Source organism: Balnearium lithotrophicum (assembly GCF_900182585.1).
Classification (GTDB): domain Bacteria; phylum Aquificota; class Aquificia; order Desulfurobacteriales; family Desulfurobacteriaceae; genus Balnearium; species Balnearium lithotrophicum.
In genome coordinates this window covers 1-56329 of the sequence record NZ_FXTM01000007.1, presented here as the reverse complement: position 1 = coordinate 56329, position 56329 = coordinate 1, and the positions used below count along the sequence as shown (strand labels likewise).

Below are 56329 nucleotides of genomic sequence, written 5' to 3'. Positions count from 1 at the left end.
GCTCTTTCCTCCCTCTTCTTTGCTCTTTTAACAGCTTCTCCTATTAGCTTTTCGGCAAGTTCAAGGTCTCCACTTTCCTGTGCCAGTATCCCCAAGCTAACTAAATCATCGTAGTTAACGCTGCTTAAGTATTTGGTGAGTTCCCTTGAAATTTCTAAAGCTCTATTCTTGTTTCCGGTCAACTTGTAGTAGTGAGCAAGCTTTCCTAAGAAGTATCCCCTCTCTTTTTCGGGAATTTTTGTTATATCCTTTACGCTCTGGGCTGCGGTGTATGCATCTATTAGTTTCCCTTGGGAGAGGTAGGTCCTGAACAGCAGGTAGTTTTTTACATCAGAGTCCTGAATGAGAGAAATGTCCTTCAGAGCTCTCCTGTAGTTTTTCTGCTTAAGGTCTATTTCAACCAACCTTTCGGCTATCTGTTCTTTTAGCTTAGGGGAATTTACCTTTTCTAAAGTTAGCTTTAAGATACCGTAGGCCTTTCCATATTCTCCGTTGCTTTCGTAATCCCTCGCCTTAGATATGAGAGTCAGAGCATCGGCTCCAACGTTTTCCGGGTTGTAAGCTATAAAGTAGGGGTCGTTGAAAATTAGCGCCTCAAAGTTTTTACTCCTGTACGAAAGATAGTTCATGTACTGTTTTGAAAACCTCTCTAACTCCTCATTTGAAGCTGTATTGAACAGGTAGGTTAAATAAAAGATGCTCTTTTGGGGTTTTTTCTTCTCGTAACTTTCTGTTAGATAGAGAGCAAGTGCTGTTTTTTCCCTGTGGGGAAGGGTGTTAAATATCTTTTCAGCATAGTTTATGTTCTTAGATACAAATGCAGCCATAGTTTTTGTCAGTGGGGAAATAAGTGGAAGCTTTGTAAGTTCTCTCTCCTTTCCTAATACTTTGGATAGGTAAATTAATCTTCCACCGTTTACCTCGGGAAAAATGGAGTACTTCTTAATTTCCTTCTTTAGTGTTCTGTAGGCTTCCTTTTTACTTCCCAACTTGTACTGGCAGATAGCTAAAAGCGTTAGAGTATCACCGTCAGGAACCCTTTTTAGAAACTCCTTTGCCCTTTTATAGTTTCCAACGTTAAAGTACGAGATTCCTAAGAGTTTGAGGAGTTCTGGAGTTCTAATTCCCTCCTCCTTGTAGGCATACTCGAGGAGCTTAATTGAGACGTTTGGGCTTCCAGAAATGAGGTAAACCTTAGCCGCATCTAAGAGGGAAGCCCTGTAGTAGGGAGTATTCTGGAAACTTCCCATCAGTTGGCTATAGACAACACTTCCTACATCACTGTTTATCGTTCCTATTTTTCCCAGTAGGTACAAGGTTCTTGCAGTTGAAAGGTCATTTGATGGACTCTGAACTGCCCTCTTTAACTCTTCCTCTGAGCTTTTGTAGAGTCCCCTTTCGTAGTAGATGTATCCTAAGTCATCACTTGAGCCGACTTCAGGAATTTCATCGGAAAAGGAAAAAATGAGAGCTTTTGTGTAGAGCTCCGGATAGAACTTCTTCAAAGTATCAAGGTCGAACTCTGCCGAGTAGAAGTCTAAGAGAGCTTTTAATTTCTCAGGGACTTTAGGTTTGGAAATGTTCAGTCCTATTACCTTTGGAATCTCACCTACTTTTCCTAACCTGTAAAGGGTCCAGGCAAGGAGGTACTTTTCCTCTGTACTTTTGGGATTCTTTAATAGTTTAGCTGCCTCACTGTACTTTTTGTTGAGGTAGTAAGCTCTGGCAAGCTCCAACCTTGTTCTATCGCCGGGGTACTTCTTGTAGAGTTTTTGAGCTTCAACTAAGGCCTCCGAAAACCTCCTCTTTCTCTCAAGGTACCTGACGTACTGAACTCCCTCTTCCTTACCCTTAAACCATCTCCCGTAGGTGTCAAATATCAAATCTATGAGCTTGTAGTCGTTTTCCTTACTTGCTCTTTTCAGAGCTCTCTCCAAAAATCCGCTGTCCCTGAGGGCTCCCTTCAGTTCAAGGTTCCTTCCAGACCTTAACAAGATGAAATAGATAGCGTTAGAGGGTAGGTCTGATTTAGAGAGGACTTTAAAGAATGAAACCTTATTATCTATGGACATTGATAGTAAATCCTTCTCTGGAAATGCTTTCTCAACAGGAACTCCCTTTTTTAGTGAAAGGATAAACTTGAGAGCAAGGAGCTCTCCCTTTGAAAACTCCGGAAAGTTCCTTTCCCAGAATGAAAGAAACCTTTTTAAGTCCTTGTAATCCTGTGATTTTAAAAATGATAGGTAAATGTATCTGTAGTACTTTTTGAAATTTTTATCGTTCAGGGAATCTAAGTTCTCGCTAAAGGTTTTTGCAGCCAATGAGTACATTCCATCACTGTAGAGCTTCACTCCAAGATTAAGGTCTGAAGCAAGGGCTGTTGAAAGGGTTAAAGTGGCAATCAGGAGAGCTCTCCTCAACATTCCAAATCTCCAAACAGGGTCTAAATTAATCGGAAAACCTAATTATAGGATAGGAAGCTTGAGAAGGTTTAAAGTAGTCTCCCCTTTTGAGCCTAAAGGTGACCAGCCTAAGGCAATTAGAGAACTCTCAGAGGGTATAGAGAAGGGACTCAGATTTCAGACCCTTTTAGGAATAACTGGAAGCGGTAAAACATTCACAATAGCAAAGGTTATTGAGAGAGTTCAAAAGCCTACACTGGTTATTTCCCACAACAAAGTCCTTGCTGCACAGCTCTACCACGAACTGAAGAACTTCTTTCCAAACAATGCTATTGAATACTTCATAAGCTACTACGACTACTACCAGCCTGAAGCCTACATTCCAAGTAGGGACGTATACATTGAGAAGGACTGCTCGATAAACCCTGTAATTGACAGGATGCGACACTCTGCAACGGTTTCTCTCCTTACCCGTCCCGATACAATTGTTGTTTCCTCTGTTTCGTGTATATACGGTTTAGGTTCTCCAGAACACTACAGAAATCTCTCATTAAGGTTTGAAAGAGGCGAGGAGATAGAGAGGGACGAAGTCATAAGGAAGTTGGTTACACTCGGCTACGAAAGGAGTGAGTACGACGTAAGACCGGGAATTTTTAAGGTCAGGGGAGACGTTATAGATATATACCCTGCAGACCAGGAGGACCACTTTATAAGGATAGAGCTCTTTGGAGATGAAGTTGATTCAATCGTTATGTTGGACTACTTCAACCAGAAAGTCTTGAGAGAGTTTAACTCGTACACCGTCTATCCGGCTTCCCACTATGCAACTCCCTACTCAAGAATTCTTGAAGCAGTTAGGTCTATAGAGAAAGAGCTTGAGGAAAGAGTTAACTATTTCCTGAGTCAGGGAAAGGAGCTTGAGGCAAGGAGAATTGAACAGAGAACAAGGTACGACATGGAGCTCCTTTTAGAAATAGGCCACTGCAAGGGAATTGAGAACTACTCAAGACACTTGGACGGAAGGAAGCCCGGAGAGCCTCCATTTACCCTCCTTGACTACTTTCCGGAAGACTTCTTAGTGATAATTGACGAATCCCACGTAACTGTTCCACAGATAAAGGCAATGTGGAGAGGAGACAGGGCAAGGAAGTTTAACCTAATAGAGCACGGTTTCAGACTTCCCTCAGCCTACGACAACAGACCTTTAAACTTTGAGGAGTTTTTGGAGAGGGTTCCACAGGCGATTTTCGTTTCGGCAACCCCGGGAGAGTTTGAACTCTCCGTTTCGGATAGGGTTGTTGAGCAGATAATAAGACCTACAGGTCTTTTAGACCCAGAAGTTGAAGTTAAACCAACCGAAGGACAGATAGATTACCTGATTTCTGAAATAAGGGAGAGAATTAAGAGAGATGAAAGGGTCTTAGTAACAACTCTAACAAAGAGGAGTGCCGAAGAGCTGACAAACTACCTGATTGAGAAGGGAATAAGGGCAAAGTACCTTCACTCCGAGATTGATTCAGTTGAAAGGGTTGAAATAATAAGGGAGCTCCGAACCGGAGAGTTTGACGTTTTAGTGGGTGTAAACCTTTTAAGGGAGGGATTGGACCTACCTGAAGTCTCTTTGGTTGCCGTTCTTGATGGAGACAAGGAGGGATTCTTAAGGTCAACAACCTCCCTTATTCAAACAATGGGAAGGGCAGCAAGGAACGTTAACGGAAAGGTAATTCTCTTTGCAGATAGAATTACTCCCTCAATGAGAAGGGCCATTGAGGAAACTGAGAGGAGAAGGAGAATTCAGGAGGAGTTTAACAGAAAACACGGAATTGTCCCAAAGAGTGCAGAGAGGAAAATTGATTCATCAATTCTTGAAGATGCAGGAGTAACAGTTTTTCAAAAGCTAAGGAAGAAGGGAGTAGAAAGAGTTCCGAGAAACGAGTCGGAACTTTTAGAGGAGATAGCGAGACTTGAAAGGGAAATGAAGGAGGCTGCAAAGAACTGGGAGTTTGAAAGGGCAGCGGAAATTAGGGACAGAATAAAGGAACTCAGAAAACTCCTCCTTCCAGCTTAAACGTTTCTTGTTAGTATGTAACCGACGTTTGTAAGGGTTTTTATGTGTTTTCCTTTCTCTCCCAACTTCTTTCTTAGTCTGTATATGTAAACATCGAGACTTCTCGGGTTCCACTTCTTCCTTCCCCAGACCTTTTCAAGGAGGAATTCCTTGGTTAAAACCTCCTCGGGATATTTCATTAAAAGTCGAAGAATTTCAAGTTCTATCTTTGTCAGCGGAGCACTCTTTCCATCTACAATTATTTTCCCCTCCTTGAGTTTTAGGACAATTCCCTCAAATTCCAAACTGTTTTTTAGTTTGTCCTTGTACCTTCTATAAATGGCAAGAGTTCTGGCAAAGAGCTCCCTCGTACTGAAGGGCTTGACAACAAAATCGTCTGCTCCCGTCTCAAACCACTTTACCTTTGTATTTACATCACACATGGAGCTTAAAACAATAATAGGAATTCCCTTTTCCTCCTTTATTTGACGGCAGATTTCAAGTCCTTTTGTTCCTAATAGGGCAAGGTCAAATATCAAAAACGAGTAGCCATTTTTACCGAATATATCGTCCCTGCTCGTTCCTAAAGTTACATCTATTCCATAATCCTCAAAAACCCTTTTTACCTCTTCAGCTAAGCTCCTATCGTCCTCTACAAGAAGTACCCTCATTTTTTCCCTTTTTACATCTTTTTAACATGTTTTTTGCATTCATTTAACATAAATTTATAATCCTATCTTATAACAAAATTTTAAAATTTTGTTACAATTATAGCAACACACTGTTTCAGAAAAAAACAACTTCTTAGGAGGAGGTATGAGAAGAGCACTTACCACAGCTTTCATTGTATCGGCCATTTCTGTATCTCCTTCCTTTGCCCAGGATGAGGTGGAAGCTCTCAAGTCTCAAATCCAAAAACTCCAGGAACAGATGGCAAAGCTCCAGGAGAGACTTCAAGAGCTCGAATCTCAAAAGGGGGTAGGGGCAAAGTCTGTGACAGGTTTAAAGAGTAGTATCAAAATCTACGGAAAAATAAAAATGGATGCCATCTACGACACCCACAACATGGGGACGGATGCCTTTATAACCTACCTCAAAAAAGGAAGTGGATACAGACAGGACAGAACAACGTTTAACATGAAGGACACGAGAATCGGATTTATCATCAACGGTGGAAACATCAACGGTTGGGATTTAACCGGAAGGGTTGAAGGAGACTTCTACGGACTCGGCGGAAGTGGAAATGACAACGGAGGATTCAGAATAAGGCTTTCCTACATTAACCTGAACAACGGTCAAGGAACAAACATCAGGATTGGTCAGGATTACATCCCTATAGCATCTCAAATGGCCTCAACCCTTGACTTTTTGAGCATGGGCGGTTCAGGTAACCTATGGGATAGAGTTCCTCAGGTTACAGTAACCCAGACGTTTGAAAACGGATTCGGTATTTTGGGAACGGCCTGGAAGAGCTCTGCAACAACGGACAAAGTTGGAATGAGAATGCCTTGGGTAGGAGCTAAAGTCTTCTACAGGGGAGACATTTTTGGAACAGGAAAACCTCTCTACTTAGCATTGGGAGGTGCTTACAGACACGGAAGTGATGAAATAGGAAAAGATACTAACAACGACGGCAAAACTGATGTTTGGTACAAGGATAACGTAGATGATTACTTAATAGCTGCCGAGTGGAACATTCCATTTAACCTCTTCTTCCCGATGGGAATAAAAGGAGAAGCATACGTAGGACAGGGATTAACAAAGAGGGACTTTTTAGTCTTTACCAAACCACACTACCTTGATGGGACGGACGTTGAGGAGTTAGAGACGAAGGGAGGATTTGTTCAGTTAAGCCTCAAACCCTTTGAAAAAGTATCCTTTAACGTTGGAACGGGTATGGACGACCCTGATGATAGCGATGCCAAGAAGGCAGGAAGTTACGAGAAGAACTGGAGGGCTTTTGGAAACGTTCTATACAAGTTTGCTCCTAATGTAACCTTTGGTCTTGAGTGGGACCATCAGGAAACCCTCTACGAGGGTAACGTTGAACACGGTGAGAGGTTAATGGCCTCAGCAATATACCTTTGGTAAATAAATCTTTAAGGGGGTGTTGAAATGGAGGGAAGGATTGCAAACCCAGCTCCGTTGGGACTCTTTGGATTTGGTATGACAACTGTTCTGCTGAACCTTCACAACGCCGGTCTAATAGGACTGGGAACTATGATTCTTGCAATGGGAATCTTCTACGGAGGGCTTGCCCAGATTATTGCGGGAATAATGGAGTTTAAGAAAGGAAACACTTTCGGAGCTCTGGCGTTCTCCTCGTACGGTCTCTTCTGGGAAACACTTGTAGCCCTTCTCTTAATGTCAAAGTGGGGATGGTGGGCAGGACCAACGAAAGGAGCAATTGTCGCCTACCTCGTAATGTGGGGAATCTTCACATTCCTACTTTGGATTGTCCTCTTTAAGACAAAACACAGTTTTGACATCCAGTTTGTATTTGTAACTCTCTGGATTCTCTTTTTCCTCTTAGCACTTGGAGATGCTACAGGCTCTGCTATTATTAAAACAGTTGCCGGATGGGAGGGAATTCTCTGCGGTGCTTCAGCAATGTACGTTGGATTTAAAACAGTTCTACAGGAGAGCATGCAATCTTAAAAATTAAAAAATAAGGAGGATAGGATGGCTGAGGAAAAACTTGACCACCTGCTGAAGAAAGAAAATGTAATCTACCCACCGAAGGAGTTTGTAGAGAGGGCCAACGTTAAGGACTATGAGGCCGAGTACAACAGGTTTAAAGAAGACCCAGAAGCTTTCTGGGCAAGTGTTGCAGAGGAACTCTTCTGGTACAAAAAGTGGGAAAAGGTTCTTGAGTGGAACTACCCCTATGCAAAGTGGTTTGTAGGCGGTAAAACAAACATTACTGTAAACGCACTGGACAGGCACGTTAAGAACGGAAAGAGAAACAAGGTTGCCTTCTTCTGGGAGGATGAGTTAGGTAACGAAAAGGTTGTTACCTACGGGGAGCTCTACAAGTTAGTCAACAAACTTGCAAATGCACTTAAAGCAGCCAGAATAAAGAAGGGAGACAGGGTTGTTATCTACATGCCCCTCGTTGTTGAACAGGTTGCAGCAATGCTTGCCTGTGCCCGCATTGGGGCAATCCACTCCGTTGTTTACGCGGGATTCAGCGTTCCTGCCTTAAGGCACAGGATTGAGGATGCTGAAGCAAAACTTGTAATTACTGCCGACGTAACAATCAGAAGGGGAAGGGCCATTCCCCTAAAGAGAATAGTTGACGAAGCCATTATGGACCTACCCTACGTTGAGAAGGTTGTTGTTCTAAGGAGACTTGAACCAAAGGTTGACCTGATTGGGGAAAAGGAAATTGACTTCTATGAGTTTATTGACGGTCACATGGACTACTGCGAGCCTGAAGTAATGGACGCTGAAGACCCTCTCTTTATACTCTACACTTCCGGTTCTACAGGTAAGCCAAAGGGAGTTCTCCACACAACTGGTGGATACATGGTAGGTACCTACTACTCAATGAAGACCGTCTTTGACTTGAAAGAGGACGATATCTTCTGGTGTACAGCTGACCCGGGATGGATTACAGGACACAGCTACATAGTTTACGGTCCGTTAGTAGCAGGAGCGACACAGGTTATAGCTGAGGGAGCTCCAAACTATCCAGACTTTGGCCGCTGGTGGAGAATCATTGAAAAGTACGGAGTAAACATCTTCTACACTGCACCAACTGCAATTAGAATGTTCATGAGGGCCGGAGAGGAGTGGCCCAATAAGTACGACCTGTCATCATTAAGGCTTTTAGGTTCTGTTGGTGAGCCTATAAACCCTGAGGCTTGGCTCTGGTACTACAGGGTAATCGGCAAGGAGAAGTGTCCAATTGTTGATACCTGGTGGCAGACAGAGACAGGTGCAGTTATGATTACAACTATTGACGGACTTCCTATGAAGCCTGGTAAGGCAGGAAAGCCCGTTCCTGGAGTAATCGCAGATGTTGTTGATAGGGAAGGAAATCCCGTTGAGACGGATAAAGGTGGATTCTTGGTTGTTAAGTTCCCATGGCCTTCAATGATGAGGACAATCTGGAAGAATCCAGAGAGGTACGAACAGTACTGGAACACAATTCCAAACTGCTACACTGCGGGGGACGTTGCAGTTAAGGACGCTGACGGATACATAATGATTCTTGGAAGGGCAGACGACGTTATCAACGTATCCGGTCATAGAATTGGAACGATGGAGGTTGAATCCGCCCTCGTTTCACACCCTGCCGTTGCAGAAGCTGCAGTAATTGGAAAGCCGGACCCTGTTAAGGGAGAGACGATTAAGGCGTTTGTAATTCTTAAGGAGGGCTATGCTGCCTCCGACAAACTTGTGAATGACCTTAAGTACCACGTTAAAATGGAACTTGGAGCTCTCGCAGTTCCTTCAGAGATTGAGTTTGTTGACAAGCTTCCAAAGACAAGAAGTGGAAAAATTATGAGGCGTGTTCTCAAGGCCAAAGAGCTTGGAATGGATCCAGGGGATCTCTCCACACTTGAAGACTAATCGGGGGGGCTTTGTGCCCCCTTCTTAAACTGAACTTAAATAAACTATCTCGGTCTTACCTTCCTTAAGACTTTGAATTGCTTTGTCAATATTCTCAATTCCCTTAGGCAGCCTGTAAACAGTAATTCCCTTTGAGAGTAGTTTAAGTAGAGGAGGACGGGAAATCTCCCCTATCAGGAGGACATCCACATCGTTTTCCTTGAGTAAATCGGCAGCATTCTTTCCTTCCTCGCATCCACTTGAACACCCCCCACAGGAGTAGACATTTTTAATTAAGTAACTCTCATTAGTCTCTGTGTTAAAAATTAAAAAGTAAGGTGCAGGACCAAAGACATTTAGAGGATGTTTGTTTTCATCTACAGGAATGGCAATTTTCATTACTGTCCTCCATTGAAGAATGACTCAATCTGTCTTCTCGCAGCCTTTTCAGCTCTTTCAACGTATTCTAAGGTTGTGTGTCCCTGAACTTCAGGGTAACTTTCAAGATTTGTATGAATCAAAAAGCCGTGGTGAACCCAGTTTTCACTGTCTCCAAATATGTACCAATTAGGAGAGGATGGAGGGTTCTGGAAATCTCCATCGGTTGATAGTCTTGTAAATTGACTAAATCCGACCCTTTCCGATAGAGCTCTGTTCGAAATGAAAGGAACAACGGTATCGCAGCAGGCATTTTGGAGAATTACATTTGTTCCGTTGTCGATTCCTAAGTAAACAGGGTCTGCAGGGTCAAGAATCATCTGGAATACTCCGAGTAGGACTGCATAACCGTTTGTATTTTTCTCAACTCCCGTAGATTTGAGAAGTCCCTCTATAAGTTCGTTTTCTGCAGCATCTATTATTGACACGTAATTACCTCCTCCCACATTAAGAACAACCTTTTCAGGACTTCCAAAGTGGGAGTAGATTGAACCTGTAATTGCTCCCATTGAAACACCTAAAAAGTAAACGTGGCTAACCTTATCAGAACTTCCATCACCGTCTATATCGTAAACACCATTTCTTAAAAGGAGCTCCAAAAGCCTAAGGTTAAAAACAGACTGATAGACGTTGAGTCTGTTCCTTGCAACATTTCCCGTTAAGTAGCACTTACCCTCTCCACACTCAAAACTGCTGTTTTCCGTTAGCTTTGTGTAGTCTCCGTGAAATGGAAGGTCAATTGCAACAACAGGTAAATTAATATCAGTTAAGAGATTTTCTGCACGTTCTTTACTGCTCCCAAGTCCGTGCTGGAATATGTAGACAGTTCCGTTGTAGCTGTCCCTGTTTCCAAAAAATACAGGAATAAACTTAACGTAGTCCTTTATGTCAAACTGTTCGTTTTGTTGTACCTTTTCAAAAAGTTCTCCCAATTTTGTTATATCAAAGGCTGGGAAGAGGTTGTAGTTCCTAAGTTGTGCTAAGAGCTGATTGTTTGATAGAACTATTTTGAGCACTCCGTACAGAGGAGATTTATTAACATCCTCACTGTCAAAGGTTCTATAGTCTTTCTCTATGGACGAGTACGGAAGACCAGTAATTTTAAGTTCGTTAATTTCACCACTCAGGAACTTGTTCATTACTGAAATATCGGAAACGGAGAGTGTTTTGTTGGCTGTAGTGAATGTAAAGGATTCAAGAACGGTATTCCTATTCAGTTCAACGTTTATAAGGTTTGAAACGGCAGGGAAAATGTTGTCGTAGAGGTACTGATAACTCTGCCTTAGAGCTTCAAGCTTTTCATCTGAAAGGGGAGTTTTCCCTTCAATCTCGTTGTAAATCTGAGGTGATAAAACAGTTTTTCCTTGTATGTCCTTAATTCCGTCTAAAAGAATGAATAGGTACTTATGCCCCGCCTCTAATGGCTTAACGGGGTAAAATTTCAGATATCTTCCCTCCTGCCTTACGTAGAGCCTGTCTGACTGGACTAAACTGCCTGCAAGTGAGGGATTCTGCTGAAGCTCTCCCAAAACTGTCAAATCTACAAGGAGATATCTATTATTCAGCGTATTTAAATCAATTGGAGTTTCTGAGGAGAGCGGAATGAATATGGGTGTATTGGGACTCAGTCCTTGAATCTGAAGTTTGTTAATAGCCTCAAACAAAACCTTTTTAGCCGGGTCTGTTATTGACGAGGTATCAAAGGAAACGTAGCTTGGAGCTCTGCTCCCCTGAGACCAAAGGATATCGTTTGGAAAAGGAATTCCTAAAGGTTGGTTTGATTTACCTGAAAACGGGTCAAACACGAGGTAACTCCTGTCTGTAGTCTGATAGTTTATTTTATCGGGAGCTCCAGAACTACTCTGTAGACTCCCCCCGCAGGAAGAGAGAATACCCAATACAGAAATTAAGGCTAAAAGTTTTTTCATTTTCTCCCCCTATAGGTTGATAATGAAAGACCCCTTTAATCCCTCCTTTCTAAGTCTCTTCTTCAAGCTTAAAGCTTTAGAGTAAGTACTAACAGGTCCTGCTAAGACCCTGTAGTAACCTTTCAATTTTACTACTCTTACCTTAACTCTATGTTTTCTTGAAACTGTCCATCTGAACCTGTAGGCGTAAAACTTATTCTTAAATGCACCAATTTGAACGTAAAACCTTCCAACTTCATAGTTTTCAGGTTCAAATTTGTGGTCTACCCTCTTTCCAAGGGCAATTATCTTAACTTTCGCAGTTCCCTTCTTTAACATTCCGAGTTTTTTAGCTGCAGCATAGGAAAGGTCGATTATCCTTCCTCTGACAAAGGGACCCCTATCGTTGACCTTTACTACTACGCTCCTTCCGTTTTCAAGGTTTATTACCTTTACGTACGTTCCTAACGGAAGGGTTTTATGGGCTGCCGTTAACTTGTACATGTTGTATATTTCACCACTTGCCGTTCTGCTTCCGTGAAATCCCGGTCCGTACCACGAGGCTATACCTATCTGGACGAATCCTTTAGAACTCCTCCTTACGCAGTAAGTTTTTCCTTTAACTCTGTACGTATACTTGCAGCTTCTATAGTGGTGTTTGTATGTTGGATATACAACAATCCCCCTTCTCTCCCCACAACTAAAAAGGTTCAATGCAAGAAGGAGAAAAACTAAAAAAGAAACTCTCTTCATGGCAATTTAAATTTTAACTGATAAAATTTCCTAACAAAAACCGATGGAGGGAAGAATGAGAAAGCTCTCTTACGAGGAAATTTTAAATACTGTTGATGGAACGGTAGAAATCAAGGAGGACAGTGTTTCTGTTAAAGATGAGGAAAAGATAAGAGAGGTTATTGATAACCTTATCTACACTGCCGTTTTTGGAGGAGACAGGGAAAAAGAACTCTCCCGTTGGCTGATAAGAGCCATTGCCTTAGACCTTGGAATAGTTCCCTCCTCAATCCACGACCTTTACACAAAGGGAATGGCAAAGGAGGAACTCCCGTTCTGGTTTACCGTTCCTGCAATGAACATAAGAGGAATGACTTACGACGTCATGAGACAGATTTTTAAAACTGCAGTGGAAAAGGAAGTTGGGGCGTTTATTCTTGAGATTGCTAAGTCAGAAATAGGCTATACAGACCAAAGACCTGCAGAGTATACTGCCTGTGTATTAGCAGCAGCAATAAAAGAAGGATTCCGAGGTCCGGTCTTTATTCAGGGAGACCACTTCCAGTTTAACGCGAAAAAGTATTCGGAGAACCCTGAAAATGAACTTGAAAATATAAAGAAACTAACAAAGGAAGCTATAGAAGCGGATTTCTACAACATAGACATAGACCCATCAACGTTAGTTGACTACAGCAAACCAACGTTGAAGGAACAGCAGTTCCACAACTACATAAACACTGCAAAAATGACGGCCTTCATAAGGGAAATAGAACCTGAAGGAGTTACGGTTTCCGTTGGAGGAGAAATAGGCCATATCGGAGGTAAAAACTCAACTCCTGAGGAGTTTGAGGCATTCATGGAAGGATACTTAGAGGAACTCAAAAAGTACGGTGAGAACATTCCTCACATAAGCAAAATTTCCGTTCAGACAGGAACTGAGCACGGAGGAATTCCCCTTCCAGATGGTAGAGTTGCGGAAGTGAAGTTGGACTTTTCTGTTTTAGAGAGAATCGGAGAGGTAGCAAGAAAGAAATACTCAATGGCTGGCGCAGTTCAGCATGGAGCTTCTACACTTCCGGATGAGCTCTTCCACAAGTTTCCAGAGGTGAAAACTGCTGAAATTCACCTTGCAACCGGTTTTCAAAACATAATCTACGATTATTTACCGGAGGACTTTAAGGAAGAAATCTACAACTGGTTGAAAACAGAGCTAAAAAACGAGTGGAAGGAAGGATGGACAGAACAGCAGTTTATCTATAAAACAAGGAAAAAGGCTTTTGGTAAGTTTAAGAAAGAGTTTTGGGACTTGCCAGAGAGTGTAAAAGCTCCAATGATGGAGGCTTTGAAGAACAAGTTTAACTTCCTATTTGAGCAGCTTAACGTCTTTAATACAAAAGATGTAGTTGACAAGTACATTAAGCCCGTAAAAATAAACAAGAAAAAGCCTGAATAACTAATTAAAGTCCTGCCCTCCTCAAGGAGGGCAGTTTAATTCTGAAAATAAATTCTTGAACATCCTTCAATTTTAAATATCCCTGTCCCTATTTACAGGAAAAGGAGTTGTCTTGAAAGGAACTTGGAATAGAATGACTTAAAGAATTTTCAGTTCCACTACGTTCAGATAAAACAAAAAGCCCCTCGCGTAGCCTAAATCTTCCTTAGCACTTTATATCCCACTACGTTCAAATAAAACGTTCCATCAATCGTAACAGTTACTGAAGTATCTGGCTTTATATCCCACTACGTTCAAATAAAACCAGGTCAAGGATGAAATACTCAAAGAACTTTCTCAACTTTATATCCCACTACGTTCAAATAAAACTATCACTAACGCCAATTCCTGCAGACCCAAGCGTCTTTATATCCCACTACGTTCAAATAAAACACCTTTTCCAAAACCTTCACCCTGAAAACCTCACGACTTTATATCCCACTACGTTCAAATAAAACTTCTGTACTCCTGCCCTTCCTTTTCTATCTTCTGAACTTTATATCCCACTACGTTCAAATAAAACCTGAACATAATGGGTGCAATCAAGGACTGGAGAAACCTTTATATCCCACTACGTTCAAATAAAACTAGCTTTCATCAAGAACTTCCAAAACAACTTCAAACTTTATATCCCACTACGTTCAAATAAAACCTGTTGTAATGTTTTTTGCTCTTGTTGCTTTTCTGATCTTTATATCCCACTACGTTCAAATAAAACTAAGGCAGGGAAGAATGGAATTAAAGCCTAAAAATTCTTTATATCCCACTACGTTCAAATAAAACCCTCAAAATCCATATTCTTCAAAGTCAAAGAATTTCAATTACTTTATCAATTATAACATGTTCTGAAGAGGTAGTTTTTTGCAGCAAACTGGCAGTTACAATTTTGAAATCTCCAAAAAAAATCAACTTAATCAATTGTCTTACAAGGTTTTCAAGTATTTGCATTAAAATTTCGATTCGCTGCAGCTATCTTTTTGTTCCGCAAACGTAGGTAACTCCTTTATCACCTACTTCTGCCCAATGTTCCGTTCCTGCAGGAACTCTCAGTTTATCTCCCGGCTTTAAGTGAAATACCTCTTCTCTTGTCCCGATAGTTATTTCTCCTTCAAGAATCCACCTTACCTCATCAAAGGGGTGAATGTGCCAGTTATAATAGATTCCCGGAGGGCCACTCCAAACGTACAGATTTTCGTATCCTTCCTTTTGGAGCTCCTCAAAAACCCTTTCCCTGTCCGTTACTCCCGTTTTCTCAACCATTTTATCTCTTCGTTCTATAATTAGTTATTGAAAAATATTGGAGGAAACATGTCAGAGGGAATTGTAGTAGAAAGGGCAGGACAGAAGATAACGGTATTTGTTCCGGAGGAAGGTAAACATTACAGGGGAGTTCCATTAGGGAAAGTTAGAAAGAGGGATAAAATATTTGCAGGAGATGTTGTTGAAGGAAGAATTGTTGACAACGAAACTTTTGCGATTGAAGGGATAAAGGACAGAAAAAATCTACTGATTAGACCTCCTATAGCCAACGTTGATAAGGTTGTCATTGTTTCAACTATAAAAAATCCACCTTTTCAAAACTACTTACTCGATAATCTCCTTGTTGTTTACGATTACCTCGGGGTTAATCCTGTAGTTGTCTTCAACAAGGTTGATTTACTCAATGAAGAAGAGATTAAAGAGCTGGACAAATGGGTTGATATTTACAGAAGTGCAGGCTACAGGGTAATTCCAACAAGCTCTGAAAGTGGAGAGGGAATAGAAGAACTGAGAGAGGAGCTTAAGGGTGTTGTCTCTATATTTGCAGGAGCATCTGGTGTAGGAAAGAGCTCCTTAGTCAGAGAGCTAACGGGAGAGGACTTAAAAGTTGGAGAGGTTAGTTCAAAGACCGAAAGGGGAAAACACACAACGAGGGAGGTTAGACTCATTCCCTTTGAAGGGGGTTTTATAGGCGATGCTCCAGGATTTTCAAGAGTTGAGGCTTTAAACTTTATGGATAGGGAAGAGGTAAGGCTTCACTTCCCTGAGTTTTTAAGGTACGAGTGCAAGTTTTCAGACTGCCTCCACTTAGAGGAGGAGGGATGTGAAGTGAGGGAGGCAGTTATTAGAGGAGAAATACCTTGTGAAAGGTACAAGAGTTACCTCAAAATAATTAAGGCCTTTGTTCCATGGCTTTCTGAGGTAAGAAACTGTTCTGGAGATTGATATGGAAAGAATAACTACTGCCAAGTTTTTAGAGAAAAAAAGGAAAGGGGAAAAAATAACAGTTCTAACTGCTTACGACTTCTTAACAGCAAGGATTGTTGATGAGGCAGGAGTTGATGGAATCTTAGTAGGTGATTCCTTAGGAATGGTTGTCTTGGGGTATTCCTCAACAATCCCTGTAACGATGGAGGAGATGATTCACCATACAAAGGCTGTTGTAAGGGGAAGGAGAAGAGCTCTCGTCATATTCGACATGCCTTTCCTTTCCTACCAGACCGGAACGAGGGATGCTGTTTTAAATGCCGGGAGAGCCCTTAAGGAAACTGGATGTGATGCGGTAAAAATAGAGGGAGGAGTTGAAATCGCTGAAACGATTAGAGCTCTTGTTAATGCCGGAATTCCTGTTGTAGGTCACATTGGACTCCAACCTCAGAGTGTAAATGTTTACGGGGGTTACAAGCTGAGGGGAAAAACTGAGGAAGAGAGGAAAAAGCTCTTAGAAGATGCAAGGGCTGTTGAGGAGGCAGGAGCATTTGCAGTTGTCCTTGAAAAGGTTCCTTCGGAACTTGCAAGGGAGATAACGGAAAGCCTCTCCATTCCTACTATAGGAATTGGAGCGGGGAGGTACTGTAACGGTCAGGTTTTGGTCTTTCACGACCTTGTAGGTCTGTTTGAGGAGTTCAAACCGAAGTTTGTTAAGAGGTACGCAGAACTTGGAAGGGAAGCTAAATCCGCTGTCAGAAAGTTTATAGAGGAAGTTAAGGAAGGAAAGTTTCCAGATGAAGAGCACTCCTACTGAAGTTTTAAGGGCGGAAAACGTCTTTAAGCTCTATCCCGTAAAGAGGGATTTTTTCGGAAAAGTTAAAGAGTGGTTTGGAGCTCTCAACGGCATTTCTGTAGAGATAAGAAAGGGAGAGACATTAGGACTTATAGGGGAGAGCGGAAGCGGAAAATCAACGTTAGGGAAGGTTCTCCTTGACATAGAGAACCCAACAGAAGGAAGAGTCCTTTTCAAGGGGAAGGACATATCAACCTTAAAGGGAAAGGAATATAAAAATTACAGGGTCAACGTTCAGGCAGTTTTTCAGAATCCTCAGAGCTCACTCAACCCGAGAATGAGAATCTGGGAAATTGTTACAGAGGGTTTGAAGATAAATAAAATATTGACCAAGAAGAGGGACCTAAGGGAAAAGGCTTTAGAGCTCCTTGAAAGGGTAGGGCTTAACTCAGAAACTCTCGATAAGTATCCTCACCAGCTTTCAGGAGGGCAAAAACAGAGGGTAGCCATTGCAAGGGCTGTTGCTCTAAATCCTGAAGTTATCGTAGCAGACGAGCCGACGTCTGCTCTTGATGTTTCCGTTCAGGCTCAGGTTGTGAACCTCTTTTTGGAGCTCCAGAGGGAGCTCGGTATGGCATACCTGTTCATAACTCACTCAATTCCGGTTGTTAAGGCAGTAAGTGATAGGGTTGCTGTTATGTACAAGGGCTACATCTTGGAGGAGGGAAGAACAGAGGATGTTCTTGAGGACCCTAAACATCCCTATACAGAGCTCCTGCTCTCGTCGGTTCCGGGAAGTAAAAGAACTTATCCAAATGTTGAGGAATTATCGATAAATAAAGGATGTCCTTTTTACCCAAGGTGCTACAAAAGGAAAAACGAGTGTTTAAACTATAAGGTTGAACTGAAGGAAATCAAAAACCGTAAAGTTGCCTGCATCTACTATCAGTGAAGAGGTGTATAGCATACGGTATAGACGAAAACTGACAGAGCTCCGCTCTCCTTCAAGACCTTTGAAATTTCGTTAACCGTTGAGCCTGTTGTAAATACGTCGTCAAATACAAGAACCCTCTTTGCGAAAACTTCTCTCTTCAAATTTTTCCTAACCCTAAAAAGTCCTTTAACATTCTCAATCCTCTCCTCTTTTGAGAGCTCCGACTGCCTCCTTGTTTCAAATTCCTTTTCCACTGCTATTTTAAATTCAACTTTAGCTCCCTTTAGAATTTCCTCGGTCTGATTGAATCCTCTTTCTCTTAATCTCCCACTTCCAATGGGAACAGGAATAACTGTATCCACTTTCCACTTTTCTATTTTCTCCAGTAAATCCTCTGAAATTTCCCTACCGACTTCGTAGGCAATCGGTCTAACCTTTGAAAACTTTAGCTCCTTTAGTGCAACCTCAGGAAGACCAGAGTAGAGTGTAAAAAATTCAACGCCGTCAAAGTAAAATTCCCTTCTTCTCTCAAGACACCTTCTACACAGGCCGTTTACCCCCGGTAGAAATTCAAGGGGAAATCCACAGTTGATGCACTTTTCTCCTTCGTATACTTTAAAATTCTCTTTCCAGCAGGGTAAGCACGAAACAAACTTATGTTCACCTATCAAGAAGGAACCACAGACGGAGCAGAAAGAGGGGAAGAGGAGGTCTAAAATGCTACTTGGTCTCAGAAAACTTTTTAAATTCATTAAACGTTTCTCCTAAAAACTCCTTCAAAAAGCCCTCTACAATTTGGGGAACATCCTCTACGTTACCTTCAACTATCTGCTTTCCTAAAGCTAAAACCTCTTCGGGAGCTCCCTTTTCCTTCATAAACTCCTCGTAAATTTCGCTGTAGGATTTACTCGTATCCACCGGAACGTAGGAACTCTCTCTTATCTTTTTGTTCTCCGAAACCCTCAAATAGAGTGAGTTTCTCTTTATTTCCCTTATTAGACTATCCAACGAGTAGATATCTAACTTTTCGTACGTGTAGTCAATCAAAACAACCGGCTTTTCACTGCAGGACTTTACCTTCTCTAATAGCTCTTTGAGGTCGTTTGGAGCTCTCTCTTCGTCAGTTTCAACTACGAAAAACTCCCTCAAATTTGAAAGTTCTACCCTCTGGAGCTCTTTAGTTTCCAAGTTAAATATGTTGAATCCCCTCCTTCCACCCTTAACTTCCCTCTTTGAGCGAAACTCCGTTGAACCGGCGTAAGAAAGAACTCCTCCCCTAAACTCTGTTCTTATAAAGGAGTGAACGTGGCCTCCAGCGTAGTAGTCAAACCCATCTGGAAGGTCAGAGATGTTGAGCTCGTAAGCATAGTCGTAGTAGAGGTACTGGTCTAAACCCTGGTGGAACATAAAGATTGAAAAGTCGGATTTTTGAGCTTTTTCGGAGAACTCCGAAAAGAATCTTTCCTTAATACTCTTCATATATGTTCTCGGGAAGTACCTCATTCCTGCAATAAAAACACCGTTATACTCAAGGCTTCCAATAGGGTCAATAAGGGTAATTAAATCAAGGTCCTTCAATATTCTATGAGGAGGAGAGTAACCTCTTCTCAGAACCCTGTCGTGGTTTCCTGTAATTGCAAAAACGGGAATACCTGTATCCTTTATTTCTTTAAAGACAGAAATTGCCTCAGAGATTGTTGATACGTCGGGGTGAAACGTTTCAAACAGGTCTCCGGTGTGAATTATGAGGTCAACTCTCTCATCTATGGCCCTTTCAACGGCCTGCTTAAAAGCCTTAAGGAAGTCGTTTCTCCTATCAACCAACCTGTACTGAAGGTAACCTAAGTGGCTGTCGGATATGTGAGCTACTTTCAATCCTCCTCCTACTCGTACTCTACTATAACAACTCCTCCAAAGGCTCCAACCCTTACAATGTGACCGTTCTCATCCTTAAACGTCACAACACCGGTGTGTCTCTTTTCGTTTTTCGTCTCCTCAAACCAAACGTATCCCTTTCCTTTGTACTGGGCAACCAACCTCCCCCCGTCGTAAACCTTGACTGTAAACCTTCCCCCTGTAACCTTTAGAACCTGCTTCTCAACCTTTGTCTGCCACTTACACGAACATCCAAAGGGAGAGAGTAGAAGAGGAAAAGCTACCAACAATAGTAGTTTTCTCATGATAGTTCGTCCTTCAGTTCCTCAAGAACTTCCTTTAGTTTATTAATAAAAAATATATTTTCCCTCATCGTTCCAACAGTTACTCTTATGTGGTCGTTAAAACCGTAACCGTCCATTGCCCTTACAATAACCCCCTTCCTCAAAAGCCTGTTGAAAACTTCCCTGCTTGGAAATCCGACCTTCACAAGGATAAAGTTGGCATAGGTTGGAACGTACTCAAGACCTAACTTTTCAAACTCGTTGTAGAGGTACTTCTTACCCTCCTCATTTACAACCTGTGAGTGCTTTATAAACATTCTATCGTCAAGGGCTGCGGCTCCACCTACCTGAGCAGGACGGGTAACGTTGAAGGGCTGTCTTATTCTATTCATGTCGGCAATTATCTCCTCCCTTCCAACTGCATAGCCCAACCTTAAACCTGCAAGTCCGTAAATCTTTGAGAAGGTCCTCGTTACCAAAACGTTCTTCTCGTATATGTAATCCACTCCATTCTCTATTTCAAAGCCGGCTCCAACGGCATACTCGTAGTAGGCCTCATCTAAAACTAATAAAACATCGTCTGGAAAGTCCCTTAAAAAGGCCTCAAACTCCTTTTTGGAGAATGCCGTTCCCGTAGGGTTGTTGGGATTTGCAAGAAAAACAACTGCCGTATTTTCATCGATGGCATCGAGGTGTGCCTTAAGGTCAATGTAGTAGTTGTCCCTCATCTTTACCACCTTGTGTTCGGCTCCTGAAAGCTGAACGACTATCGGGTAAACGGCAAAGGACTTTTCACTGTAAACGGCATTGAGTCCCGGCCTTAAGTAAGCCCTTGAAACGATGTCCAAGGCCTCGTTTGACCCTAAACCTAAAAATATGTTCTCCCTCTTCACTCCTAAGTGTTTTGAAAGCTTTTCCTTCAAGTAGTAGGAGTTTCCGTCGGGGTACCTATTTAGGTTTTTAAGGTCTTCGATTATTGCCCTAACCGCAGAGGGAGAAGGACCTAAGGGATTTTCGTTTGAGGCTAATTTGACAATTTCCCTTAAACCTAACTCCCTCTTGAGTTCCTCTTCTGGCTTTCCCGGTTCGTAGACGTGGACCTTTTTTATGTGTTCAGGAAGAGAGAACATTGAATCCTCCTTGAAAACCCTCAAAAATTTGATGTGTCCTTATTTTAGGAAATTTAATTTTTATTTAACAGGTAGCCGATAATTTCTGCCAAAAAGTCAACAAACAGGAAAAGTTTTATGAAGTTTTCCTTTGTTCCAAAGTTAACTGCAACTCCGTGCTGGATTGTATGCCTGTTTAAAATACCATCCCTGTAGTCAACAAAGGGAATCCAATCTAAAAACTCGGGTATTTTTTCCTCCTGAAAAATTCTCTCCACCAACAGCTTAACGGCGTACTGAATTGTTACAAACTTACGGTTTCTCTTCCTTATTAACTGTTCAATATCGGCTTCAAGAGTGTTTTCCTTAACGAACGTATCCCAGACGACTCCCTCAGATAGCGGAAAGAGGGCATATATTCCAAGTTCCAAACAGTTCAGCTCGTAGGACTTTACAATGTCCCTTACTATTTTCTCCCGTCTCTTAAAGGGGGAAAGTTTAATCCAGTTCTCTACCCTTGCCTTTAAGAAATCTGCATTCTCTGAAATCTCTGAGATAAATTCCATGAAATCTCTATTTAAACAAAAATTGACAACGTAAGAGGGAAGTATCCAGCCTTCATTGTAGAGCTCCTTGAGGAGCTCCCAACTTTTCACATTCATGAGGTATTTTGTTGAAGCCACGTGTAACTTCTCCTCAAACTCCTCCCTCCAGTTTTTGAGCTTCCTGTTCCACTCAGTTTCAACTTCAAAAGTCCTTTTCTGCCTAAATGCCTTTCTGAGTGCCGAGTAGATATTTTTAGACTTTGAAGGAAAGAAGAACTTCTCAAGTCCATTTTCCTTAACAATTTTTTTTATTAATTCCTCGTGGTTGAGTTTTTTTATCTCGCTTCTTTTTAAGTTTAAAAGCTGGGAAACAAGGGAGAAGAAAAACTCCCTTGCACTTCCTTCCTTTTCTGCCTCGTTTAAAATTTCTTTACTTACGTTCAAGGACGTGTTTTGAAGGTGTGAAGCAGGTAAACCTTCCCTTGAAGACCTCTTCTCCATTCCTGTATCCTACAACTTCAACAACTCTCTTTTTCTCCTTTCCCTTTCCCTCTGCAACAAACTCAACCGTATCTCCAACCCTCACAGGCTTTAAAAATGAGACCTCTGCAAAACCTAAGACAACGTTTGGGTGGTTCACAGAGAGCATAGCGGCGTAGTCTGCAGCAGAGAATATAAACCCTCCGTGGACAAGTCCCTTCTCATCTGCTGCCATGAACGGTTTTGTCTCTAAAACAACCTTTGCATATCCCGGGGCTATCTCAACGGGCTTTCCAGAAATTTCCTGGTCGATTTTCCTGTGTGTTTTTATCTCCATAGAGCTCCTCCTACTTGCAGTTCTTCACACAGTACTTGTAGGGAATAACCTTACCGCCACAGGATGTAAAGCAGACCCTGTACTTCTCGCCACATCCACAGTCCATACTGCAGGAAGATGAGAGCTCCGAGAGAATTTCAGAAAAATTCGGCTTTTTGGGTTTTTCCGGAGGATTTGGCTTTGTTCTGTTGAGCGTATCAAGGGCTTCCTCCAACTGGTACTTCCTGTCACAGATGTAGTAGTCGTGCTTGTGCTTTTTACACTCCTCTTTGAAAAAGAGGTAGTCCTTGTAGAGCTTCCTGTAGTTCCTGTTCCACTCTAAAAGGTCTCTCTGGTAGGTCGTGTAAGCCTCATTGTAGGCAGAGAGCTCCTTACTGTAGTTTTCCAATTCCTTCTTGTATATCTCCTCTGCCCTCTTCCTTGCATCGTCAAGACAGTTCTGGTACTCCTTCTTACAGTTAAGGTTACATTTATTGTACTCTTCCCTACACCTATTTAAACAGTTTTTGTTGTCCTCTGGGGGAACGTACTTGTAAGCCACGTTAAACTTAGGACCTCCGCACGAAAAGAGGAAAACAGATAGGGTCAGGATTAATTTTTTCACAGTTCCTCCAGACTTTTCTGTATTGCAACCTTAATTTTATAGGCTATTCTTTTATTTTGAAAACTTTATCCGGAGTAGAGTATGGAAAAGGCAATTGAGACAAGACTTGAAAATATAGTAAAGAAGTTCCAGGAGATTGAAAAGAACCTCAGTAACCCAGAAATTATTTCCGACCAGAAGAAATTTCAGACCCTTGCAAAGGAGCACAAGGAGCTTCAGCCGATATACGAAACCTACATGGAGTACAAAAACGCAAAGAGAGGAATAGAGGAGGCAATTGAAGTTATTGATTCTGAGGAGGATGAGGAGTTAGTCGAACTTGCAAAAGAGGAAAAGAAGGAGTTGGAGGACAAGGTTGAAAAGTTGGAGGAGGAGTTAAAGAAGCTCCTCATTCCTAAGGACCCTAACGATGAGAAGAACGTCATTTTGGAGATAAGGGCTGGGGCAGGTGGAGAGGAGGCAGCTCTCTTTGCTCAGGACCTCTTTAGGATGTACTCAAGGTACGCCGAGAGAAAAGGGTGGAAGGTTGAGATTCTATCACTGAACGAGACTGGACTCGGTGGTATCAAGGAAGTTATTGCGATGATTTCAGGAAAGGGGGCATACTCAAGGCTAAAGTTTGAATCGGGAGTTCACAGGGTTCAGAGAATACCTGTTACTGAATCGGGGGGAAGAATTCACACTTCAACCGCAACTGTTGCAATTCTTCCCGAGGCAGAAGAGGTCGACATTGAAATAAACGAGAAGGACTTAAAGATAGACACCTACCGTTCATCAGGAGCAGGTGGACAGCACGTCAATACAACAGACTCTGCAGTTAGAATAACTCACATTCCAACGGGAATCGTTGTAACATGCTCAAACGAACGCTCTCAGATTCAGAACAGAATAAAGGCAATGAAAATTCTGAGGGCAAGGCTTAAGGAGCTCTACGAGAGGGAGCAGAAGGAAAAACTTGACTCTGCAAGGCGTTCTCAGGTTGGAAGTGGTGATAGAAGTGAGAAGATAAGGACCTACAACTTCCCCGAAGGAAGGGTTACAGACCACAGAATAAAGTTAACCCTTTACAACCTTCAGGAGTTCTTGGACGGTGACTTAGACCAGATGATAGACGCCCTTACAGCAGCAGAACAGGAAAAGAAAATAGAGGCTCTCGTTAAAGAGGATTAGTTTCTTGAAATTTTTACTATTCCTCTATAATTTGCATCAGAAGACCTTTTAAAGGAGCTGTTTTATGGCTGTTAAGGAGGAATTTCTACCAAAATGGATTGCCTGGGAAATAACGAGGAGGTGTAACTTGCAGTGTATCCACTGCCGCTCCTCGTCAACGATTGAGTCTGAGCAGGGAGACTTTTCAACGGAGGACGGTAAACGGCTCCTTGACGATATATCAAAGCTCTCTAAACCAACCGTTGTCTTAACGGGAGGGGAGCCACTTCTCAGGGAGGACATCTGGGAACTTGCTGAGTACGGAACGAAACTTGGATTTAGGATGTGTATAGCAACCAACGGAACGTTGGTTGACGATGAAGTCTGCAGAAGGATGAAGGAAGTTGGAATAAGGATGGTTTCCCTATCGTTGGACGGCTCAACTCCTGAAATTCACGACGACTTTAGAAAGCAGCCTGGAGCCTTTGAAGGTGTAGTTAGGGCTACTGAGCTCTTTAGAAAGCACGGAATTCCGTTTTTAATAAACTCCTCATTTACTAAGAGAAACGCCTTTGACATTCCAAACGTCTACAAAAAGGCAAGGGAGCTTGGAGCTAAGGCCTGGTACATGTTTATAGTTCTCCCCGTTGGAAGGGGTGAGGAGGCAAATGCGGAGCTCTTAAACGATAAAGAAGCTGAATACTGGTTAAACTGGCACTACGAACTTGAGAAGGAGTTAATCCTAAAGGGGGATAACACAATTCTCGTCCGTCCTACATGTGCTCCTCACTACTACAGGATTTTCTATCAGAATGCAAAAAGGGATGGACTTGACTTAAAGAGGAGAAATTTAGTTTTCGGTACAGGTGGAGGAAAGGGATGCGTTGCAGGTCAGTCGATAGCCTACATTGACTGCCACGGCTGGCTAAGACCCTGCAGTTACTTTCCAGAATCCGACGTAAACGTATTTGACGTTCCCTTCCATAAAGCCTGGTTTGAGTCCAAAATAATGCAGGACATGAGAAAAATTGAGGAGTTCAAGGGAAGGTGTGGTGTTTGTGAATACGTGAAGATATGTAACGGATGCAGGGTTAGAGCTTACTGGAAGTACGGAGACTACATGCAGGAGGACCCTATCTGCAACTACGTACCTGTAAAAATGAGAATTGGTCTTAAGTCTCCTGGTTTAGACCTTTCTAAAAAAGAGAGTGGAGGAATTTAATGTCCCTTAAAGAACATCCGATTTTGAAGGCTGCAAGGGGAGAGAAAACGGATTATACCCCCGTTTGGATAATGAGACAGGCTGGGAGGTATTCAGAGAGGTACAGGAGAATAAGGGAAAAAGCCGGGAGCTTTATGGACTTGTGTAGAAATCCAGAGCTGGCCGCCGAAGTTACTCTTATTCCGATAGAGGAAATAGGAGTTGATGCGGCAATTCTCTTTTCTGACATCTTAGTTCCCATTGAGAAGATGGGAATAGACGTTAGATTTGTTGAAGGAAGAGGCCCTGTCCTTGAGCCAAAAGTCGAAACAGTAGAGGATGTTGAAAGGCTAAAAGTTCCAGAACCTGAAAAGGAACTCCCTTACGTTCTTGAAACAATCCAGTTGATAAAAAAGAAACTTACAGATAGACCTCTCATAGGCTTTTCGGGAGCTCCATTTACACTTGCAAGCTACATTTTGGAGGGAGGGAGCTCCAAAAACTACATAGCTGCAAAGTCAGCGATGTGGAACAAGATAGAGCTCTGGGACCTACTCATGACAAAGCTCACAGAAACTGTAACGGAGTACCTATCCTCTCAGATTAAGGCAGGAGTAGACCTCGTTCAGATTTTTGACTCCTGGATGGGGGTTTTATCAAGGGAAGATTATGAAAAGTACGTTTTTCCGTACACAGAGAAAATCGTTAACGAGTTAAAGAAACGCCACCCTGAAACTCCAATTATCCACTTTGGAGTAAACTCCTCACACCTTTTAGAGGTTAACAACAGACTCAACGTGGACGTTATAGGCTTGGACTGGAAAACAGAGATACCGTTTGCCCTTGATAGAATCAACAAGTCTATTCAGGGCAACTTGGACCCTGTAGCACTCTTTGCAGACGAAAGTTTGATAGAGGAAAAGGTCAGGAAAATCCTAAAGGAAGGACTAAAGGCAAGAGGACACATATTCAACTTGGGACATGGCATCCTACCTCAAACAGACCCTAAGAAGGCCAGGTTTTTAGTTGAAACTGTCCACAGGATAAGTAGGGAACTGAGGAGTTAGATGAGGAGAGCTCTAATCCTTTTTTTTCTCCTTATCGGAGCTCTTATTTCATCGTACTTTGCTCTTGAAACATTTGCAACGGCAAAAATAAAGGAAAAGTTGGATAGGAGACTTTCAAAAGTTCCCTATGCCGTCTTTTACTCAAACATTAAGTATAAGTTGGCAACTAACGATTTGGTTCTCACAGACTTTACAGTAAAGGGCTCCCTCTTTTACGTCTATTTGGGACAATTATTCATAGACCTCCCCGCAACCTTTAGAGAGAAGAAATTTCCTCCCGAGTTCTTTTTCTACGTAAAGAATGGCGTGTTCTCCCTCGACTTTCCCTTTGTTGACTCGATTTTAGGGAATAAAGTGGATTTTAACCTTGCAGGGGGGTATTCCTTCTCTGAAGACAGCCTGTTTGGATATTTAACCTCAAAGTTGGAAGGTTTAGGAGATTTTAAATTTAAAGTAAAGCTCAGTAGTTTAAGTTATCCCCTGATGGAGAGAATTTTTGAGGGAAGGACAACCTATCGCTCCCTTTTAAACAGGGGGAAATTGGACTACTTATCTATGACTATCAGAAACAGAGGGATATTTGAGAAATTTCTCAAATATACTGCTCAAGAAGAGGGAATAAGTGAAGACAGGGCAAAAAGTGAGATAAAGACAATGATAAGGAGCAACTTTAGAAATCGGGATATTTACCTCAGAATCGGTAAGCCCTTAGAGAACTTTATTGATAATCCGGTCTGTCTAAAAGTAGAGCTGAGGCCTAAAAATCCTATCAATTTGAGGGAAATTAAGGAAATTCTTAAAGAAAAACCGAACTTAATGGAGATAATTGATAACTGGGGAATAAAAGTTAAAACCTGCTCTTAGCGAGTATTTCTCCTTTTCCTTACCCTCTCTATCATCTCCTTGAGGGGAATAGGTTTGGCCTCTATACTCTGTGCAGGACATACGTTTCCACAGTGGCCACATCCCGAACATATTTCAGGAAACTCCGGAATAATATTTCCATTTTCATCTATTCCCCTCGTTTCACAGAGCTCCAAACACCTCTCGCAGTTCTGGCACTTTAGGTGGTCTATGTCCTTTAGATACTTAGGTGTGTATAGGTAACCTCCAAACGTTAAATAGGCGTAGTTACCGTTTTCGTCAGACAGGAGCTCCTCTTCGTTAACCTCCACTTCCTGCTCCGAACCGGAGCAACCAATCCCTCAGAGGAAGGCATCCTCAGGACAGACAATCTTACAGAATCCATCCCCTATGCAGAGCTCAATCTTTGTTATTGAAGCAACTTTCCTGTCATTAAGTTCAATCAGTTCTATACAGTTCTGAGGACATATCTCAACGCACTCGCCACAGCCTGTACACTTGGCGTAGTTTATTCCAGAAGGGTACTGAGGGATGAAGGGAGAACCATCCTGGGTAAGAATTACTTGATTTTTTGAACTATTACCATTTGTCAATTTCATTGTATAACCTGCTTTCTTAAAATCTACACTTCGTAATCTTAAATTTATACTAATGGTTAAAATATTCCAAGATACGTATAATTGAATTGATTTTTGTCAAAGCTCTATTTTCAATTCCCTAATCTTTCTTCTCAGTGTATTTCTGTGGATTCCCAATATTTTGGAAGCCTTTACCTGATTAAAGTTGCACCTCTTTAGAACTTCCCTTATCAAAACCCTTTCGGTGCTTTTTATTACTATTTCGTAAAGGTTGTTTTCCTCCTTCTGCTCTATCGAAAAGACCTTTCCAACAAAGTCGCTTATTATACTTTCCAAATTGACCCTCTCCCCTCTCCTCAAATTAAAGTCCTGAGGTGTAAGGACGGGAGAGGATGAGAGAACCATTGCCCTCAAAACCATATTTTCAAGCTCACGAACGTTTCCTGGAAAGTCGTAGGAGAGGAGGAAGTCTACTGCATCGCTTGAAAGCTCTTTAGGTTCTAACTTAAATTCTTTTGAAAACTTGTTTATAAAGAAGTAAGCAAGCGGAATAATATCCTCCCTTCTCTCCCTTAGGGGAGGAATTTCTATCCTAACTATGTTAAGCCTGAAAAAGAGGTCCTCCCTGAAGTTTCCTTTTTTAACCTCCTCCTCTAAGTTCCTGTTTGTTGCGGCTACTATCCTTACGTCCACTCTCTTGCTCTTAGAACTTCCAATGGGTCTTATCTCCTTTTCCTGAAGAACCCTCAAAAGTTTTGATTGGAGGTGGAGGGGGAGTTCTCCAATTTCATCTAAAAAGAGCGTTCCTCCATCGGCCTGTTCAAAGAGCCCCCTTTTTGAAGAAACCGCTCCGGTAAATGCTCCCTTTTCGTAACCAAAGAGCTCCGCCTCAAGGAGATTCTCTGGAAGTGCTGCACAGTTAACTGCAACGAAGGGTTTATTCTTTCTGTTGGAGTAATTGTGAATTGCCCTTGCTATAACCTCCTTTCCAGTTCCACTCTCTCCCGTTATGAGAACCGTTATGGAGCTCTTTGCAACCTTTGCAATAGTTTTGAAAATCTCCTGCATCCTCTTACTTCTTCCAACAATTCCCGTTGTCTCTTCGGGAAAATCACTCTTACCTTCGTGACTTGGAATTAACTTCTCAATTACCCTATCTATCTCTTCAAAAGAAAACGGCTTTGTTATGTAGTCTGAAGCTCCGAGGTCTATTGCCTTTACTGTGTAGTCTATGTTCCCGTAGGCAGTTAGAATAACGGTAGGAATTGACTTTAACTCCTCTAACGTTTCAAATCCCCCCTTTTCCGGCATTTTAAGGTCTAGGAAAACAAGATCGAGAGGATTTTCCTTTGCTATCTCAACAGCCTCTACTCCATTTTTTGCCTCTAATACCTCATGCCCCTTAGATTGTAGGTACTTTTTAAGAACAAGCCTTATGCTCTTTTCATCATCCACTACTAATATTCTTGCCAACCCTTCCTCTTCATTGGAATTAAAATTGTTATGGTTGTTCCCCTTTTTGGGGAGCTCTCAACTAATATTTCACCCCCGTGCCCCTTTACAATCTCCTTTGCTATGAAGGAACCTATACCTGTACCCTTTTCCTTCGTCGTAAAAAATGGAATTCCAAACCGCTTCAGAGTTTCCTCATCCATTCCAATTCCAGAATCAGTTATTTTAATATAAGCAAAATCAGAAGGCCTTATCGCATAACCGGTTTCTATTTTAAGCTCCTTCCTTTCACTTTTTTCTAATGCTTCAATGCTGTTCTTCATTAGATTGAAAAGGGCCTGTTTAAGTTTTTCTGAGTCAACGGGAATCTCCGGAAGTGAGGGGTCAAAGAAGAGGGAATAATTAATACCAATTTCTCTACACCTGTGCTGTAAAGGTGAAAAGGTCTCCTTAACAATCTTGTTTAGGTTTTCCTTCTTTACGTTTAAGTGCGAAAAGTCAAAACTTTTAAGAATGTTTTTAAGTAAACCTTCTATTCTCTTTATCTCAGAAACAATAACCTGAACGAGCTCTTCATCGTAAGACTTTAATTTTAGAAGAAGTCTTGCAGCTCCGTTTATTCCACTTAACGGATTTTTTATTTCGTGGGAGAGTCCCTTTAAAAATAGGGAAATATCCTTCTCAAAGGGAGATTCCAATTTTGGTTTTGCTATGAGGAGGGCTCCTACCGTCTGGGAGGATTTGAAGAGAGGTGATATGAAAACGACAAAGTCTCCACAATCCAATCCGTGTATTTCCATGTTTTCCCTGAGGGACCTTCTTAGGGCATCCTCAATATTTTGACAACTTAAAAATTGAGAGATTTTCCTTCCCTTTAAAAACTTCACCGATTTATTTGTAAGGCTTTCAAACTTTTGATTTACCGTTAAAATTTCTCCATTTGAGTTTAAAACGGCACAGGGAAACGGAATGGAAAAGAGGATGTCCTCGTAGGATAGGTTCAAGGTCAGCTCCAAAAGGAGAGCTCCCCCTTAAGTTATGGAGAGCCCTCCCTTGTTTCCTCCTTTAGTGAATTCCTTAAGTTTTGAAATGTCTATTGCTCCAGAGGATGGGAGCTCTATTCCGGCTGCAGCTGCTTTAAACTGCTGATGAAACTCCTTTAACCTTGACCTGTCTCCAACGGGAACGATTGCAGCAATCTGGGACTTTAAGAGGTAAGCCTCTACGGGCTCGTTTGCAGTTGGGTCCAACGGCATTATTGTTGCCTGAGCTCCCTTTGTTGTCGGAAGAAGGGCAAAAACTCCGGCTTCCTTCAACTTAACAGCCTCAGGTGTTATCTCCTCAACAATCCCTAAAACTCCTGATGTTGGAACTGAGGCCTCTCCTCCTCCTAACTGAATAAAGACCAACTTACCCTTTAACTCTTCCATCTCTCCTCCGATTCTCTGTTTGGTAAGGAAATAATTTAATCTTTAAGTTTTTAAAATAAACCTCTGCAAGAATACTCTGTAGAGGGCAATAGCGGTTGCGTTTGAAACGTTGAGGGAGTTTACGTGGCCGCCCATTTCAATCTCAACAACTTCATCCACTAATTTTAACGTCGTTTTCGATATTCCTTTCCCCTCAGAGCCGACAACCAAACCTAAGGGAAAAGGAAAGTTAAATTTACTTAAAGGCTTTCCTCCCTTTTCAAGGCCTATCAGCCAGCCTCCGGCCTCTTTAAACTTCTTTAGTGCATGGGAAAAGCTGTTTACAACGGAGAAGGGAACGTAGAAGAGAGCTCCCGTTGAGGCCTTTACCACGGTATCGGTTATCGTTGCACTCCTGTCCTTCGGTATTACTATTCCTGTAGCCCTAAAGGCGTCTGCAGACCTGAAGATTGCCCCTAAGTTGTGAGGGTCTTCAATCCTGTCCAAGAAAATCAGGTATCCGTTTTCACTAATGGTCAGCTCTAAGAGCTCCTCAAATTCCCTTGGCTCTACGGGAGAGACGACGGCAACTATTCCCTGGTGCTTTTCCGTCTTTGAGATTTCCTTAAGCTTTCTCTTATTGGTTTTGAGAACTTTAATTCCACTCTTCCTTGCTAAGGGAAGAACCCTTTCCCTGTCCTTAAAGTTTTCATCTACGTATATTTTTAAAATCGGATAACCTGCCCTTATCGCCTCAGCTACCGGGTTTACTCCGTAAATTACCATCAGTTGCTGACCTTTATATCGTCCTCCGTTCCCTCCTCTCCATCGGGACCGGGGGAGATAAGGGTGTAGTGTTTTCCGTCAGATATGTAGATAAATTTGTTTCCCCATGCATCCGTTGGAACCTTTTCAATGTAAGGTCCCTTCCAGTTTTTAGGAACTGGTTCTGTTTCAGGTTTTTCAACTAAGGCCTCAAGCCCCTGTTCGGTTGTCGGATAGATTGAGTTGTGGAGTTTGTAAAGTTTTAGGGCCTCCTCAATGTTTTTCATTTGAACCTGGGTTAACGTTGCCTTTGCCTCCTCACCCCTCCTTATGATTTTTAATCCTACAAGGCCGGCTATCAGGCCCAAGATAACGATTACAATCATCAGTTCTAAGAGGGTAAAACCTCTTCTCCTATTCTCTCCACCAGTCATCTCCTACCTCTCTAACAAATTCCATTTTTTCAACAAAGTTCTTCAGGTAATCAACCGCCTTCATTGCCTCATCAAAAAAGTCTGGGGCTATCCAGAGTTCTATGAGTCCTTCCTTCGGGTCTCTCGTCCTAACAGTTGCAATCTCGTGGTACCACTCAAAGATGGCGTTTATAAAGGCAATGTCCTTAGGGTTAACCCTATAAACCAAGTTTCTTCCCTTTATTAACTCCCTCAAATCTCCATTCCCTCTATGTAAGCCTTTTCGAAGGTTTTGTTCGTTGCAAGCTCTATTGGTTCCACTCTCTCCTTTATCTCCTTTAATTTATCCCTGTACTTAGAGCTTCCAAGTAATAGCGAGCCCCCCCTCAATGCCAAATTTCCGGCGGCTTTAGGCTCAGGAAACCCCTCAGGAATCAATTTTAATCCCCTCACGCTCCTTCTGTCTATGTGGCTTCCAAAAGCTCCGGATAGGAAGAACTTTTCCGGTTTTCCGAAACTCTCAGAAAGTGTCTTTAATCCACCGTAAACTGCGCCCTTTGCAAGGAGAAACTTTCTAACATCGCTCTGGGTTAGAGCTATTTCAGTTTCCTCATCCTCGTACAGAACGAAAGCCCTTTCTCCGTTTATCTCCCTCATCCTTTCCCTTATGAGTGGAGGAGTCCCTTCCTCCTTGAACGTTCCCTCACCGGTTAAGACCCTAAAACTCTTAAGGAGATAGACCAGGTCAAAGTATCCGCTCGCACATATCCCCTGAGGTTTTGAATTTCCTATTGTTAGGAACCTAAATTCCCTCCCGTCAAAGAAAACCTTGTAGATTGCCCCCTCTACTGCCCTCATTCCCGAAAAGAGTCCCACTCCCTCAAAGGCTGGTCCTGCAGGAACTGAAGCAGCTACTCCCTCCTCCTCCTTCCAGATTCCCATCTCTGCGTTTGTTCCAAGGTCTGCAACGCCAAAGGAAGAGTAATCCTGGATCAAAACCAAGAGGTTTGAAAGGAAATCGGAGCCTATAAAGTTCTTTAATGGAGGAGGGACGTAGATTTCAAAATCACCCAAACCTAACTCTTTACCACTGATGTAGACCTCATCCTCAATTTCTAATTTAAAGGGATACCTCTCAAATCCAGAAACTGGAGCTCCCAACAAAAAGTGCTGCATAACAGGGTTGGAAACTACAACAGCTTCAGATATTGGAGTGTTAAACTCCTTGATTAGGAAGGAGAGGGTTTCTAAAAGGAGCTCCCTCTCCTTTTCATAGTTCTCCTTAGAAAGCTCAACTCTCGTAACTACATCGGCCCCAAATGCCGATTGAAAGTTCAGGGTTTTTAGGCTCCTCAGAAACTTACCGGTTGATAGGTCAAAGAGAGCTCCCTCAACTCCAGTAGTTCCAAGGTCAACAGCAAGACCAAATCCCCCTTTATCCTCATCAACCTCAATGTCCGGAAGATTCTCTCCGGTTGAAACTAACCTCTCCTCATCTAACTCAACCTCACCCTTAAAGGGTCCCCAGACTAAACAGGAGACCTCATCCTTACCGCCGATTTTAACTGTACACTTTCCACATATTCCCCGTCCGCCACAGTAGGCGGACCTCATAAATCCCTTTTCCCTTAGAATCTGATAGAGGGTTTTACCTTTAGGAACCTCTATGTAAATCCTCATCCTAAACCTTAATAAACAGGAGTTAACCAGTGAGAGTACCTTTCATTCTCTCCTTTAACGATTGAAAAGTAAACCCTCTGGAGCTCCTTTGTAACCTTCCCAATCTCCCCGTTTCCAATCGTCACGTGGTCAATCTGGACAATCGGAGCAACCTGTGCTGCAGTTCCCGTGTAGAATGCCTCGTCTGCAACGTAGAGTTCACTCCTCAAAATCGGCCTCTCCTCAACCTCAATTCCCAATTCACTCTTTGCAATCTCAATTACTGCATTTCTCGTTATTCCCTCTAAAATGTTTGATGATGAAGGAGTAGTTATTAACCTTCCGTTTCTAACAATGAAAACGTTCTCCCCACTCCCCTCTGCTACCGTTCCGTCGGGATTAAGCATTATGGCCTCATCGTATCCGTTGAGGAGTGCCTCTGTCTTTGCAAAGGCACTGTTAACGTAGGCTCCTGCAACTTTACACCTTGCCGGAATCATCGTGTCGTTAATCCTGTGCCAGCTTGATGTTTTTGCCTTCAGTCCCCTCGACAGGTCCAAGTAGTTTCCAAGTGGAACGGTATAGATGGCAAGCTCAGTCCTGTATCCTATGAGCTTTGGAGAGATTTTGAGGTCTGAAAAGTAGGCTATAGGTCTTATGTACGTATCCTCCCTGTGGTTGCACTTCCTTAGGAGCTCTACGGTTATTTCCACCAACTCCTCAGGACTCTTTTCAACCTGAAGGTTTAGAATCTTGCAGTTTAAAAGCATCCTCTCGTAGTGCTCCTTAAAGAACAGACCAAAGAGCTGATTTTTCTCCTCGTTCCAGTAAGCCCTTATTCCCTCAAAAACGGCAGTTCCGTAGTGGAATGAGTTTGTCTGTATATTTATGTTTGCCTCTTCAATGGGAACAAACTTTCCCTCAAAGTAAGCATACCTTGACATTATGTTTCCTCCTTTTTCCTGTAAATGAGAATCAGAATTCCTGCAGTGACCATTATAATACTAATGATTTGGTTGTTACTGAACGTCCCCAATATCTCCTTAGGAGTTGCCCTGACAAACTCTATGAGAAATCTGAAAATTCCGTAGAAGATTAGGTAGAAGCCAAAAACCTCCCCTGGAAATCTCCTCCTCCTGTATATCAGGTAGAGAATGCCGGCAATGAGGAAGTTTGCAGCAGCTGAAACAGGTTCAGTCGGCCAGAGGGGAACGTTGAGAGGAGCTGCAGAATGAGGGTCTCTAAAGACAATTGCAAAGGGAGCGTGGCACACCTTACCGTAACAGCATCCTGCCATTGTGCAGCCAATTCTCCCAAATCCCAAGCCGACGGATAGGGCAATTGAAACGACATCGGCAAACTTCCAGACGGGAATTTTCCTCTTGTAGATGAAGTAGATGGCCGTTAGAGCTCCAAAGAGAACTCCGCCGTACCAGACAAGCCCACCCTGCCATATAAATAGTATTCTGTACCAGGGGTGAAGGTACTCCGGGTTGTATATAAAGAAGAAGAGTCGGGCCCCTAAGAATCCTGAAACAACAGACCAAAAGGCAGTATCAACAACATCCTCCCTTGGAATACCTTCCCTGTCTGAAAGCTTTAGGAGAATCCAGGAACCAAAGAAAATTCCTAAGGCTACCATAACCCCGTAGGTGTAAATCGTGATGGGTCCTATTTTGAAGAGTATCGGATGCATCTATTCCTCCAAAACCTTGACTATTTCATCCTTCATAATAAAAAGGGTCAAGAAGTAAACAGCAGCAGCACTTACCACTGTAAGGAAGAGAACAGAGACTTTTAAAATAAGTGAATTTTGGAGAAAGTAAATAGAGTTTCCTAAAAAGGCAGCTATTCCGACGGGAATAGAGAGAAGTAGGTACCTTAATCCACTTCTAAAAACGGTTCTGTATAGGTCAATTTTAAAGAGTTTACGGAAGAAATAGATGAGTGTTAGAACGTTTAAAAGTGAGGTTAAGCTCGTTCCGAGGGCCAAACCGGGAGCTCCAAGCTTTAAAACAAAACAGAAAAATAGGTCTACAATCAGGTTAAACGTGAGGGTGTAGCCGGCCACTTTTACAGGGAGCTTAAACTCCTCTAAGGAGTAATAAGCATTTGTTATTATCTTTTCAAGTGAAAAGAAGAAAAGGCCTGAGGAGTAACCCAAAAGGACGTAGTAGGTTCCGTTTAAGTTCTCATCGTTAAATGCTCCGTGGTTGTAAACAAGGTCAACGATTGCCTTTCCCAAAAACATTAAGCCGACGGCAGAGGGAACAATTACTGCAGAGCAGAGGAGAATTCCCGTTTTAAGCTCCTCCCTAAATTCCCCTCCACTTCTCTTAGAGAGCCTTGGAAGTAAAACCTGAGAGAGACCTATTGCAAACATTCCAAGGGGCAGTTGAACAAATCTGTTTGCATAGTATAGGTATGAAATTGCACCTGCCTTCAAAAAGGAGGCTATAACGGTATCTATGAGCATTGAGACCTGCCTCACGGCAAAGCTGAAAATCCCGGGAATAGTGTTCTTTAACGTTCTCCTAACATCCTCAGAGATTTGAGTTGAAAAGATAGGCTTAACAAAGAAGTCCTTCTTCCTTAAAAAGTAGACTTGAAGGAGAACCTGGAGAGCTCCACCAAAAACAACCCCTATAGCCAGGGATTCAACAGAGAGACTCCTTCCTAATGTAATTCCAAAGATTATTAACGAAAGGTTGAAAAGGGCTGTTGAAAATGCAGGAGCAAAGAAGTGTTCTAAACTGTTTAAGATTCCCCCGTAGAAGGCAACCAAGCTGACGAGGAAAATGTAGGGAAACATCTCCCTCAAAAGTCTCACCGCATAGACCAACCTCTCTCCTACAAAACCCGGAGCTATGAGCTTAACAATAAGGGGAGAAAAAATCTCGCCAAAAATTAAGGTTAACGTCAGGGAGGTTAGGAGAATAGAAAAGAACTGACCTGCAAAGAGTTTGGCCTCCTCAACTGAAAAGTTGAGCTTCTTTGAAAAGGCCGGAACGAACGCAGAGCTAAATGCCCCTTCTGCGAAAATTCTTCTGAGTAAATTGGGAATTCTAAATGCCACAAAGAACGTATCGGTTAAGCTGCCGGCCCCAAAGAGGGATGCAATTACTATGTCCCTTACAAGTCCTAAGATTCTACTTCCAAATATTGATAGTGATACAATTCCCGCAGATTTTAAGAGTGACTTTTTCATAGGGGGAATTATATTTGAAGGTCTGTATTGTTGGAGCAGGAGTTGTAGGAAGTTACCTTGCAAAGAAGCTCAGCAAGGAGGGGTTTGAGGTAATAGTCGTTGATATGGACAGTGCAAAGCTTGAGGCCATTTCCCACAGTTTGGACGTTTTAACAGTTAACTGCGATGCAACCGAGGTTAACTGTTTAAAGCAGGTTAAGGATTCAGACCTCTTTGTTGTAGTTACAGAGAGCGATGAGAAAAACGTGGCAATAACGACGTTGGTAAGGGCTCTCTTAAAGAAGGAGAAGGTCGTTTTAAGGGTCAGCAACAAGGCATTTTCCTCTCCACCTGTAAAGGAGTTTTTAGGCTCAGAGGTTGTCAACATCCTATCAGAAACCGTTCAGGCCGTTATAAACCAGATAAAGTATCCCTTTGCCATTGATGCAATAAGGCTTGAGGGTGAAGGACTGATAATCTTTAAGCTCAAACTTGACGTTGAGAGTTCCCTCTCAGGAAAGCAGATTATGGAGCTCTCCAAAATAAGGAGGAACATCCCCTTTACAATAGTTGCAGTTGAGAGGGAAGGGGAAACGATAATTCCCTCCGGAGAGAACTTCCTCTACCCCGGAGACGTTATCTACGTTGCAGTTAAGGAAGAGGACGGAGACAAACTTGCAGAGGCTTTAGGTATAAAGTACGAACCTGTCAAATTAGTTTTTATCTTAGGCTATTCAAAGTTTACTGAGGAGCTCCTTTCTCAGCTTGTAAACCTACAGCTGAAGGTGAAGTTCATCTCCCCAGAGTTTGAAAGGTGCGAGGAGGTCGCAGGTAAGTTTTCTAAGGTTGACGTATTCCATGGGGAAATCTCCGATGTTGAACTACTAAAAGAGGAGGGAATAGATAAGGCAGATCTTGTTATAGCAATAACAGACGATGAGGAGGCAAACATCCTATCCTCCATCCTGTCAAAACAGCTTGGAGCTAAAAAAGCCTGTTCTCTGATTTTCCATCCCGAGTACGAGGGAATTGTTAACTCAATCGGAATTGATGTTCCAATAGTTCCTAGGAAACTGTTAGCTTCAAAGGTCTACAGAATGCTCAGCAGGAAGAAGTTCTTGGAAATTTTTGAACTCTCCAAGGATTTAGAAGTAATAGAGATGGAGGTTTCAGATAAGAACGATGGAAGGCAGTTGAAGGATGCGGAGCTCTGTAATTTGGTTGTGGCCGTAAAGGGAAGGAATGGAACAGAGGTTGCGAGGGGAAATACCCTTCTTCACAAGGGAGACGTCCTGATATGTATAAAAAAGAGGTAGGAATTGAGGCTAAGTGTAGTTTTTAAACAGGTTGTGACCCTCCTCTTCTTTCTCTCATTCTCCTTTTTGGTTCCTGCACTTTACTCATTCCTCTACCAAGATGGCCTAACAGAGTACTTTCTCTTTCCTTTGGTTTTTATGGGAGCTCTCTACTTCTTAGCTTTTCAAATCAAAATACCAAAGAACGATATTTCTGTTAAAGAGGCAATTCTAATTGTCGTTCTTGTCTGGTTCCTCTTTCCGGCTCTCTCTGCAATGTGTTACATGGAAACAGGAGCAATTAAGTCATTTCCTGATGCCTACTTTGAATCGGTTTCAGGATTTACAACGACTGGAGCATCCATTCTCACAAACATTGAGGCTTTACCAAAGAGCGTTCTACTTTGGCGTTCAACCACCCACTGGATTGGGGGATTGGGATTTGTCGTCTTCTCACTCTCTATTCTCCCGGCGATTGGGGCTGGGGGAGCACAGCTTATCAGGTTTGAGTCGTCAAAGGCGGTAGAGGAGAAAATACTTCCAAAGGTTAAGGAGGTGGCAAAGGCAATACTGATTGCCTACTCCTTTTTAACAGTTGCAGAGGTAGTACTTTTAAAACTGGCCGGAATGAACCTATATGAGGCAGTTACCCATACATTTGGAACGGTTGCAACGGGAGGGTTCTCTACAAAGAATGCAAGTGTCGGGGCATTCCATTCTCCACTCGTTGAAACGATAATTGCAGTGTTTATGTTACTTGGAGCCTCAAACTTAGCCTTATACTACAGGGCTTTCAAAAAGAGGAGTATTAGGTACTTCTTTTCCTATCCTGAGGTAAAGTCCTTGTTTATAATAGCTTTAATAATGACTTTCTTCTTTACAGCGGTTCTCTACTCTGAAGGGTACTACAGTTCCCTGCTTCAGGCCTTAAGGTATGCTTTCTTCCAGGTTTCAACTGCAATTTCTACAACGGGCTTTGCATCCACGGACTATTCAAACTGGCCTCCCGTTCTCCTTGCACTCATCATGATTCTTTCCCTCATAGGAGCTTCCTCGGGTTCAACAGCAGGAGGAATTAAGCAGTTTAGATTCTTAGTTTTAGGTAAAACTGCCTATGGGGAGCTCAAAAAAACGGTCCATCCAAGGCTCATTTACAGAGTAAATTTAGGAGGAAAGCCACTGGAAATATCCACTCTAAACGCCATCTGGGCTTTTGTCTCCATCTACTTTTCACTAACAGTACTCTTTGGTCTGATAATTTCTCTTTCCGGCTACGACCTTATAACCTCTTTTTCCGCATCAATTGCCTGTATAACAAGCTTAGGGCCGGGACTTGGGAAAGTTGGACCTGCCGGAAACTTTGCCTTCTTCTCCAGTTTTGACAAGCTCCTTCTATCGGTCGAAATGCTTTTGGGAAGATTAGAGGTATTTCCAATCCTTGCAGTTTTTATTCCTTACTTTTGGAAAGATTGAAATTAATTTTCAGGTGCAAATATTTAATAGAAACTGAGTCGGAGGAAACCTTGGCAGTTGTTTCAAAAAATATTGGAAGGGAATTGGAGAAGTTATTGGGAAAGGAGAAGGTTAGAACCTCTGAAATGTGGAGGTTATCCTACGCCTACGACGGAACCCCTACAGGTTACAAGGGCGTTCCTGATGCTGTTGTCTTTCCGGAGTCTGTTAATGACGTTGTTAAGATTTTGACCTATGCAAATGAAAATAAGGTTCCCGTTTATCCTAGGGGAGCTGGTTCTGGCCTCACAGGTGGAGCTGCCCCTTTAGAGGGAGGAATCGTTGTTTCCACAGAGAAGATGAACAGGATTTTAGAGATAGACGAGGATAACTTAGGAGCTTTAGTTGAAGCAGGGATTGTTACCTACGACTTCCAGAAGGAGGTTGAAAAAATAGGTCTCTTCTACCCTCCAGACCCCTCAAGCTACAAATACTCAACGATTGGTGGAAACATTGCCGAAAACGCCGGTGGTCCAAGGTGTGTTAAGTACGGCGTAACCAAGGATTACGTTATGCAGTTAGAGGTGGTTTTTCCCGATGGAACTGTTTCAAAGCTTGGCTCAAAAGCCGTTAAGTCAGTTGCAGGGTACAACTTAAAGGACCTAATAGTGGGCTCTGAAGGAACTTTAGCCTTTATAACAAAAGCCTACCTGAAGCTAATTCCAAAGCCCGAAGCCGTTAGGACTGCAATGGCCATTTTTCCAAAGGTTGAACAGGCAGCTCAGGCTGTTGCAGATATGTTTAAGGCAAAGGTTATACCCACAGCCTGTGAGTTTTTAGATAAAAATTCAATAGTTGCAGTTGAGAATTTTGCAAAGATAGGTCTTCCTACCTATGCTGAAGGGCTTTTGGTAATAGAGGTTGACGGTTACGAAGCCGTTGTTGACGAACTCATAAACAGGGCGGTAAACGTCTGCAAAAAAGCAGGAGCTACTGAGATAAGGACGGCGTCTGATGAGGGTGAAAGGGAAGCAATCTGGATGGCAAGGAGGTCTGTCTCCCCGGCAATTGTTCAGCTGAAGCCTAAGAAGATAAACGAGGACGTTGTAGTTCCAAGGAGCAGAATTCCGGAGCTCATAAAGGGAGTCTACAAAATTGCTGAGAAGTACAACCTCATGGTTGTAAACTTCGGCCACGCCGGTGATGGAAACATACACGTTAACTTTATGTACGAACCTCACGAACAGGAGAGGGTTGAGAGGGCCGTCAGGGAAGTTTTTGAGTTTACCATAAGCCTTGAAGGTTCAATTTCTGGTGAGCACGGTATAGGCTGGATGAAGAAGGAATTCTTGCCCTTGGAAGTCGGAGATGCCATTGAGAAGATGAAGGCGGTTAAGAAAGCTCTCGACCCCAACAACATTATGAATCCGGGAAAGGTTTTTGACCTTTAATAGTTAACGGCCTTTTTAAGGTTATAGTTAATCTGGAGCTGGAACTGGATTTTATCGTTCGTTATGTTTTCCGGAATTTTGGGGAATCTGGCGTTTCTAATTGCGATACACGTGGCCTGAGACAGGATTGGATTGCCGGAGAGAGGTTTACACTCAACTGCCTTTCCGCTCCTGTTTAGTGTAAATTGAACAACAACCTCACCCTCAATTCCATTTTGAATGGCCTCTAAGGGGTAGAAAATCTGCTCCTCAATTGCCTCCTTTACCCTCTCAACGTAGTCCTCCGGGAGATTTCCCTGAAGTGGTTTAAGCCCTTCTCCTTTTTTCCTTTTTTCGACGGAGCTCCTCTTTTGAACCTTCCTGACAGGTCTTTTACTCTCTAAATTGGTTTTTAAGTTCTTTTCCATCTTTGTTTCTGTAACTTTATCCTCTCCTTTCTCCCTCTCGATTCTAACCTTATGAATCTCCTCCGTTTTCCTAACCAAGCTTATTCTTATTACCCTTTTAATCTCCCTCTTCGGCTCCTTCAGTGCAAGAATCGTTCCTTCAAAAAAGAGAAATTCCAAAATTAGGGCAATTAGAACCGAAAGAACTAACCTAACGGGAGTTTCCATTTTTTTCCTTTGCAAGAAGTCCTACAGAGTTTATACCGGCCTTCTGAGCGGCATCCATTACATTTACAAGTGATTGAACGGGAGCTCCCTTGTCCGCATCTACCACAAGGGAGATATTTGGAGTCTGTTTCTTTACACTTTTAAAGAGCCTCACAAGTGTATCAAAGTCAACCCTATCTTTTCCGTAGTAAATGGTTCCGTCCCTCCTAATAACAACCGTAACGACCTTCCTCTTTACCTTTAGACTACTTTTTTGAACAGTTTCAGGGGGATTTGTCTTCATAGAAAGTCCAGGAATAATGCTGCCCGCTATAAGAACGAAAAATGCAAGGAGAAACAGCATAACGTCAACCATGGGAACAACTATAAGTTCAGGTCTTTCCTCACAATCACTCTCCTTAAAAATAAACAAACTTCCTCCTTGAGATTGGTATAAAATTATTATACTTAAGTTTTGGAGGTAACGTTGGACTTAGAGTTCTTTCACAGATTGGTTTTCTATACGCTTTACTTTCTCTTCTTTTTATCAACGGCGGTCTTTATAGAGAGGTTGCTCTACTTCTTCTTTACCTTTCCTGCTGAAAAGAAGCTCATTAAGAAGGAGTTGGAAGTTACAAAGGATGAAGGAGCGGAGCTCCTCTACGTGAACTTCTCCTCAAAACTCGAGAGGGGAAAGGGCATCTTAATGTTCTCAATCACTGCATCTCCTCTCTTGGGTCTATTGGGAACGGTTCTTGGAATAATTGACTCCTTCAAAACGATGGCTGAAAAGGGGGTATCTGACATTTCTGCTGTTAGTAAGGGAATAGCCTTTGCCCTTGAGGCTACAGCCTTGGGGATTGCCGTAGCTCTCTTCTCCCTCCTTTACTACCACACACTTAACGGCCTTGTTAAAAGGGGAAAAACGGAAATAAAAAGGTTTATACTCCAGAACCTAAAGGGAAGAGGGGAGGGCGATTAACCCTCCTCAAGAACCTGTGGAATTAGCTCGTTTAGTAACTTAGGATTGGCTTTACCCCTCGTTTCCTTCATAACCTGACCAATCAGAAACTTAACTGCCTTCTGCTTCTGCTTTTCGTTTCCTTCCCTGTACTGTTTGACGGCCTTTTCGTTGTTTGAAACGACCTTTTTAATTATCTCCTTAAGGGCAGATTCATCTGATATCTGAACGAGCCCCTTCTCCTCAACAATTGCAGAGGGACTCTTTCCAGATTTCACCATTTCAGGAAGGACATCCTCCTTTGCAACCCTAAGGGAGATAGTTCCTTTATCGACAAGATTTAGGAGCTCTGCAATGTCCTCAGGCTTAACGGGGGATTCATCTATTGATAGCTTCTCCTCGTTGAGAATTCCTAAGTAGTCAGAGATTATAAGGTTTGCCACTTTCTTAGCTTCTCCCTTGTAACTTCTTGCTGCTTTTTCAAAGAACTCAGCTAAGTTCCTATCCCTCACTAAGATACTTGCATCGTAAGGTGTTATTCCAAATTCTGAGACAAATCTCTCCTTCACCTGGTCCGGGAGCTCTGGAAGGCTTTCTTTAATCGATTGGAGCCATTCATCATCAATTATGAGAGGAGGTAGGTCAGGTTCTGGGAAGTACCTGTAGTCCTCGGCCTCCTCCTTGGTCCTCATTGTCTTTGTAACTCCCTTAGAGGAATCAAAGAGCCTCGTCTCCTGGACTACCTCACCTCCGCTCTTAACGACCTTTATCTGCCTTTCAATCTCGTACTCAAGGGCCTTTTGGATAAACCTGAATGAGTTTACGTTTTTAATCTCTGTTCTCGTTCCAAGCTCCTTACTCCCTTTAGGCCTTATGGAAACGTTTGCATCACACCTTAGTGAACCTTCCTCTAAGTTTCCATCGTTAACGCCAATCCAGACGAGGATATCTCTGAGCTTCTGCATGTAGAGCCTTGCCTCTTCCGGGGTTGATATGTCCGGCTCTGAAACAATTTCGATGAGGGGAGTTCCAGCCCTGTTTAGGTCAACGTAGGAGTTTTCGTCAAACCCTTCACCGTGAATCGTCTTTCCTGCATCCTCCTCCATGTGAATTCTTCTGATTCTTATCCTCTTCTTCGTCCCGTCCTCCTTCTCTATCTCTATCCAGCCGTTTTCGGCGAAGGGGAGTTCGTACTGGGTAATCTGGTAGGCCTTTGGAAGGTCGGGATAGAAGTAGTGCTTACGGGCAAAAACGGAGTATCTGTTTATCTTACAGTTCAGTGCCAGTGCAGCCTTAACGGCGTACTCAACAGCCCTCTTATTTAAAACCGGAAGTGAACCGGGCATTCCAAGACAAACGGGACAGACGTTTGTGTTGGGAGGAGCTCCAAACTCATTCTTACAGCTGCAGAAGATTTTAGTTTCCGTTAAAAGCTGGGCATGAACCTCAAGACCTATTACAGCTTCAAATTCCATCTTTCCTCTCCACTCTAAATTTTTCCTGAGATTTTACAAAAACTTTAAATGTTTATTATTCCAACAAGTTACTAGAGTTCTATTGGAATTAAATTAGCACGAATATTTTCTTGATGAAAAACTTGCTTGGAACAATCTATTTCAATAACGCAGGAGATGACAAAAAGAACTTTTGGAATTGAAGTTATTCCTGTTTTATCTTTTTTCTGTTTTTCTTCTATTTCTGATTCTATATCCTTTTTAATTTCATCTTGAGAACTCCACTTATAAAGGCAATACTTCTTACCCCAACTAGATTTTATTTTTTCAAAATTTTCTAGTGGATTAACAATAAAATCGACAGCTGTAAACATATAACATCCATCCTGAGTTTTAGCATATATAGGAAAAAATCCAAATTTTTTTAACTCATTTTGGAGATAGGTAAGGGTTTTATCAGTTCCTTTTGGCTTTTGATGCCACCAAAAGAAAACTACTGGTTTACCTTTACATTCTTGTCCATAAAGTACTTCATTCATTTCATTAATCCAACTACTTCCCTTGTTGTCAACAAAGAAAAGCCCCAGCATATTAACCTCACTAAGTTCATTCTTTATTTTTAAACGCTGAGATTTCTTCCTTACCCTCATTTTTAAAAGTTTTTGTTAAGTCTGCAATCCTTTATAATAGAGTTCCCTATCTATAAAAACCAATAGGGTATCTGAGTAAAATCTTGAACTCCTTATTAGTTTAAACTTCTCCTCCTGAGGGAGCTCCCCGACATTCCCTCCAAACATTGGAACTCCCTCATTTCCAACAATCTTTGGAGAGTAAAAGAGGGTAAGCTTGTCCACTAAGTTCTCTGAAAGTAAAGAGTATGCAAGTCTTGACCCTCCCTCACACAGAACGGAATAGATTCCAACTTCCGATTTGAGCTTCTCCAAAGCTTCCTTAAGGTCAAGATTGTCCCCGAGGTCAAAAACGGGAAGAAGTCTCACTCCTAAATCCTTTAAAATTCCAGCCTTGTAGGTCAAGAGGGACTCTTGGGAGGTTACAACTATTAGTTCCTTTGCCCTCTCTTTGACCAAGTAGCAATTTGTGGGAATCCTTAACTCTCTGTCAACAACTACGGCAAAAGGCTGCCTCTCAACGGGAAAATCCCTGACCGTAAGCTTAGGGTTGTCCTTTAGAACAGTTCCTATTCCTACCATAACTCCATTGTGGTAGCTTCTAAGTCTCTGGACGTATCTCCTTGAAGCCTCGTTAGTTATCCACTTTGAGTTTCCGTTCCTATCGGCAATCCTTCCATCTAAGGTTGACGCAATTTTTAGATTTAAAAATGCCCTGTTTTTCAGTACGTTAACTGTGAAATCGTCTATTAACTCTAAACACCTTTTCTTAAGGACTCCGACCTTAACCTCTATTCCAGCTCCCTTTAATCTCTCAACTCCCCCCGATGCTTCAGGGTTAGGGTCTCTGACTCCTATAACTACCTCTTTTACTCCAGACCTTATGATTTTTTCTGTGCAGGGAGGGGTTCTTCCGTAGTGGTTACAGGGTTCTAATGTAACGTAGATTCTTGCTCCCCTTGCCCTATCTCCTGCCCTTTCCAATGCAACAACCTCAGCGTGGGGAAGCCCTGCTCTTTTGTGGTAGCCGGTTGAAATAACCCTTCCATCCTTTACAACTACAGCACCAACTGCAGGGTTGGGAAGTGTTTTTCCCTTGGCCCTGTAGGCCTCCCTAAGGGCAAGGTTCATAAATTTAATGTCCTCTAACGTTATCCTATCCATCTCAAAAGTGCCTGTGAACTATGTAGTGAAAGAGGAGAAAGAGGAGAAACAGGAAAATTCCTATCTGCATTCTAACCTTTTTATTCACACTTAACCTTCCAGGAAGTTCATTGCTCTCCTAACTTCTTCCATTGTTTTCTCTGCAACCTTCTTTGCTCTCCTTGAACCTTCCCTGAAGATACCTATCAGTTCATCCCTTTTGGAAAGGAGCTCTGCCCTCTTGCTCCTTATAGGCTCTAAGAAGTTATTGAGGTTTTTAGCAAGTTCCCTCTTACACTGAACGCATCCAATTTCTCCCCTTCTGCAGGACTCCTCTATCTCCTTAACCCTCTCCTCTGGCGTAAATATTTTGTGGTAGGCAAAGACGGAGCAGACCTCCGGGTGTCCGGGGTCTGTCTTTCTAACCCTTGCAGGGTCTGTAACCATAGACATTACCTTCTTGTTTACCTCTTCCTCAGAATCTGAAAGGTAGATGCAGTTTCCGTAAGACTTACTCATCTTCCTTCCGTCAAGTCCGGGAAGCTTTGGAGCTTCTGACAGGTAAGGCCTTGGCTCTGGGAAAATATCTCCAAAAAACCTGTTGAACCTCCTCGTTATTTCCCTTGAGAGCTCTATGTGTGGAATCTGGTCAATTCCAACTGGAACGGTATCGGCCTTGTAGAGTACAATGTCTGCAGTCTGGAGAACCGGGTAGCCTAAAAATCCGTAGGTTGCAAGCTCCCTGTCCTTTAAGTTCTCCATCATCTCCTTGTACGTAGGATTCCTCTCGAGCCACTTAACGGGAGTAATCATTGAAAGGAGGAGGTGGAGCTCTGCGTGCTCCTTTACCCAGGATTGAACAAAGAGTGTGCTCCTTTCTGGGTCAATTCCCGATGCAAGCCAATCGGCCATCATCTCAACGGTGTTCTCTGAGAGTCCACTTGTGTCATGGTAGGATGTAGTTATTGCGTGCCAGTCAGCTATGAAGAAGAAGCTCTCTGCTTTCTCTTGGAGCTCCACCCACGTTTTGAGAGCTCCGAAGTAGTTTCCAAGGTGGAGCTTTCCCGTTGGCCTCATACCGGAAAGGACTCTCCTTATATCCTTTGGCTCTTCGTACTTTTCAAGGGCAATCTTCATTTCCCTATCTACGTTGCTTACAAGGAGCTCCCTTTTCATATCTACTCCTCTACCCTTTCGTATCTGTCCATTATTCTCCTGTAAACCTCCTTGTAACTTTCAACTACCTTTCCCATGTCCTTCCTGAACCTATCCTTGTCTAAAACCTCTCCTGACGATTTATCCCAGAGCCTGCACGAATCTGGGGTTATCTCGTCTGCAAGGAGTATCTCACCGTTACACCTTCCAAACTCCAACTTAAAGTCAACCAACTGAATGTCTATCTCGTCAAAGAACTTTCTCAAAAGCTCGTTTACTTTAAGAGCAGTTTTAGTCATTTCTCCAAGCTCTTCCCTGTCTGCCCAACCAAAGAGGTAGACGTGGTGAGGACAGACCATCGGGTCGTGAAGCTCGTCGTTTTTGTAGAAGTATTCAACCAAAGGTTCCTTCAGGGGAGTTCCTTCCTTTACTCCGTATCTCTTAGAAAAGCTTCCTGCAGCAACGTTTCTAACAACAACCTCAACGGGAATTATCTCGCACCTTTTCACCAGCATTTCCCTTGGAGACAGTCTCTCAACAAAGTGGGTCTTTACTCCGTTTTTCTCTAAGTACTCAAAAATAACCGTTGAGATGGCACAGTTTATAATACCTTTATCCTCAAGAACCTCCTTTTTTGCTCCATCAAAGGCTGTAGTGTCATCCTTAAAGTAGGCTATGAGAAGATTCTCACTGTCTGTTGAGTATAGAGCCTTTGCTTTTCCTTCGTAGATTTTTTCCCTCTTTTCCATAGTTCCTCCAGAACGTTAGTTGTAAAGTAATTATATAGTAGTTGTATAATTACTTGCCCTATAAAGCTCTTTAGAGAGGAAAAATGAAGGAGTACTGTGGAATTTTCGGAATATACAACAATCCAAATGCTGCTTACTACACCTATTTAGGTCTTTACGCACTACAACACAGAGGGCAGGAGAGTGCGGGAATAGCAGTAACTGATGGAAACAGAATAGACTACCACAGGGATTTTGGCCTTGTTTTTTCCGTCTTTAACAGTGAAAGGTTAAACAGTTTAACCGGGCACGTAGCGATAGGACACAACAGATACTCAACATCCGGAGCCTCAGATTCCCCAGACAACGTTCAGCCAATCGTTGTTTCCTACAAGTTGGGACAGATGGCAATAGCTCACAACGGGAACCTTGTTAACGCTTGGGAGCTCCGGGAAAAGTTAGAGGATGAAGGCTCCATCTTTAGGGGAACAACCGATTCAGAGGTTATTGTTCATCTAATCGTTAAGTCAAAGAAGAGGAGATTCCTCGAAAGGTTGATGGACGCACTCTCCAAACTAAAGGGTGCCTATTCACTACTTGTCATGACCAATAAAAAGTTAATTGCGATTAGGGACCCATGGGGATTCCGTCCCCTGTGTATGGGAGAGCTTGACGGAAGTCCCGTTTTTGCGTCTGAGACCTGTGCATTTGACCTAATAGGAGCTAAGTACATAAGGGACGTTGAGCCTGGAGAGGTTGTCCTTATAGAGAACGGTGAAATGAAGTCTTACAGGATACCGGCATTTGAAAGTGCCAAGCGCTCCCAGTGTATCTTTGAGTTTGTCTACTTTGCAAGACCGGACAGTAAAATCTTCGGAAGGAGCGTTTACGAGGTAAGGAAAGCCTTTGGAAGGAAACTGGCAAAGGAACACCCTGTTGATGCAGATGTAGTTATACCCGTTCCAGATTCCGGTGTCGTTCCTTCTTTAGGATACTCTCAGGAGAGTGGAATTCCATTTGAGCTTGGTCTTATAAGGAACCACTACGTTGGTAGAACGTTTATAAAACCACAGCAGAAGATGAGGGATATTGGAGTTAAGGTTAAACTAAATCCCGTTCCGGAGCTCCTAAAGGGAAAGAGGGTTGTTGTAATTGATGATTCCATCGTTAGGGGAACCACAAGCAGAAAAATTGTTAGGATGATTAGGGAGGCCGGAGCTAAAGAGGTTCACATGAGGATAAGCTCACCTCCAACAAAATGGCCGTGCTACTTTGGAATAGATACTCCGACAAAGGACCAGTTAATAGCTTCAACCCACTCAGTTGATGAAATTTGCCGATATATAGAGGCCGATTCGTTGGGTTATTTATCGATTGAGGGTATGATAGAGGCTGCCGGAGGAAGTTGGGAGGACTACTGTACTGCCTGTTTTGATGGTAACTATCCCGTTGATATTCCTGAAACTGTAGTAAGGCAGGCTAAAAAGGAATAGTGGTGCGCCTGGCGGGATTCGAACCCGCGACGCCAGGATCCGGAGTCCTGGGCTCTATCCAGCTGAGCTACAGGCGCTGTTTAGTGGAAAATATATATCTGTCGGTTAATATGAAAAGATACGTAAGGGAAATTTTCGATAAGCTCTGCATTTTAACTGTTCTTTTATCAATCTCTGTCTTCTTGATACTTGCCTTCAAAGTTGTAAAGATAAGGTCCGAATGTACAAAGGCGGAGGCCAGAATTTCCTCATTAATTGGGGAAATTGGGCGTTTGAAGAACGAAAACAAGAGGTTGAACATTGAGTTTTACAGATTGGTTAAGCCAAAATCGGTTGACAATGAAACTAAGGATTTAAAATTGCTCCATGAAAATGAGGTGAAGTATCTTAGATGAAATTTAGGTCTATTCTAAAGTTTTTTGAAAGGATACACAAATTTTTCAAACCGTTTAAGGATGAAAGGCTAAACAATTTTTTGTTCTTTTCCCTTCTGTTGGTTCTTCTCTACTCGGTCAGAATATTGGAGCTCTCCTACTTTAAAGGTGATTACTGGATAAACAAGGTCTCCAAACAGTTTGAAGGAAGGATAAAGATATCCCCTCCCAGGGGAGACATATTGGATAGAAACGGAACGATTTTAGCTGCAAGCCAAAAAGTTGTCTCCTTCTATGTAAGACCTCTCTACATAAAGGATAGAGAACTTTTTAAGAGAATAATTCTAAGGGATAGAGATACGTTAAAAGTGTACGCAGAAAAGAAGGGAATTTCCCTTGAGAAAATCTTAAAGCTATTATCTCCCCTTTCACAAATAAGGAAATCCGATTTAGAAAGAGCGTACAAAAAGGGATACATTACGGTAAATACCAAGAGAGGTAGGGTTAAAGTATCCTTTATTTGGCTAAAAAAGAACCTATCCCTTCCGATTGATGAGGCATCAAGGGCCGTTAGACTTGCTTTAAGAATTTACTTTTTCCTGTCTAAGGAAAATCCCTTTAAGGTTCCCTATCCAGACCTCTTAGGTTTTACAACGGAATATAAGAGGGTCTACCCCTACAGCGTTGGTTCAACAGTTGTGGGGATTACAAGTCCGTTTGGAGAGGGAATATCTGGACTTGAATACTACTTAGAGAAGAAGAAACTAATAGTTGGAAAACCCATTGAACTTTCTGGAAAAAAAGACTACAGGGGAAAAGTTTACTTGGGGAAGAGGGCTACGGTATTTGTTACAAAGGAGAAGGGAAAGAACGTTGAGCTTACAATAGATGGAAATCTACAGTACATTGTGGAAGAGATAATTTCTAAGTATGGAGAAAAGTGGAATCCTGACTTTATAAATGCAGTTTTGATGGATGTAAGAAGTGGCGAAATCTTAGCTGCTGCCTCCTGGCCCTTCTACGATTACGATAAACCAAAAAAAAGTTATCCCCTTACTCCCCGTTACGCTGTAGCTCCTTACGAACCCGGTTCTGTAATGAAACCTCTCGTATTAGCTGCGGCACTGAACGAGGGATTAATAACTCCCGATACGGTTTTCTTCTGTCCGGCAAACTTTAAGGTTGGAGACAAAGTTTTCCACAACGAATTTCACGGAAGGGATGTAAAGCTGAGGGCTTGGGAGATAATAGAGTATTCCGATAACGTTGGTATTATTCAGGTCGGCCAGCTTTTAGGTAAGAAGAAACTCTACGATTACTACAAAAGGTTTGGATTTGGTGAGAAAACGGGGGTGGAGCTCCCCGGAGAGAGTCCGGGAATTTTAAGGGACTGGAGAAAGTGGAGGGATGTTGACTTTGCAACACTTACTTTTGGACACAACATATCGGTTACAACGCTTCAGCTTGCCGCAGCTTACTCTGCTCTTGTTAACGGTGGAATCTACTACAAGCCCCACTTCTTAAAAGCAGTTGTTGATGATAAAGGTAGAGTATTAAAGATATTTAAACCGGTTCCTGAGAGGAGGGTAATATCTGAGAAGGTTTCTAAGGAAATGAGGAAAATTCTTACAATGGTTGTTGAAGGAGGAACAGGGGTAAAAACAAAGTTTGAAAACTTCTACGTAGGAGGAAAGACGGGAACTGCTTTGAGGTACAACCCCAAGATACACGGATACGATAAGACAAAAATAAATGCAACATTTGCAGGTTTTTTCCCTTCAACAAATCCTAAGTACGTTCTTGTTGTAACGGTAGTGGAACCAAAAGTTCCTAAAAACATGCTCTGGGCAAGTAAAATTGCAGTTCCGATTTTCAGGGATATTGCGGAGAGGACTCTGCTTTACGAAAGAACCGTTCCTGATAGGAGAAAGTACTACATAGACGATTCAGGAAATTTAACATACAGGGAAATTAATACGAACTTTGTACTGACAAACGGACTTCAGCAAAAGGAAAAGTAGTAGAATAGCAATTCAAATTTTTATTAGGAGAGGCTTCAATGATTGTTATAGAGCTCCCCGACGGAAGTAAATTGGAGTTTGATAGGGAAACAAACGTTAAAGAGATAGCAGGGAGAATTTCAAAGAGTTTAGAGAAAAACGCCGTTGGAGCCCTTTTCAATGGAGAGTTAATAGATGTCCACACTCCCATTAAGGAGAGTGGGAGGATAAGAATAATAACTCAAAAGGACCCTGAATCCCTTCAAATTCTGAGACACAGTGCTGCCCACATCCTTGCAAAGGCCGTTAAGAGAATCTACGGCTACGATAACGTTAAGTTGGGAATAGGACCTGCAACAGAGGAGGGTTTCTACTACGACTTTGACCTTCCCGTCTCAATATCCGAAGAGGATTTACCTAAGATAGAAGAGGAGATGAGGAAGATTGTCCAGTCAAAGGAGCCCTTCAGGAGGGAGGTTGTATCAAGGGAAAGGGCAAGGGAGCTCTTCAAGGATGACCCCTACAAGTTGGAACTTCTTGAATCGATACCTGAGGATGAGGAAGTAACAATCTACTGGTTGGGAGAGGATTTCTTTGACCTCTGCAAAGGTCCCCACGTTGAACACTCTGGCCTTGTAAAGGCATTTAAACTTTTATCTGTTGCTGGGGCTTACTGGAGGGGGGATTCAAGGAACAAGATGCTCCAGAGGATATACGGAACCGCCTTCTGGAAGAAGAAGGACCTTGACGAGTACCTTCACAGGTTGGAGGAGGCTAAAAAGAGGGACCACAGGATTCTTGGAAAGCAGCTTGACCTCTTTGGAATCTACGAGGAGGCCGGACCGGGACTTGTATTCTGGCATCCAAACGGTTCAGTTGTCAGACAGGAGATTGAAAGGTGGGTTGAGGAGGAGCACAGAAAGAGGGGTTACCAGCGTATCTACACTCCCCACATAATGAAGGCCGACCTCTGGAAGACATCAGGACACTACAACTTCTACAGGGAAAACATGTTCTTTGTTCCCGTTGTTGAGCATGATGAAGAGGAGAGATTAGGAAACGATGAAGTTCCTCTCACGTGTGAGGAGATAGAGAGGGCAAACTGGTACGCCGTTAAGCCGATGAACTGTCCCGGACACATTCTGATTTACAAGTCTCAGGTTAGGAGTTACAGGGATTTACCCATAAGGTACTTTGAGTTTGGAACGGTTTACAGGTACGAAAAGAGCGGGTCTCTTCATGGCCTGTTAAGGGTTAGGGGATTTACTCAGGACGATGGACACATATTCTGCCGTCCGGACCAGCTCAAGGAGGAGATTCAGGGAGTTCTTGACTACGTGATGGAGCTCCTATCGATATTCCAGCTTGACTACGTAATCAACATAGGAACAAAGCCTGAAAAGTACATCGGAAGTGACGAAGCATGGGAACACGCAACGAACGCCCTGATAGAGGCACTAAAGGAGAGGGGATTTGACTATAACATCGTTGAAGGGGATGGAGCCTTTTACGGGCCTAAGATTGACATAGCGGTTTTAGATGCAATCGGTAGAAAGTGGGACGGTCCTACCATTCAGGTTGACTTTAACCTCCCAGAAAGGTTCGATTTGACCTACGTTGACAGGGACGGACAGAAGAAGAGACCTGTTATGGTTCACAGGGCCATAATGGGAAGTATAGAGAGATTTATAGGTCTTCTCATAGAGCACTATGCTGGACTCTTTCCAACGTGGTTAGCTCCTACTCAGGTGGTAATCATTCCTGTTAGTGATAAATTCTTAGATTATGCCGATGAAGTTTACAGGAAGTTAAAGGAGGCTGGAATCAGAGTAAAACTTGACGATGAGAGTGCAAAGGTCGGCTATAAGATTAGAAAGGCAGAAACAATGAAGATTCCATACATGTTGATAGTTGGTCAGAAAGAGCAGGATTCTGGGACAGTTTCTGTCCGTTCAAAGAGGGAAGGGGAGCTTGGAAGTATGGAGATTGCCCAATTTTTAGATAAAATCACAAGGGAAATTAGAGAAAAGAAATAAACAATATGGAGGAGGTTAGCCATTAGTAAAAAGTTAGAACAAACAAGGGTGAACGAGAAAATAAGGGCAAGGGAAGTTTTGGTCATTGATGAAAACGGTCAAAAGTTGGGGGTAATGCCTACGCGGGAAGCTCTAAACTTGGCCAGAGAGAGAGGGCTTGACCTTGTGGAGGTTTCACCAAATGCCAATCCTCCAGTTTGCAGGATAATGGACTTTGGAAAGTACAAGTACCAGATGCAGAAGAAGATGCACGAAGCAAAGAAGAGGCAGAAAACAATTGAAGTTAAGACGGTAAAGATTCGTCCGAGAACAGATGAGCACGATATGCAGGTAAGAATTAAACAGGTGAGGAAGTTTTTAGAGAAGGGAAACAAGGTTAAGGCAATTGTTATGTTTAGGGGAAGGGAACAGGCACACGTTGACCTCGGAGAGGCCCAACTTTTGAAGATATACGATGCTGTTAAGGATATTGCAGAGATGGAGAGAAAGCCAAAGAAGGAAGGTAGGGACATGATAATGATACTTGCCCCCAAGAAGAATTGAGCCTATAATTCCACTCCGTTTAAAAAGTAAAGGAGGCTTGAAGGATGCCTAAGATTAAAACTCGTAGGTCTGCAGCTAAAAGGGTTAAAGTTACTGCGTCGGGAAAAATCAAGCACTGGTCTCCCGGAAAGAGCCACATCCTTACTAAAAAGAGCAGGAAGAGGAAAAGAAAGTTAAGGAAGGCCAAGTACTTAGAAGGAGCACAGGCAGCAAACTACAAACAACTTGTAATCTACATGTAAATCGGATGCTAAGCAGGCTCTAAGCTCCGAAGGAGCGCCTGCAGCTCAAAAAGGAGGAGTAGAATGAGAGTAAAGTACAGTCCAAGAAGAAAGAGAAGGAAAAAGCTGAAGAAGTTAACGAAAGGGTACTTTGGAGGCCGTTCAAGGCTCTACAGAACTATGAAAATTGCTGTAATGAAGTCTCTCTTCTACGCATACCAACACAGAAGAACAAGGAAGAGGGACTTCAGAAGGCTCTGGATTGCCCGTATCAATGCTGCAGTTAGACCCTTTGGAATTAACTACAGCAGGTTTATTAACGGTCTCAAAAAAGCAGGTATTGAACTTGATAGAAAAATCCTTGCAGACATTGCTGTAAGGGACCCAGAAGCCTTTAAAGTAATTGTTGAAAAGGCAAAAGCCGCCCTTTAAACCTTAATTGTGACTTGAAAACAGAGCCCGCCCTTGCGGGCTTTTTATTTATAACTTGAATAGCCAATCTTTCCAATTATTTCCTATTTTTCCTTTCCTCCTGTACCTTTCCATCAGACGGGAACAGGGGCAGTTTCTATCGGACTTTTGGAGCTCCTCAACTACTTTTAAAACAATAATGGGAAATTGAGACACTGCTAAATCAACCCTTTTCCTCTCCTCCTCTCTTAACATCCCTTCAAAGAGGACTCCCCCTTTAAACTCATAGTTCTTTATTCCCTCTGCATAATTTGTAACATAGCAGAGAGCTCCGTAGCAGAGTTCTAACTCCCTTGCAAGGAAGACTTCAGGAACGAGGGTCATGCCTACGAGGTCTGCTCCTAAATTTTTAAACATTTTTATTTCAGCTTTGGTTTCAAGTCTTGGTCCCTCTGTACAGACGTAAACACCGATTTCATGAAATGGAAGTTCTAAATTTGAAAGAACACTAATTAGGGCTTTTCTAACGTTAGGACAAAAAAGAGGACTTTGCCTTACAAATCCAAGTCCGCCATTTTCAAAGAATGTTGATTTTCGACTTTTTGTAAAGTCGAGAACATCCGTTGGAACCACAAAATCCCCAGGTTTAAAATCTTCCCTCAGAGAACCAGGGCCTGACCATGAAACGACAATTTCAGCACCTATCTCCTTTGCAGCATATATGTTTGCCCTGTAGTTAACAAATGGTGCTGTTGTATCGTAGTCCTTCTCTCCGTGTCTTGACAAGAAGTGATAGATAAATCCGTTCGGATGCTCAATTTTATAAATAGGGTTCGAAATACCGTACGGAGTATCAAGTCTCTTAACTTCAATAATTCGCCCGAAGTTCTCTTTTTCCAACAAATAAGCGCTACTTCCTCCAATTACAAAGACTCTACCCACGGTTCCTCCTAATCTCTGGAGGAGTTATTCTGTGAAGTTTAAAGCGCTCTTTAGCAATTTCCTTTACCCAGTCAACGTCTTTAAACTTTTGAACGTAAGGGTCTATAGATATACCCCCTCTTGGATTGAACTCACCGTACACCTCTATGTAGTAGGGCTCCAAAAGTTCAAAAAGGTCGTCTGCTATCTTGTTTACCGTATCCTCATGGAATCCCCTGGCGTTTCTAAAGGAAAATAGATAGAGCTTTAAAGATTTACTCTCAACTAACCACTTATCAGGAATGTACTGAATATAAATAGTTGCAAAGTCGGGCTGTCCAGTAATGGGGCAAAGAGTGGTAAACTCAGGACAGTTAAAGGATACCCAGTATACTCTGTCAGGGAATTTGTTTGGAAACCTTTCAAGGAGCTGTGGATTATATTCGAATTCATAAATGGTTGGCTTTCCAAGTTTGGAAACGTTACCGAAGTCCTCTCTCTTCACTCTTCACCTCAAGTTTACATTATTTTTAGATTTTAATAAAAAGAGGGGGCAGCCTCAGCTGCCCCTTTCTCCATAAAGGGGAGGGAGGGGGAAAAGGGGGGATTATGAAGACCAATCAACAATTGAAATTGGCGTCCCCAGGGGGATTCGAACCCCCGTCGCCGGCGTGAAAGGCCGGTGTCCTAGGCCGGGCTAGACGATGGGGACGCTTAGCGTAAGAGGAAATATAGACTTCCTACAAATCTTGTCAAGGGGGTGTTCTCGTTCAATACATGGTGGACACCCTGGAGTTTTTTAATATATTCCTCAAACTTCTCTACTGGAGTCTTATAACCAAGACCTTGATGAGGCCTAACGAAGTTGTAAAAGCTTAGATACCTAAATAGTTTCCTGTTCATTTCATCAACTGTCGGCTCAGTCCCTTCTATCATCCACAGTTCCTTCTCCACCGTCTGTATGAACCTTTCAACATGTGCATTGGTCTTGGGAGACCT

Annotated in this window: 58 protein-coding genes, 2 tRNA genes and 1 CRISPR repeat array (1 of these 61 cut by a window edge); of the genes, 23 read left to right on the top strand and 37 right to left on the bottom strand. The window is 42.5% G+C overall.

The features are described 5' to 3' along the window. Positions 1-2423, bottom strand: partial view of a tetratricopeptide repeat protein gene (locus tag FN732_RS03680; RefSeq protein WP_142934837.1) — the 5' portion only. The gene continues 277 nt to the left of window position 1, outside the view; 2423 of the gene's 2700 nt are visible here — the first part of the coding sequence; it begins with the start codon at positions 2421-2423; its stop codon lies beyond the left edge, outside the window. Positions 2424-2481: 58 nt separating this feature from the next. Here FN732_RS03680 and uvrB point away from each other — a divergent pair, with 58 nt between their 5' ends. Continuing rightward, complete coding sequence (gene uvrB, locus FN732_RS03675) at positions 2482-4470, top strand: excinuclease ABC subunit UvrB (protein ID WP_142934875.1); 1989 nt, start codon at positions 2482-2484, stop codon at positions 4468-4470. On the opposite strand, the gene FN732_RS03670 is transcribed toward uvrB, so the two are convergent. Beyond that, complete coding sequence (locus FN732_RS03670; protein ID WP_142934835.1) at positions 4467-5120, bottom strand: response regulator transcription factor; 654 nt, start codon at positions 5118-5120, stop codon at positions 4467-4469. The two genes, uvrB and FN732_RS03670, sit on opposite strands and share 4 nt — an antisense overlap. A gap of 145 nt (positions 5121-5265) precedes the next feature. On the opposite strand from FN732_RS03670, the gene FN732_RS03665 reads away from it, so the two are divergent. The 3 genes from FN732_RS03665 to acs are packed head-to-tail and all read left to right on the top strand — an operon-like array spanning position 5266 to position 9027. Next, positions 5266-6540 carry a DcaP family trimeric outer membrane transporter gene (locus FN732_RS03665; RefSeq protein ID WP_142934833.1) on the top strand — a complete coding sequence of 425 codons (1275 nt, stop codon included), beginning with the start codon at positions 5266-5268 and terminating at the stop codon, positions 6538-6540. A gap of 24 nt (positions 6541-6564) precedes the next feature. Further along, positions 6565-7107 carry an acetate uptake transporter gene (locus tag FN732_RS03660; protein WP_142934831.1) on the top strand — a complete coding sequence of 181 codons (543 nt, stop codon included), beginning with the start codon at positions 6565-6567 and terminating at the stop codon, positions 7105-7107. 24 nt (positions 7108-7131) lie between these two features. Next, a complete protein-coding gene (gene acs / locus FN732_RS03655) occupies positions 7132-9027 on the top strand; it encodes an acetate--CoA ligase (protein WP_142934829.1) in 1896 nt (631 codons plus the stop codon). Positions 9028-9051: 24 nt separating this feature from the next. On the opposite strand, the gene FN732_RS03650 is transcribed toward acs, so the two are convergent. From FN732_RS03650 to FN732_RS09800, 3 genes are read right to left on the bottom strand one after another with little or no spacing between them, the layout of a single operon-like run. After that, positions 9052-9405: a NifB/NifX family molybdenum-iron cluster-binding protein gene (locus tag FN732_RS03650; protein ID WP_142934826.1), complete on the bottom strand. Its 354-nt coding sequence runs from the start codon at positions 9403-9405 to the stop codon at positions 9052-9054. After that, on the bottom strand, positions 9405-11372 hold the full coding sequence (locus FN732_RS03645; protein WP_142934824.1) for a hypothetical protein: 1968 nt from the start codon (positions 11370-11372) through the stop codon (positions 9405-9407). The genes FN732_RS03650 and FN732_RS03645 overlap by 1 nt, the downstream gene beginning before the upstream one ends. Before the next feature lie 9 nt (positions 11373-11381). Further along, entirely contained in the window at positions 11382-12104 is a 723-nt protein-coding gene (locus FN732_RS09800; RefSeq protein WP_142934822.1) for a septal ring lytic transglycosylase RlpA family protein, read from the bottom strand. Positions 12105-12159: 55 nt separating this feature from the next. Here FN732_RS09800 and FN732_RS03635 point away from each other — a divergent pair, with 55 nt between their 5' ends. Further along, entirely contained in the window at positions 12160-13536 is a 1377-nt protein-coding gene (locus tag FN732_RS03635) for a class II fructose-bisphosphate aldolase (RefSeq protein WP_142934820.1), read from the top strand. Between the two features lie 211 nt (positions 13537-13747). After that, positions 13748-14358: direct repeats of the CRISPR family, unit length 29 nt; unit sequence CTTTATATCCCACTACGTTCAAATAAAAC. A gap of 186 nt (positions 14359-14544) precedes the next feature. Here FN732_RS03635 and FN732_RS03630 read toward each other — a convergent pair. After that, positions 14545-14835: a cupin domain-containing protein gene (locus tag FN732_RS03630; protein ID WP_142934818.1), complete on the bottom strand. Its 291-nt coding sequence runs from the start codon at positions 14833-14835 to the stop codon at positions 14545-14547. Between the two features lie 48 nt (positions 14836-14883). Between FN732_RS03630 and rsgA the strand changes: the two genes are divergently transcribed. From rsgA to FN732_RS03615, 3 genes are read left to right on the top strand one after another with little or no spacing between them, the layout of a single operon-like run. Beyond that, complete coding sequence (gene rsgA / locus FN732_RS03625) at positions 14884-15780, top strand: ribosome small subunit-dependent GTPase A (RefSeq protein ID WP_142934816.1); 897 nt, start codon at positions 14884-14886, stop codon at positions 15778-15780. 1 nt (position 15781) lies between these two features. After that, entirely contained in the window at positions 15782-16579 is a 798-nt protein-coding gene (gene panB / locus FN732_RS03620; RefSeq protein WP_142934814.1) for a 3-methyl-2-oxobutanoate hydroxymethyltransferase, read from the top strand. Then, positions 16560-17510: an ABC transporter ATP-binding protein gene (locus FN732_RS03615; RefSeq protein WP_142934812.1), complete on the top strand. Its 951-nt coding sequence runs from the start codon at positions 16560-16562 to the stop codon at positions 17508-17510. Before panB ends, FN732_RS03615 begins: the two co-directional genes overlap by 20 nt. Here FN732_RS03615 and FN732_RS03610 read toward each other — a convergent pair. From FN732_RS03610 to FN732_RS03580, 7 genes are read right to left on the bottom strand one after another with little or no spacing between them, the layout of a single operon-like run. Further along, entirely contained in the window at positions 17504-18244 is a 741-nt protein-coding gene (locus FN732_RS03610) for a ComF family protein (protein WP_142934810.1), read from the bottom strand. The two genes, FN732_RS03615 and FN732_RS03610, sit on opposite strands and share 7 nt — an antisense overlap. Further along, complete coding sequence (locus FN732_RS03605; protein ID WP_142934808.1) at positions 18213-19367, bottom strand: metallophosphoesterase family protein; 1155 nt, start codon at positions 19365-19367, stop codon at positions 18213-18215. The genes FN732_RS03610 and FN732_RS03605 overlap by 32 nt, the downstream gene beginning before the upstream one ends. Positions 19368-19375: 8 nt before the next feature. Further along, entirely contained in the window at positions 19376-19672 is a 297-nt protein-coding gene (locus FN732_RS03600; protein WP_142934806.1) for a hypothetical protein, read from the bottom strand. Further along, a complete protein-coding gene (gene hisC, locus FN732_RS03595) occupies positions 19669-20781 on the bottom strand; it encodes a histidinol-phosphate transaminase (protein WP_142934804.1) in 1113 nt (370 codons plus the stop codon). The genes FN732_RS03600 and hisC overlap by 4 nt, the downstream gene beginning before the upstream one ends. A gap of 53 nt (positions 20782-20834) precedes the next feature. After that, entirely contained in the window at positions 20835-21806 is a 972-nt protein-coding gene (locus FN732_RS03590) for a hypothetical protein (RefSeq protein ID WP_142934802.1), read from the bottom strand. Next, complete coding sequence (locus tag FN732_RS03585) at positions 21736-22122, bottom strand: PaaI family thioesterase (RefSeq protein WP_142934799.1); 387 nt, start codon at positions 22120-22122, stop codon at positions 21736-21738. The genes FN732_RS03590 and FN732_RS03585 overlap by 71 nt, the downstream gene beginning before the upstream one ends. Before the next feature lie 10 nt (positions 22123-22132). Then, entirely contained in the window at positions 22133-22726 is a 594-nt protein-coding gene (locus FN732_RS03580; protein WP_142934797.1) for a hypothetical protein, read from the bottom strand. 81 nt (positions 22727-22807) lie between these two features. Between FN732_RS03580 and prfA the strand changes: the two genes are divergently transcribed. The 4 genes from prfA (at position 22808) to FN732_RS03560 (ending at position 27007) form a co-directional block, all read left to right on the top strand. Beyond that, a complete protein-coding gene (prfA, locus tag FN732_RS03575) occupies positions 22808-23896 on the top strand; it encodes a peptide chain release factor 1 (protein WP_142934795.1) in 1089 nt (362 codons plus the stop codon). 64 nt (positions 23897-23960) lie between these two features. Next, on the top strand, positions 23961-25097 hold the full coding sequence (locus FN732_RS03570; RefSeq protein WP_142934793.1) for a radical SAM/SPASM domain-containing protein: 1137 nt from the start codon (positions 23961-23963) through the stop codon (positions 25095-25097). Continuing rightward, positions 25097-26143 carry a uroporphyrinogen decarboxylase gene (hemE, locus tag FN732_RS03565; RefSeq protein ID WP_142934791.1) on the top strand — a complete coding sequence of 349 codons (1047 nt, stop codon included), beginning with the start codon at positions 25097-25099 and terminating at the stop codon, positions 26141-26143. Before FN732_RS03570 ends, hemE begins: the two co-directional genes overlap by 1 nt. Continuing rightward, positions 26144-27007: a hypothetical protein gene (locus tag FN732_RS03560; protein ID WP_142934789.1), complete on the top strand. Its 864-nt coding sequence runs from the start codon at positions 26144-26146 to the stop codon at positions 27005-27007. It begins immediately after the preceding gene. Here FN732_RS03560 and FN732_RS03555 read toward each other — a convergent pair. The 12 genes from FN732_RS03555 to murJ form a co-directional block, all read right to left on the bottom strand. Then, positions 27004-27318, bottom strand: a complete 315-nt coding sequence (locus FN732_RS03555; protein WP_142934787.1) for a ferredoxin family protein — start codon at positions 27316-27318, stop codon at positions 27004-27006. The genes FN732_RS03560 and FN732_RS03555 overlap by 4 nt on opposite strands. A 30-nt stretch (positions 27319-27348) precedes the next feature. After that, a complete protein-coding gene (locus FN732_RS03550) occupies positions 27349-27606 on the bottom strand; it encodes a 4Fe-4S binding protein (protein ID WP_142934785.1) in 258 nt (85 codons plus the stop codon). Between the two features lie 96 nt (positions 27607-27702). Next, positions 27703-29058, bottom strand: a complete 1356-nt coding sequence (locus tag FN732_RS03545) for a sigma-54-dependent transcriptional regulator (RefSeq protein WP_142934783.1) — start codon at positions 29056-29058, stop codon at positions 27703-27705. After that, positions 29043-30053, bottom strand: a complete 1011-nt coding sequence (locus FN732_RS03540; RefSeq protein ID WP_246051316.1) for a two-component system sensor histidine kinase NtrB — start codon at positions 30051-30053, stop codon at positions 29043-29045. The genes FN732_RS03545 and FN732_RS03540 overlap by 16 nt, the downstream gene beginning before the upstream one ends. Positions 30054-30068: 15 nt before the next feature. After that, a complete protein-coding gene (locus tag FN732_RS03535) occupies positions 30069-30467 on the bottom strand; it encodes a hypothetical protein (protein ID WP_142934781.1) in 399 nt (132 codons plus the stop codon). Between the two features lie 42 nt (positions 30468-30509). Next, positions 30510-31232: a 23S rRNA (guanosine(2251)-2'-O)-methyltransferase RlmB gene (gene rlmB / locus FN732_RS03530; RefSeq protein WP_142934779.1), complete on the bottom strand. Its 723-nt coding sequence runs from the start codon at positions 31230-31232 to the stop codon at positions 30510-30512. Beyond that, positions 31232-31645 carry a type II secretion system major pseudopilin GspG gene (gspG, locus tag FN732_RS03525; RefSeq protein ID WP_142934776.1) on the bottom strand — a complete coding sequence of 138 codons (414 nt, stop codon included), beginning with the start codon at positions 31643-31645 and terminating at the stop codon, positions 31232-31234. The genes rlmB and gspG overlap by 1 nt, the downstream gene beginning before the upstream one ends. After that, positions 31626-31880 (bottom strand): DUF4911 domain-containing protein, encoded by a 255-nt coding sequence (locus FN732_RS03520; protein ID WP_142934774.1) that lies wholly within the window; start codon positions 31878-31880, stop codon positions 31626-31628. The genes gspG and FN732_RS03520 overlap by 20 nt, the downstream gene beginning before the upstream one ends. Beyond that, complete coding sequence (locus tag FN732_RS03515; RefSeq protein ID WP_142934771.1) at positions 31877-33304, bottom strand: ASKHA domain-containing protein; 1428 nt, start codon at positions 33302-33304, stop codon at positions 31877-31879. Before FN732_RS03515 ends, FN732_RS03520 begins: the two co-directional genes overlap by 4 nt. 8 nt (positions 33305-33312) lie before the next feature. Continuing rightward, positions 33313-34227: a branched-chain amino acid transaminase gene (locus FN732_RS03510; protein WP_142934769.1), complete on the bottom strand. Its 915-nt coding sequence runs from the start codon at positions 34225-34227 to the stop codon at positions 33313-33315. Then, complete coding sequence (lgt, locus tag FN732_RS03505; RefSeq protein ID WP_142934768.1) at positions 34227-34979, bottom strand: prolipoprotein diacylglyceryl transferase; 753 nt, start codon at positions 34977-34979, stop codon at positions 34227-34229. The genes FN732_RS03510 and lgt overlap by 1 nt, the downstream gene beginning before the upstream one ends. Next, positions 34980-36491, bottom strand: coding sequence for a murein biosynthesis integral membrane protein MurJ (murJ, locus tag FN732_RS03500; RefSeq protein ID WP_142934766.1), 1512 nt, complete (start codon positions 36489-36491; stop codon positions 34980-34982). A 14-nt stretch (positions 36492-36505) separates the two neighbouring features. Here murJ and FN732_RS03495 point away from each other — a divergent pair, with 14 nt between their 5' ends. Genes FN732_RS03495 through FN732_RS03485 form a run of 3 tightly spaced genes read left to right on the top strand, consistent with a single transcriptional unit; the run spans position 36506 to position 40668 of the window. Then, complete coding sequence (locus FN732_RS03495) at positions 36506-37786, top strand: NAD-binding protein (RefSeq protein ID WP_142934764.1); 1281 nt, start codon at positions 36506-36508, stop codon at positions 37784-37786. Between the two features lie 3 nt (positions 37787-37789). Further along, complete coding sequence (locus FN732_RS03490) at positions 37790-39238, top strand: TrkH family potassium uptake protein (RefSeq protein WP_142934761.1); 1449 nt, start codon at positions 37790-37792, stop codon at positions 39236-39238. Positions 39239-39288: 50 nt separating this feature from the next. Next, positions 39289-40668, top strand: a complete 1380-nt coding sequence (locus FN732_RS03485) for an FAD-binding oxidoreductase (protein ID WP_185954228.1) — start codon at positions 39289-39291, stop codon at positions 40666-40668. On the opposite strand, the gene FN732_RS03480 is transcribed toward FN732_RS03485, so the two are convergent. After that, a complete protein-coding gene (locus FN732_RS03480; protein ID WP_185954227.1) occupies positions 40665-41282 on the bottom strand; it encodes an energy transducer TonB in 618 nt (205 codons plus the stop codon). The genes FN732_RS03485 and FN732_RS03480 overlap by 4 nt on opposite strands. Beyond that, on the bottom strand, positions 41266-41694 hold the full coding sequence (locus FN732_RS03475) for an ExbD/TolR family protein (RefSeq protein WP_142934757.1): 429 nt from the start codon (positions 41692-41694) through the stop codon (positions 41266-41268). The genes FN732_RS03480 and FN732_RS03475 overlap by 17 nt, the downstream gene beginning before the upstream one ends. A 54-nt stretch (positions 41695-41748) precedes the next feature. On the opposite strand from FN732_RS03475, the gene FN732_RS03470 reads away from it, so the two are divergent. Beyond that, complete coding sequence (locus tag FN732_RS03470) at positions 41749-42243, top strand: MotA/TolQ/ExbB proton channel family protein (RefSeq protein ID WP_246051315.1); 495 nt, start codon at positions 41749-41751, stop codon at positions 42241-42243. On the opposite strand, the gene gatB is transcribed toward FN732_RS03470, so the two are convergent. The 5 genes from gatB to purC all read right to left on the bottom strand — a co-directional run bounded on the left by gatB (position 42240) and on the right by purC (position 47352). Beyond that, positions 42240-43697, bottom strand: a complete 1458-nt coding sequence (gene gatB, locus FN732_RS03465) for an Asp-tRNA(Asn)/Glu-tRNA(Gln) amidotransferase subunit GatB (protein ID WP_142934753.1) — start codon at positions 43695-43697, stop codon at positions 42240-42242. The two genes, FN732_RS03470 and gatB, sit on opposite strands and share 4 nt — an antisense overlap. Before the next feature lie 71 nt (positions 43698-43768). Then, positions 43769-44326: a hypothetical protein gene (locus FN732_RS03460; protein ID WP_185954226.1), complete on the bottom strand. Its 558-nt coding sequence runs from the start codon at positions 44324-44326 to the stop codon at positions 43769-43771. Positions 44327-44341: 15 nt separating this feature from the next. Beyond that, positions 44342-45469, bottom strand: a complete 1128-nt coding sequence (ribD, locus tag FN732_RS03455; RefSeq protein ID WP_142934749.1) for a bifunctional diaminohydroxyphosphoribosylaminopyrimidine deaminase/5-amino-6-(5-phosphoribosylamino)uracil reductase RibD — start codon at positions 45467-45469, stop codon at positions 44342-44344. 90 nt (positions 45470-45559) lie between these two features. Next, positions 45560-46546 (bottom strand): tryptophan--tRNA ligase, encoded by a 987-nt coding sequence (gene trpS / locus FN732_RS03450; RefSeq protein WP_185954230.1) that lies wholly within the window; start codon positions 46544-46546, stop codon positions 45560-45562. Between the two features lie 80 nt (positions 46547-46626). Continuing rightward, on the bottom strand, positions 46627-47352 hold the full coding sequence (purC, locus tag FN732_RS03445; protein WP_142934744.1) for a phosphoribosylaminoimidazolesuccinocarboxamide synthase: 726 nt from the start codon (positions 47350-47352) through the stop codon (positions 46627-46629). An 83-nt stretch (positions 47353-47435) separates the two neighbouring features. On the opposite strand from purC, the gene purF reads away from it, so the two are divergent. Further along, a complete protein-coding gene (gene purF / locus FN732_RS03440; protein WP_142934742.1) occupies positions 47436-48824 on the top strand; it encodes an amidophosphoribosyltransferase in 1389 nt (462 codons plus the stop codon). Here purF and FN732_RS03435 read toward each other — a convergent pair. Next, a tRNA-Arg gene (locus tag FN732_RS03435) sits at positions 48825-48901 on the bottom strand. It abuts the gene before it with no gap. 33 nt (positions 48902-48934) lie between these two features. Here FN732_RS03435 and FN732_RS03430 point away from each other — a divergent pair. From FN732_RS03430 to rplT, 6 genes are all read left to right on the top strand, one after another. Further along, a complete protein-coding gene (locus FN732_RS03430) occupies positions 48935-49219 on the top strand; it encodes a hypothetical protein (RefSeq protein WP_142934740.1) in 285 nt (94 codons plus the stop codon). Beyond that, complete coding sequence (locus FN732_RS03425; RefSeq protein ID WP_142934738.1) at positions 49216-51219, top strand: peptidoglycan D,D-transpeptidase FtsI family protein; 2004 nt, start codon at positions 49216-49218, stop codon at positions 51217-51219. The genes FN732_RS03430 and FN732_RS03425 overlap by 4 nt, the downstream gene beginning before the upstream one ends. Positions 51220-51257: 38 nt before the next feature. Beyond that, positions 51258-53234 (top strand): threonine--tRNA ligase, encoded by a 1977-nt coding sequence (thrS, locus tag FN732_RS03420; protein WP_142934736.1) that lies wholly within the window; start codon positions 51258-51260, stop codon positions 53232-53234. A 48-nt stretch (positions 53235-53282) separates the two neighbouring features. Then, complete coding sequence (gene infC / locus FN732_RS03415) at positions 53283-53777, top strand: translation initiation factor IF-3 (RefSeq protein ID WP_246051314.1); 495 nt, start codon at positions 53283-53285, stop codon at positions 53775-53777. Between the two features lie 44 nt (positions 53778-53821). Then, a complete protein-coding gene (gene rpmI, locus FN732_RS03410) occupies positions 53822-54019 on the top strand; it encodes a 50S ribosomal protein L35 (RefSeq protein ID WP_142934732.1) in 198 nt (65 codons plus the stop codon). A 63-nt stretch (positions 54020-54082) separates the two neighbouring features. Further along, entirely contained in the window at positions 54083-54430 is a 348-nt protein-coding gene (rplT, locus tag FN732_RS03405) for a 50S ribosomal protein L20 (protein ID WP_142934730.1), read from the top strand. A gap of 48 nt (positions 54431-54478) precedes the next feature. Here the strand turns inward: rplT and FN732_RS03400 are convergent, their stop codons facing one another. The 4 genes from FN732_RS03400 to FN732_RS03385 form a co-directional block, all read right to left on the bottom strand. Then, on the bottom strand, positions 54479-55351 hold the full coding sequence (locus tag FN732_RS03400) for an MTAP family purine nucleoside phosphorylase (protein WP_142934727.1): 873 nt from the start codon (positions 55349-55351) through the stop codon (positions 54479-54481). After that, complete coding sequence (gene queF, locus FN732_RS03395) at positions 55344-55835, bottom strand: preQ(1) synthase (protein WP_142934725.1); 492 nt, start codon at positions 55833-55835, stop codon at positions 55344-55346. The genes FN732_RS03400 and queF overlap by 8 nt, the downstream gene beginning before the upstream one ends. Positions 55836-55964: 129 nt before the next feature. Next, positions 55965-56042 (bottom strand) — tRNA-Glu (locus FN732_RS03390). 2 nt (positions 56043-56044) lie between these two features. Continuing rightward, positions 56045-56329, bottom strand: a 285-nt coding sequence (locus tag FN732_RS03385) for an integrase core domain-containing protein (protein WP_142934723.1), incomplete at its 5' end; no start/stop codon positions are given.

What these genes read in the sequence shown, in the direction of transcription:
- FN732_RS03670 (WP_142934835.1), bottom strand. Translation starts at nt 5,120, where the DNA reads ATGAGGGTACTTCTTGTAGAGGACGATAGGAGCTTAGCTGAAGAGGTA.
- FN732_RS03665 (WP_142934833.1), top strand. Translation starts at nt 5,266, where the DNA reads ATGAGAAGAGCACTTACCACAGCTTTCATTGTATCGGCCATTTCTGTA.
- FN732_RS03660 (WP_142934831.1), top strand. Translation starts at nt 6,565, where the DNA reads ATGGAGGGAAGGATTGCAAACCCAGCTCCGTTGGGACTCTTTGGATTT.
- acs (WP_142934829.1), top strand. Translation starts at nt 7,132, where the DNA reads ATGGCTGAGGAAAAACTTGACCACCTGCTGAAGAAAGAAAATGTAATC.
- FN732_RS03650 (WP_142934826.1), bottom strand. Translation starts at nt 9,405, where the DNA reads ATGAAAATTGCCATTCCTGTAGATGAAAACAAACATCCTCTAAATGTC.
- FN732_RS03645 (WP_142934824.1), bottom strand. Translation starts at nt 11,372, where the DNA reads ATGAAAAAACTTTTAGCCTTAATTTCTGTATTGGGTATTCTCTCTTCC.
- FN732_RS09800 (WP_142934822.1), bottom strand. Translation starts at nt 12,104, where the DNA reads ATGAAGAGAGTTTCTTTTTTAGTTTTTCTCCTTCTTGCATTGAACCTT.
- FN732_RS03635 (WP_142934820.1), top strand. Translation starts at nt 12,160, where the DNA reads ATGAGAAAGCTCTCTTACGAGGAAATTTTAAATACTGTTGATGGAACG.
- FN732_RS03630 (WP_142934818.1), bottom strand. Translation starts at nt 14,835, where the DNA reads ATGGTTGAGAAAACGGGAGTAACGGACAGGGAAAGGGTTTTTGAGGAG.
- rsgA (WP_142934816.1), top strand. Translation starts at nt 14,884, where the DNA reads ATGTCAGAGGGAATTGTAGTAGAAAGGGCAGGACAGAAGATAACGGTA.
- panB (WP_142934814.1), top strand. Translation starts at nt 15,782, where the DNA reads ATGGAAAGAATAACTACTGCCAAGTTTTTAGAGAAAAAAAGGAAAGGG.
- FN732_RS03615 (WP_142934812.1), top strand. Translation starts at nt 16,560, where the DNA reads ATGAAGAGCACTCCTACTGAAGTTTTAAGGGCGGAAAACGTCTTTAAG.
- FN732_RS03610 (WP_142934810.1), bottom strand. Translation starts at nt 18,244, where the DNA reads ATGAATTTAAAAAGTTTTCTGAGACCAAGTAGCATTTTAGACCTCCTC.
- FN732_RS03600 (WP_142934806.1), bottom strand. Translation starts at nt 19,672, where the DNA reads ATGAGAAAACTACTATTGTTGGTAGCTTTTCCTCTTCTACTCTCTCCC.
- hisC (WP_142934804.1), bottom strand. Translation starts at nt 20,781, where the DNA reads ATGTTCTCTCTTCCTGAACACATAAAAAAGGTCCACGTCTACGAACCG.
- FN732_RS03590 (WP_142934802.1), bottom strand. Translation starts at nt 21,806, where the DNA reads ATGGAGAAGAGGTCTTCAAGGGAAGGTTTACCTGCTTCACACCTTCAA.
- FN732_RS03585 (WP_142934799.1), bottom strand. Translation starts at nt 22,122, where the DNA reads ATGGAGATAAAAACACACAGGAAAATCGACCAGGAAATTTCTGGAAAG.
- prfA (WP_142934795.1), top strand. Translation starts at nt 22,808, where the DNA reads ATGGAAAAGGCAATTGAGACAAGACTTGAAAATATAGTAAAGAAGTTC.
- FN732_RS03570 (WP_142934793.1), top strand. Translation starts at nt 23,961, where the DNA reads ATGGCTGTTAAGGAGGAATTTCTACCAAAATGGATTGCCTGGGAAATA.
- hemE (WP_142934791.1), top strand. Translation starts at nt 25,097, where the DNA reads ATGTCCCTTAAAGAACATCCGATTTTGAAGGCTGCAAGGGGAGAGAAA.
- FN732_RS03560 (WP_142934789.1), top strand. Translation starts at nt 26,144, where the DNA reads ATGAGGAGAGCTCTAATCCTTTTTTTTCTCCTTATCGGAGCTCTTATT.
- FN732_RS03550 (WP_142934785.1), bottom strand. Translation starts at nt 27,606, where the DNA reads ATGAAATTGACAAATGGTAATAGTTCAAAAAATCAAGTAATTCTTACC.
- FN732_RS03535 (WP_142934781.1), bottom strand. Translation starts at nt 30,467, where the DNA reads ATGGAAGAGTTAAAGGGTAAGTTGGTCTTTATTCAGTTAGGAGGAGGA.
- rlmB (WP_142934779.1), bottom strand. Translation starts at nt 31,232, where the DNA reads ATGGTAATTTACGGAGTAAACCCGGTAGCTGAGGCGATAAGGGCAGGT.
- gspG (WP_142934776.1), bottom strand. Translation starts at nt 31,645, where the DNA reads ATGACTGGTGGAGAGAATAGGAGAAGAGGTTTTACCCTCTTAGAACTG.
- FN732_RS03515 (WP_142934771.1), bottom strand. Translation starts at nt 33,304, where the DNA reads ATGAGGATTTACATAGAGGTTCCTAAAGGTAAAACCCTCTATCAGATT.
- FN732_RS03510 (WP_142934769.1), bottom strand. Translation starts at nt 34,227, where the DNA reads ATGTCAAGGTATGCTTACTTTGAGGGAAAGTTTGTTCCCATTGAAGAG.
- lgt (WP_142934768.1), bottom strand. Translation starts at nt 34,979, where the DNA reads ATGCATCCGATACTCTTCAAAATAGGACCCATCACGATTTACACCTAC.
- murJ (WP_142934766.1), bottom strand. Translation starts at nt 36,491, where the DNA reads ATGAAAAAGTCACTCTTAAAATCTGCGGGAATTGTATCACTATCAATA.
- FN732_RS03480 (WP_185954227.1), bottom strand. Translation starts at nt 41,282, where the DNA reads ATGGAAACTCCCGTTAGGTTAGTTCTTTCGGTTCTAATTGCCCTAATT.
- gatB (WP_142934753.1), bottom strand. Translation starts at nt 43,697, where the DNA reads ATGGAATTTGAAGCTGTAATAGGTCTTGAGGTTCATGCCCAGCTTTTA.
- FN732_RS03460 (WP_185954226.1), bottom strand. Translation starts at nt 44,326, where the DNA reads ATGAGGGTAAGGAAGAAATCTCAGCGTTTAAAAATAAAGAATGAACTT.
- ribD (WP_142934749.1), bottom strand. Translation starts at nt 45,469, where the DNA reads ATGGATAGGATAACGTTAGAGGACATTAAATTTATGAACCTTGCCCTT.
- purC (WP_142934744.1), bottom strand. Translation starts at nt 47,352, where the DNA reads ATGGAAAAGAGGGAAAAAATCTACGAAGGAAAAGCAAAGGCTCTATAC.
- purF (WP_142934742.1), top strand. Translation starts at nt 47,436, where the DNA reads ATGAAGGAGTACTGTGGAATTTTCGGAATATACAACAATCCAAATGCT.
- FN732_RS03430 (WP_142934740.1), top strand. Translation starts at nt 48,935, where the DNA reads ATGAAAAGATACGTAAGGGAAATTTTCGATAAGCTCTGCATTTTAACT.
- FN732_RS03425 (WP_142934738.1), top strand. Translation starts at nt 49,216, where the DNA reads ATGAAATTTAGGTCTATTCTAAAGTTTTTTGAAAGGATACACAAATTT.
- thrS (WP_142934736.1), top strand. Translation starts at nt 51,258, where the DNA reads ATGATTGTTATAGAGCTCCCCGACGGAAGTAAATTGGAGTTTGATAGG.
- rpmI (WP_142934732.1), top strand. Translation starts at nt 53,822, where the DNA reads ATGCCTAAGATTAAAACTCGTAGGTCTGCAGCTAAAAGGGTTAAAGTT.
- rplT (WP_142934730.1), top strand. Translation starts at nt 54,083, where the DNA reads ATGAGAGTAAAGTACAGTCCAAGAAGAAAGAGAAGGAAAAAGCTGAAG.